At 58.2% G+C, this 57,671-nt stretch carries 55 protein-coding genes and 2 pseudogenes (2 of these 57 cut by a window edge); 43 read left to right on the plus strand and 14 right to left on the minus strand.

Features of this window, described 5'->3' with window-relative positions; all coding sequences use genetic code 11:
- A pseudogene (locus RPS27_RS03725) lies at positions 1–307 on the minus strand (IS630 family transposase) (it extends 808 nt beyond the left edge of the window).
- A 2,008-nt stretch (positions 308–2,315) separates the two neighbouring features.
- Between RPS27_RS03725 and RPS27_RS03730 the strand changes: the two are divergent.
- A complete protein-coding gene (locus tag RPS27_RS03730; protein WP_128929695.1) occupies positions 2,316–2,552 on the plus strand; it encodes a response regulator transcription factor in 237 nt (78 codons plus the stop codon).
- A 50-nt stretch (positions 2,553–2,602) separates the two neighbouring features.
- Here RPS27_RS03730 and RPS27_RS03735 read toward each other — a convergent pair.
- From RPS27_RS03735 to RPS27_RS03755, 5 genes and pseudogenes are all read right to left on the minus strand, one after another.
- A pseudogene (locus RPS27_RS03735) lies at positions 2,603–3,615 on the minus strand (IS701 family transposase); the annotation flags it as partial.
- Positions 3,616–3,989: 374 nt separating this feature from the next.
- On the minus strand, positions 3,990–5,168 hold the full coding sequence (locus RPS27_RS03740; protein ID WP_128955091.1) for an IS91 family transposase: 1,179 nt from the start codon (positions 5,166–5,168) through the stop codon (positions 3,990–3,992).
- A 9-nt stretch (positions 5,169–5,177) separates the two neighbouring features.
- Positions 5,178–6,038 (minus strand): tyrosine-type recombinase/integrase, encoded by an 861-nt coding sequence (locus RPS27_RS03745; protein ID WP_128929693.1) that lies wholly within the window; start codon positions 6,036–6,038, stop codon positions 5,178–5,180.
- Positions 6,039–6,334: 296 nt separating this feature from the next.
- Entirely contained in the window at positions 6,335–7,273 is a 939-nt protein-coding gene (locus RPS27_RS03750) for an electron transfer flavoprotein subunit alpha/FixB family protein (RefSeq protein ID WP_128955090.1), read from the minus strand.
- Complete coding sequence (locus tag RPS27_RS03755) at positions 7,273–8,022, minus strand: electron transfer flavoprotein subunit beta/FixA family protein (RefSeq protein WP_128929692.1); 750 nt, start codon at positions 8,020–8,022, stop codon at positions 7,273–7,275. The genes RPS27_RS03750 and RPS27_RS03755 overlap by 1 nt, the downstream gene beginning before the upstream one ends.
- A 130-nt stretch (positions 8,023–8,152) precedes the next feature.
- Between RPS27_RS03755 and tcuA the strand changes: the two genes are divergently transcribed.
- The 5 genes from tcuA to RPS27_RS03780 all read left to right on the plus strand — a co-directional run bounded on the left by tcuA (position 8,153) and on the right by RPS27_RS03780 (position 13,253).
- Positions 8,153–9,661: an FAD-dependent tricarballylate dehydrogenase TcuA gene (gene tcuA / locus RPS27_RS03760; protein WP_128929691.1), complete on the plus strand. Its 1,509-nt coding sequence runs from the start codon at positions 8,153–8,155 to the stop codon at positions 9,659–9,661.
- 54 nt (positions 9,662–9,715) lie between these two features.
- A complete protein-coding gene (locus RPS27_RS03765; RefSeq protein WP_206733163.1) occupies positions 9,716–10,711 on the plus strand; it encodes an ABC transporter substrate-binding protein in 996 nt (331 codons plus the stop codon).
- 10 nt (positions 10,712–10,721) lie between these two features.
- Positions 10,722–11,591, plus strand: a complete 870-nt coding sequence (locus tag RPS27_RS03770; protein ID WP_128955089.1) for an ABC transporter permease — start codon at positions 10,722–10,724, stop codon at positions 11,589–11,591.
- 71 nt (positions 11,592–11,662) lie between these two features.
- Positions 11,663–12,430: an ABC transporter permease gene (locus tag RPS27_RS03775; protein WP_128929689.1), complete on the plus strand. Its 768-nt coding sequence runs from the start codon at positions 11,663–11,665 to the stop codon at positions 12,428–12,430.
- Positions 12,420–13,253, plus strand: a complete 834-nt coding sequence (locus tag RPS27_RS03780) for an ABC transporter ATP-binding protein (protein ID WP_128929688.1) — start codon at positions 12,420–12,422, stop codon at positions 13,251–13,253. Before RPS27_RS03775 ends, RPS27_RS03780 begins: the two co-directional genes overlap by 11 nt.
- Before the next feature lie 54 nt (positions 13,254–13,307).
- Here the strand turns inward: RPS27_RS03780 and RPS27_RS03785 are convergent, their stop codons facing one another.
- The 3 genes from RPS27_RS03785 to RPS27_RS03795 all read right to left on the minus strand — a co-directional run bounded on the left by RPS27_RS03785 (position 13,308) and on the right by RPS27_RS03795 (position 16,687).
- The gene (locus tag RPS27_RS03785) at positions 13,308–14,177 is read right to left on the minus strand and encodes an HpcH/HpaI aldolase/citrate lyase family protein (protein WP_128929687.1); all 870 of its coding nucleotides are present in this window, start codon (positions 14,175–14,177) and stop codon (positions 13,308–13,310) included.
- 24 nt (positions 14,178–14,201) lie between these two features.
- Positions 14,202–15,443, minus strand: a complete 1,242-nt coding sequence (locus RPS27_RS03790) for a CaiB/BaiF CoA transferase family protein (RefSeq protein ID WP_128929686.1) — start codon at positions 15,441–15,443, stop codon at positions 14,202–14,204.
- A gap of 185 nt (positions 15,444–15,628) precedes the next feature.
- Complete coding sequence (locus tag RPS27_RS03795) at positions 15,629–16,687, minus strand: YeiH family protein (RefSeq protein ID WP_128929685.1); 1,059 nt, start codon at positions 16,685–16,687, stop codon at positions 15,629–15,631.
- 92 nt (positions 16,688–16,779) lie between these two features.
- On the opposite strand from RPS27_RS03795, the gene RPS27_RS03800 reads away from it, so the two are divergent.
- The 21 genes from RPS27_RS03800 (at position 16,780) to RPS27_RS03900 (ending at position 36,828) form a co-directional block, all read left to right on the plus strand.
- Positions 16,780–17,664, plus strand: a complete 885-nt coding sequence (locus RPS27_RS03800; RefSeq protein WP_232995588.1) for a LysR family transcriptional regulator — start codon at positions 16,780–16,782, stop codon at positions 17,662–17,664.
- 782 nt (positions 17,665–18,446) lie between these two features.
- On the plus strand, positions 18,447–19,352 hold the full coding sequence (locus tag RPS27_RS03805) for a TrmB family transcriptional regulator (RefSeq protein ID WP_206733164.1): 906 nt from the start codon (positions 18,447–18,449) through the stop codon (positions 19,350–19,352).
- A gap of 83 nt (positions 19,353–19,435) precedes the next feature.
- Positions 19,436–20,359 (plus strand): LysR family transcriptional regulator, encoded by a 924-nt coding sequence (locus RPS27_RS03810; RefSeq protein WP_128929683.1) that lies wholly within the window; start codon positions 19,436–19,438, stop codon positions 20,357–20,359.
- 277 nt (positions 20,360–20,636) lie between these two features.
- Entirely contained in the window at positions 20,637–21,482 is an 846-nt protein-coding gene (gene ehuB / locus RPS27_RS03815; protein ID WP_164933832.1) for an ectoine/hydroxyectoine ABC transporter substrate-binding protein EhuB, read from the plus strand.
- Between the two features lie 28 nt (positions 21,483–21,510).
- Positions 21,511–22,194: an amino acid ABC transporter permease gene (locus tag RPS27_RS03820; RefSeq protein WP_128929681.1), complete on the plus strand. Its 684-nt coding sequence runs from the start codon at positions 21,511–21,513 to the stop codon at positions 22,192–22,194.
- Positions 22,191–22,850, plus strand: coding sequence for an ectoine/hydroxyectoine ABC transporter permease subunit EhuD (gene ehuD, locus RPS27_RS03825; RefSeq protein ID WP_128955088.1), 660 nt, complete (start codon positions 22,191–22,193; stop codon positions 22,848–22,850). Before RPS27_RS03820 ends, ehuD begins: the two co-directional genes overlap by 4 nt.
- Positions 22,850–23,629 carry an ectoine/hydroxyectoine ABC transporter ATP-binding protein EhuA gene (gene ehuA / locus RPS27_RS03830; protein ID WP_188637407.1) on the plus strand — a complete coding sequence of 260 codons (780 nt, stop codon included), beginning with the start codon at positions 22,850–22,852 and terminating at the stop codon, positions 23,627–23,629. The genes ehuD and ehuA overlap by 1 nt, the downstream gene beginning before the upstream one ends.
- Before the next feature lie 44 nt (positions 23,630–23,673).
- Positions 23,674–24,540 carry an urea carboxylase-associated family protein gene (locus tag RPS27_RS03835; protein WP_128929678.1) on the plus strand — a complete coding sequence of 289 codons (867 nt, stop codon included), beginning with the start codon at positions 23,674–23,676 and terminating at the stop codon, positions 24,538–24,540.
- 425 nt (positions 24,541–24,965) lie between these two features.
- The gene (locus RPS27_RS03840; RefSeq protein WP_283810013.1) at positions 24,966–25,307 is read left to right on the plus strand and encodes a carbonic anhydrase; all 342 of its coding nucleotides are present in this window, start codon (positions 24,966–24,968) and stop codon (positions 25,305–25,307) included.
- A gap of 274 nt (positions 25,308–25,581) precedes the next feature.
- Complete coding sequence (locus RPS27_RS03845; protein ID WP_128929677.1) at positions 25,582–26,817, plus strand: pyridoxal phosphate-dependent aminotransferase; 1,236 nt, start codon at positions 25,582–25,584, stop codon at positions 26,815–26,817.
- A gap of 317 nt (positions 26,818–27,134) precedes the next feature.
- Positions 27,135–27,896, plus strand: a complete 762-nt coding sequence (locus RPS27_RS03850) for an aspartate/glutamate racemase family protein (protein ID WP_128929676.1) — start codon at positions 27,135–27,137, stop codon at positions 27,894–27,896.
- Positions 27,889–29,046 (plus strand): ABC transporter ATP-binding protein, encoded by a 1,158-nt coding sequence (locus tag RPS27_RS03855; RefSeq protein WP_128929675.1) that lies wholly within the window; start codon positions 27,889–27,891, stop codon positions 29,044–29,046. The genes RPS27_RS03850 and RPS27_RS03855 overlap by 8 nt, the downstream gene beginning before the upstream one ends.
- The gene (locus tag RPS27_RS03860) at positions 29,043–30,089 is read left to right on the plus strand and encodes an extracellular solute-binding protein (RefSeq protein WP_164933833.1); all 1,047 of its coding nucleotides are present in this window, start codon (positions 29,043–29,045) and stop codon (positions 30,087–30,089) included. Before RPS27_RS03855 ends, RPS27_RS03860 begins: the two co-directional genes overlap by 4 nt.
- Positions 30,090–30,115: 26 nt before the next feature.
- Positions 30,116–31,012: an ABC transporter permease gene (locus RPS27_RS03865; protein ID WP_206733165.1), complete on the plus strand. Its 897-nt coding sequence runs from the start codon at positions 30,116–30,118 to the stop codon at positions 31,010–31,012.
- A gap of 9 nt (positions 31,013–31,021) precedes the next feature.
- On the plus strand, positions 31,022–31,822 hold the full coding sequence (locus RPS27_RS03870) for an ABC transporter permease (RefSeq protein WP_128929673.1): 801 nt from the start codon (positions 31,022–31,024) through the stop codon (positions 31,820–31,822).
- A gap of 257 nt (positions 31,823–32,079) precedes the next feature.
- A complete protein-coding gene (locus RPS27_RS03875; RefSeq protein ID WP_164933834.1) occupies positions 32,080–32,556 on the plus strand; it encodes an acetyl-CoA carboxylase biotin carboxyl carrier protein in 477 nt (158 codons plus the stop codon).
- Positions 32,553–33,257 (plus strand): 5-oxoprolinase subunit B family protein, encoded by a 705-nt coding sequence (locus tag RPS27_RS03880; protein ID WP_128929671.1) that lies wholly within the window; start codon positions 32,553–32,555, stop codon positions 33,255–33,257. Before RPS27_RS03875 ends, RPS27_RS03880 begins: the two co-directional genes overlap by 4 nt.
- Entirely contained in the window at positions 33,254–34,258 is a 1,005-nt protein-coding gene (locus tag RPS27_RS03885) for a biotin-dependent carboxyltransferase family protein (protein WP_128929670.1), read from the plus strand. The genes RPS27_RS03880 and RPS27_RS03885 overlap by 4 nt, the downstream gene beginning before the upstream one ends.
- Positions 34,255–34,668, plus strand: a complete 414-nt coding sequence (locus RPS27_RS03890; RefSeq protein WP_128929669.1) for an acetyl-CoA carboxylase biotin carboxyl carrier protein — start codon at positions 34,255–34,257, stop codon at positions 34,666–34,668. The genes RPS27_RS03885 and RPS27_RS03890 overlap by 4 nt, the downstream gene beginning before the upstream one ends.
- Positions 34,669–34,696: 28 nt before the next feature.
- Positions 34,697–35,464 (plus strand): LamB/YcsF family protein, encoded by a 768-nt coding sequence (locus tag RPS27_RS03895; protein WP_128929668.1) that lies wholly within the window; start codon positions 34,697–34,699, stop codon positions 35,462–35,464.
- Positions 35,464–36,828 (plus strand): acetyl/propionyl/methylcrotonyl-CoA carboxylase subunit alpha, encoded by a 1,365-nt coding sequence (locus tag RPS27_RS03900; RefSeq protein ID WP_128929667.1) that lies wholly within the window; start codon positions 35,464–35,466, stop codon positions 36,826–36,828. Before RPS27_RS03895 ends, RPS27_RS03900 begins: the two co-directional genes overlap by 1 nt.
- Before the next feature lie 137 nt (positions 36,829–36,965).
- Here the strand turns inward: RPS27_RS03900 and RPS27_RS03905 are convergent, their stop codons facing one another.
- The gene (locus RPS27_RS03905; RefSeq protein ID WP_128929666.1) at positions 36,966–38,117 is read right to left on the minus strand and encodes a CaiB/BaiF CoA transferase family protein; all 1,152 of its coding nucleotides are present in this window, start codon (positions 38,115–38,117) and stop codon (positions 36,966–36,968) included.
- Between the two features lie 13 nt (positions 38,118–38,130).
- Positions 38,131–38,979 (minus strand): MaoC family dehydratase N-terminal domain-containing protein, encoded by an 849-nt coding sequence (locus RPS27_RS03910; RefSeq protein ID WP_128929665.1) that lies wholly within the window; start codon positions 38,977–38,979, stop codon positions 38,131–38,133.
- Between the two features lie 92 nt (positions 38,980–39,071).
- Between RPS27_RS03910 and RPS27_RS03915 the strand changes: the two genes are divergently transcribed.
- Positions 39,072–40,007, plus strand: coding sequence for a LysR substrate-binding domain-containing protein (locus tag RPS27_RS03915; protein WP_128929664.1), 936 nt, complete (start codon positions 39,072–39,074; stop codon positions 40,005–40,007).
- 198 nt (positions 40,008–40,205) lie between these two features.
- On the opposite strand, the gene RPS27_RS03920 is transcribed toward RPS27_RS03915, so the two are convergent.
- Positions 40,206–41,465, minus strand: coding sequence for a Glu/Leu/Phe/Val family dehydrogenase (locus RPS27_RS03920; protein ID WP_128929663.1), 1,260 nt, complete (start codon positions 41,463–41,465; stop codon positions 40,206–40,208).
- Between the two features lie 153 nt (positions 41,466–41,618).
- Positions 41,619–43,067, minus strand: coding sequence for an aldehyde dehydrogenase (locus RPS27_RS03925; protein WP_128929662.1), 1,449 nt, complete (start codon positions 43,065–43,067; stop codon positions 41,619–41,621).
- Between the two features lie 292 nt (positions 43,068–43,359).
- On the opposite strand from RPS27_RS03925, the gene RPS27_RS03930 reads away from it, so the two are divergent.
- From RPS27_RS03930 to RPS27_RS03995, 14 genes are all read left to right on the plus strand, one after another.
- Positions 43,360–43,917 carry a phosphonopyruvate decarboxylase gene (locus RPS27_RS03930; protein ID WP_232995587.1) on the plus strand — a complete coding sequence of 186 codons (558 nt, stop codon included), beginning with the start codon at positions 43,360–43,362 and terminating at the stop codon, positions 43,915–43,917.
- Between the two features lie 5 nt (positions 43,918–43,922).
- Positions 43,923–44,555, plus strand: a complete 633-nt coding sequence (locus RPS27_RS03935) for a thiamine pyrophosphate-dependent enzyme (RefSeq protein WP_206733166.1) — start codon at positions 43,923–43,925, stop codon at positions 44,553–44,555.
- A gap of 16 nt (positions 44,556–44,571) precedes the next feature.
- Positions 44,572–45,378: an ABC transporter ATP-binding protein gene (locus RPS27_RS03940; RefSeq protein WP_164933835.1), complete on the plus strand. Its 807-nt coding sequence runs from the start codon at positions 44,572–44,574 to the stop codon at positions 45,376–45,378.
- Positions 45,379–45,418: 40 nt separating this feature from the next.
- Entirely contained in the window at positions 45,419–46,237 is an 819-nt protein-coding gene (locus RPS27_RS03945; protein WP_164933836.1) for an ABC transporter permease, read from the plus strand.
- 70 nt (positions 46,238–46,307) lie between these two features.
- Positions 46,308–47,363 (plus strand): ABC transporter substrate-binding protein, encoded by a 1,056-nt coding sequence (locus RPS27_RS03950; RefSeq protein ID WP_194408519.1) that lies wholly within the window; start codon positions 46,308–46,310, stop codon positions 47,361–47,363.
- A gap of 40 nt (positions 47,364–47,403) precedes the next feature.
- Complete coding sequence (locus RPS27_RS03955) at positions 47,404–48,810, plus strand: MmgE/PrpD family protein (RefSeq protein ID WP_128929658.1); 1,407 nt, start codon at positions 47,404–47,406, stop codon at positions 48,808–48,810.
- A 73-nt stretch (positions 48,811–48,883) separates the two neighbouring features.
- Positions 48,884–50,074, plus strand: coding sequence for a CaiB/BaiF CoA transferase family protein (locus RPS27_RS03960; protein WP_128929657.1), 1,191 nt, complete (start codon positions 48,884–48,886; stop codon positions 50,072–50,074).
- Position 50,075: 1 nt separating this feature from the next.
- Positions 50,076–50,651 (plus strand): cysteine dioxygenase, encoded by a 576-nt coding sequence (locus RPS27_RS03965; protein ID WP_164933837.1) that lies wholly within the window; start codon positions 50,076–50,078, stop codon positions 50,649–50,651.
- Positions 50,648–51,424 (plus strand): enoyl-CoA hydratase/isomerase family protein, encoded by a 777-nt coding sequence (locus tag RPS27_RS03970; RefSeq protein WP_128929655.1) that lies wholly within the window; start codon positions 50,648–50,650, stop codon positions 51,422–51,424. The genes RPS27_RS03965 and RPS27_RS03970 overlap by 4 nt, the downstream gene beginning before the upstream one ends.
- Before the next feature lie 310 nt (positions 51,425–51,734).
- A complete protein-coding gene (locus tag RPS27_RS03975) occupies positions 51,735–51,911 on the plus strand; it encodes a hypothetical protein (RefSeq protein ID WP_232995585.1) in 177 nt (58 codons plus the stop codon).
- A 202-nt stretch (positions 51,912–52,113) separates the two neighbouring features.
- Positions 52,114–52,494: a helix-turn-helix domain-containing protein gene (locus tag RPS27_RS03980; protein ID WP_128929654.1), complete on the plus strand. Its 381-nt coding sequence runs from the start codon at positions 52,114–52,116 to the stop codon at positions 52,492–52,494.
- Positions 52,494–53,726 (plus strand): type II toxin-antitoxin system HipA family toxin, encoded by a 1,233-nt coding sequence (locus tag RPS27_RS03985; RefSeq protein ID WP_128929653.1) that lies wholly within the window; start codon positions 52,494–52,496, stop codon positions 53,724–53,726. Before RPS27_RS03980 ends, RPS27_RS03985 begins: the two co-directional genes overlap by 1 nt.
- A 1,306-nt stretch (positions 53,727–55,032) precedes the next feature.
- Positions 55,033–55,350, plus strand: a complete 318-nt coding sequence (locus RPS27_RS03990; protein WP_128929652.1) for a hypothetical protein — start codon at positions 55,033–55,035, stop codon at positions 55,348–55,350.
- Positions 55,351–55,682: 332 nt separating this feature from the next.
- A complete protein-coding gene (locus RPS27_RS03995) occupies positions 55,683–55,973 on the plus strand; it encodes a WGR domain-containing protein (RefSeq protein WP_232995584.1) in 291 nt (96 codons plus the stop codon).
- A 213-nt stretch (positions 55,974–56,186) separates the two neighbouring features.
- On the opposite strand, the gene RPS27_RS04000 is transcribed toward RPS27_RS03995, so the two are convergent.
- The gene (locus tag RPS27_RS04000) at positions 56,187–57,167 is read right to left on the minus strand and encodes an ABC transporter substrate-binding protein (protein ID WP_128929651.1); all 981 of its coding nucleotides are present in this window, start codon (positions 57,165–57,167) and stop codon (positions 56,187–56,189) included.
- 477 nt (positions 57,168–57,644) lie between these two features.
- Between RPS27_RS04000 and RPS27_RS04005 the strand changes: the two genes are divergently transcribed.
- Positions 57,645–57,671, plus strand: partial view of an ABC transporter substrate-binding protein gene (locus RPS27_RS04005; RefSeq protein WP_128929650.1) — the 5' portion only. Its footprint extends 1,074 nt past the window's final position; 27 of the gene's 1,101 nt are visible here — the first part of the coding sequence; it begins with the start codon at positions 57,645–57,647; the stop codon falls past the right edge of the window.

A 57,671-nucleotide genomic window follows, 5' to 3' on the forward strand; every position in this document is an offset into this window, starting at 1 on the left:
GCGGACCGGCACAGGCGGTGGCCACCAGCAAGGCTTCTTCCTTGCCCGTGAGTTTGCGCTCCGCCCCGGGACGCGGCTCTTCGCTCAGCGCCCGCTCCAGATTGCGTTCCACGAAGCGTCGCTTAGTCCGGTACACGGTCGAGCCGCCCACGCCGACACTTCTGGCGATCTCCTCGTCGCCGACCCCGGCATCGGCAGCCAGCAAAATCTGCGCTCGCTTGAGCTTGCGGGACGCATGCTTGCCGCCGCTGAGCAGGGTCTTGAGTTCGGTGCGCTCGACTTGGCTGAGTTTCCTTGATCGAGGCACGCACGTACAACTGAATCGGATGGCCGGCGTGAGTCCTTCGGCAAAAACCTTCACGCCCAAACAGGGGCAATACCTTGCCTTCATCCACCTCTATACGCGGCTGCACCGCAGGGCCCCGGCGGAAACCGACATGCAAGAGTATTTTCGCGTCAGCCCGCCTTCGGTTCACCAGATGGTGCTGACTCTGGAACGAGCTGGCCTAATCAGACGGCAGCCAAGGATACCCCGCAGCATCGAGGTCCTCGTTGATCCCAAGAGCCTGCCGGAGCTAATCTGACCGCCGGACGCGCAACACGTCAAAATCACTGTGCAGAGCCACTAGACCTTCCGGCTTTTTGGCTTCTCGTCGCAATGAGACGCGCTTGATCTGCGAGATTTGAAGCGCAACATTCTGAACTCGTCGACATGGCGGGAGATGTAAAGCAATTTGGAAACCAGGACCAGCAACCAGCGTTTGATATCATGTGAGATCTCGATCATGCTTTGATCTGCGACGAATGGCGCAAGACGCTCTTAGAAGCCAGCTGCGCTCTGAGTTAGCTCAGCAAAAATTGTATCGTACGCTTCACATGACCAACCGAAGTTGCTTTCCGTTTTAACAATGGGAATGCCGATGGGAGCATATGCATTGTGCTGGCGCTTACTCACGCTGCCGTCAAGGGACAGGGCGAGGTCAGCGGTACCGCACTTTGGCCGATAGCCCGCGGCCCTCCCATGGCCGAAGCGGTTCGGTTTCTTTGCCAGGATATACGACAATGCAATAGGGCGCATGCACTAGACACCTTCGAGGTTTCGGCAACCCCCTTCCGCATTGATAATGATGCGAGCAGAGCCAGAAGCAGGATCGCCCGCTTGCTCAACGCTCCTGTCGCTTCGCTGGCTGCGCAAGCACCCTTACAGATCCTGACCGCACTGATCGCCGACGTCTGCCTGTCCGGTTACACGGAAAGGAAGGACCTGCGCTTGCCGAGGACCGCACCAACCTGTCCGAGCCGGACTCAAAGCTGCACCAGCGATTTTAGGCAATCCACGACTACTCGGATTCGGAGTTCGTGAGGAGAACGTCGCGCCTTTCATGCCATAACGCCGGAGGACATTCAGCGGCGTCTATGCCAACGCGATGAAGGAAACCCACTGACCTTCCTACACCAACTAAGCGGCGCTGCTGTCGAGGTCGAACTTCACGACGGGAGCTCGCCGAACGTCGAACCGACACCTTCATCAACCTCGAGCTCAAGACGGTGGAGAATCCTGCTACTTCTCTGAATTGCAAGTCCAGGGCCAAGCCAATAGAGCAAATCTTCCTGGTATTTCCACGGCTTCCGCAACTTAAGCCGGACCAGGAGGCGGCGCAATCGCGCTTTGGCAGGTTTGTGAGCTTGCGGACCGGGTCGACGCCAGGATCGTGCTGTGGACCACGGGCGCGAACGTCTACCCCTACTATAAGCATCCGGCCTTATGCAGCTGCACCATATGCCCTATGACCCAAGCATGGCGTATTTCCGCCGCGAGCCGATCGCGGCGGATGACAGGATGGTGGATCTGGGTGGCAGAAAGTCAAAAAGGCGCATCCATTCGGCAACCGGTAATCCTAATCGACTCAGCAGTCTTAGCTCTGGTCAGCCTCGAGACGATCCGAGTTCGCGACTTGCTCATGATGGTGCGACGCATCTTCCAGCACGTATCGTGGTAGGGAGCTTTCATATCCTCGTGAACGCAGCGGACACTGTTCAGTTACACACCGCGCTGTCGCCGCAGAAGAAGAGAGCAAAACGGTCCCGTTCTAGGCCGCGCTCTTCTTGATCGATATCGATCATTGTAGCCGATGCTGCAAAGGGGACGTTGAGCTTCCGACCTATGTCGTAATGCTTCGACCGCTAAGGGGACGCAAATCGATCGTCCGCCCTTTCTCAATCATTTCCTCCCGCCTGATTTTCTCAACCCCCCATTGGCATGGGGCTTGCTGTCTCGGCATTGCGATCTGATCTTGATACGGAGCGCCTCAAACATGAGCCACGATACGTCAATAAAGCTATCCGAGCGCGAAAAACAATGCCTGCAGTTCGCGGCAGAAGGGAGATCGTCTTGGGCAATTGGGAGGGAACTGAAGATCAGCGAGAATACGGTCAATTATCATAAGAACGCCCTGCGAAAGCTTGCTACGAGGACCCGCGTCCAGGGTATCATCAAGGCGATACGCCTCAAGCTGATCCCAGATCCGTCGCAGGAAACGCGACGAGGATAAGGACTAGCGCGACGTCGAGCTTTTGCGACGTCCTCAAGTCCCGGGAATGTGAACCTCCTCCGATCCCCTGAGGCACGTTGCTCGCCAATGAGCCAAGCTTCGTCGCCCGGGAGATGCTGCTGACCCTTATCCCAAATCCGCTGAGGAGGGCCGTCGGCGGTGCGGACACGGAGAGCAGCAAAGCGGGCTGTCAGCCGACCTTTGGTCCCGCTGCGCCAGCTCACGGCTTTCCATTTGGCGCTGGCCAGCATTTGTTCTGCGCCAATCGACAAGATATCAGGCACGTGGTGCTTTCGTGGTTTCCCGCGGGCTTTGGTAATCGGCCAAATGAGCTTCACATCGACCGGGTACACTTTCAGGTGCCGAGGGATTCCGACAGCCCAGACCAGCCCGCGCTCTGTTAGCCCTAGTCGAAACGGTACGCTGAGACCGTATCCTGCACCGCCAGCACATATCCAAAGCGCACGTTGGCTGCTATCGCGCGGTCAATCTCGGCCAAAGCAATCTCCGGCTTGGACCGTGGCGTTCGATGTTCGACTGGCACGCGAGCGCGCTTCAAACGAGATACGTCGCTTGTCCAACTGTCAGGCAGAAAGAGACGTAACGCGACCATCACGGGCACTTCGCCGCTCGCAAGCGTCAAAGACACCAGTGTCTGGCAATTTGCCGTTTTACCGAGTGCCGAGGCGTATTGAGCCCCAACACCGACCGAGCGCTCACCCTTCTTGGGAAGTGAGGTGTCATCAATAACCAGCACCGCAGCCCTGCCGCCGACAAGTCGATCCGCCTGGTTGAGCAACTCTGTCCCCAGCGGCGTCGCGTCCCAGACACCGTCCGCAATGAAATGGTGCAACTGGTCGTAGGTGCTGGTGGCAAGGCGTTCCGCCATCGGCTGAACGCTCTTACGATCGCCGGGACCGATCAATCCCGCAACATACAGAGGACACATCCGCTGCCGGGTCTTATGACCCAGCCGGTCCAAGAACGGCATCAACCAGCGTTCGAGTTCGTCTTCCCATCCTGGCATGGTCAGCCCTCCAAGAGCCGACCACCCATGAATCATTGAAAAATTGATTCGGGAATCTTGAGGGTTCTGTGAGGTCGCGTGGCAGGCGCGAGCCGCGCGCTCGGTCGTGGGTGCGACCTCATAGAAGCCGGATTGAACGAAGCTGCGGAGTTGTGGGCGCTATGGGAATAGTGCAGCGGGTGCGGCTGCGGGGAAGGCGCGCCTGTGGTCGCCGGGCGTCGGCGAGACGTTCATCGGATGTGAGCGGCCGGATTGATCGGGCCAAGGGCGCGATCCAGCGAGCGATTTGCTGCGCTGGGATGCGTGGCCGAACGATTGGCCGGGTGTTCGGAGACGAGTGCGGCCACGGCGACTTCGGACGTTGCCACCGCGAAGGTGATCACAGAAGAGGTGGATGGTGCAGGCGCTGGTCATGACGTATCACAACGAAACGGATGGTCGTGGGCACGGGCTCGCGGGACGACATCGACGCGGCGCATGGTGCCGCCGCAATGCGGGCAGACGGGGATCTGACATGTGGTGAGGGGATCGTCGCCGGCTTCTTGATCAGTCGGCGCGTTGCGGACAGCAAGGAGTTGACGGCAGAGAGCGATTTTATCGTTGCGTCCGCCATTGGCGAGGAAGCCATAGTGGCGGATGCGATGGAAGCCGTCCGGCAGGGTGTGTAGCAGAAAGCGCCGAATGAACTCATCGGCATCAAGCGTCATCACTTTGGCTTTACGATTCTGCCGATAGTCCTTCCAGGGAAAGCTCACCTTGCCGTCGGCAAGCGAGATCAGCCGACTGTTGGCGATGGCGACGCGGTGCGTATAGCGGCCGAGATAAGCCAGCACCTGTTCGGGCCCGCCAAATGGTGGCTTGGCATAGACGACCCAGTCGGTCCGTCGAAGTTGATTAAGGCGCGCGGCGAATGCAGCGGGATCGGTGAGATGGGCGAGAGCGCCAAAGAAGCTCAGCTGGCCAGCCGCGTAGGCAGCTTGCAGCTCTTGCAGAAACAGGCGGCGGAACAGCCGGGAGAGGACGCGCACTGGCAGGAAGAAGCCGGGCCGGCAAGCGACCCAGCGTGTGCCGTCGAGCGAGGGTCCACCGCCCGGCACGACGCAGTGGATATGCGGATGGTGTTGCAGGGTCTGGCCCCAGGTATGGAGGACGGCAGTCACGCCGAGCTGAGCGCCGAGATGCTTGGGGTCGGCTGCGATGGTGGTGAGCGTTTCGGCTGCGCAGCGGAACAGGATGGCATAGACGACGGCCTTGTTCTGGAAGGCGATCCCTCCGGCGAGGGCCGGCATGGTGAAGACGACGTGGAAATACGGTACGGGAAGGAGTTCAGCTTGCCGTTCGGCGAGCCATTGCGCGCGCGCCGCGCCCTGGCACTTCGGGCAATGCCGATTGCGGCAGGAGTTGTAGGCAATGCGTGTGGCGCCGCAGTCATCGCACTGCTCGACGTGGCCGCCGAGCACAGCCGTCCGGCATGCCGTGATCGCGCCCATGACGCGCCGCTCGACGCGGCCCAGATGCTCGGCACGGGCTTGTCGAAACACTTCGCCGTGGCGGCGGAAGATATCCGCCACTTCCAGAACCGGAGCCATGGCGCCCGCTCAGCCGGGCGGCACGACCTCCAGGTGGAGCCGGTCCAGCGGACTTGGCGTATTGCTGATGGTCTTGGTGGCGACCTGGGTATAGCGCGCCGTGCTGGCCAGGCTGGCATGGCCGAGCAGCACCTGGATGATGCGCACGTCGGCCCCGCTCTCCAGGAGATGGGTCGCGAATGTGTGCCGCAACGTGTGCACCGTCACCGACTTGCTCAAGCCGGCCGCCGCACAAGCTGAACGGCAGGCGGCGTGCAGCACGTTCGGGACGAGCGGACGCTCGTCGTCGCGGCCGGGAAACAACCATCGCTTTGGCCGAGTGAGCCGCCAATACGTCCGCAGAATCCTCAAAAGCTGCGGCGAGAGCATAACGTAACGGTCCTTGCCGCCCTTCCCGTGCTCGACCCGGATCAGCATCCGTTGGCTGTCGATGTCGACAACCTTCAAGAGGACCAGTTCCGATACGCGTAGTCCGGCGGCATAGACCGTGGTCAGCGCGGTACGGCTCTTCAGGCTCGGGACTGCTTCCAGGAAGCGCACGACCTCGTCGGCGCTCAGCACGACCGGAAGTTTGCGCGGTTGGCGCGCATAGGCGATGCGCTCCGGAACGGTGTCATGACCAAGCGTCACACCGTAGAAGAACCGCAGCGCGCACACGATCTGGTTCAGCGCCGGCCAGGACATCCCCGTCGCCACCAGATGAACCTGGAAGGCACGGATATCCTCCAGGTCAAGGCGGTCGGGAGAGCGACCGAAATACCGGCTCAACTTCGCTACGGCGTTGAGGTAGGATTGCTGCGTCGCCGGTGACAGATTGCGGACCGTCATGTCCTCGATCATGCGGCGGCGAAGTGGGCTGATCTCAGCCATCGGAAAACCTCCTGTCTGAAGGGTTGGGCTTCGAAAACCCGCAATCCTCTCAGACAGGAGGCAATCCTTGCTATGCCTCCCTACATGCCGCGCCAGCGGCTTCGTTCAATCCTATAAAACGCGGCAAAATCAACAATCTGCCAAAGTAGTGCTAGGCGCCGTCGATATAACAGTGGCCTGCGCAGGAGCGAGAGGCCTTTGAGGTGGTCGCGGATGGCGTTTGGCTGTTCTGAGACACCAGCAGACTTTAACTTGCAGGCGTTTCTCGGTCGCCTCACCAAGCTTGTGGAGCGGGGTTATGAGAGCGCGTCGGTCAGCTCCGGAACCGCCTGGTAGAGGTCGGCGACCAGGCCGTAATCGGCCACCTGGAAGATCGGCGCGTCCTCGTCCTTGTTGATCGCGACGATCACCTTGGAGTCCTTCATGCCGGCCAGATGCTGGATCGCACCGGAAATGCCGACGGCGACATAGAGCTCGGGGGCCACGACCTTGCCGGTCTGGCCGACCTGCCAGTCGTTCGGCGCATAGCCGGCGTCCACCGCCGCACGCGAGGCACCGACGCCGGCGCCCAGCTTGTCGGCGAGCGGCTCGATGTATTTGGCGAAGTTCTCGCGGCTCTGCATGGCCCGGCCACCAGAGACGATGATCTTGGCCGAGGTCAGCTCGGGACGGTCGCTCTTGGCAACTTCCTCACCGACAAAGGTCGACAGGCCGGGATCGGCCGCGGCAGCGACGCTTTCGACCGGCGCGTTGCCACCGGCAGCTGCCGCCGCAAAGGTCGAGGTGCGGACCGTGATGACCTTCTTGGCGTCCTTCGACTTCACCGTCTGGATGGCGTTGCCGGCATAGATCGGACGCTCATAGGTGTCGGGCGCGACCACCTTGGTGATCTCCGAGACCTGCATGACGTCGAGCAGCGCCGCGACGCGCGGCATCACGTTCTTGAAGCGCGAGGTCGCGGGCGCGACGATCGCATCGTAGGACGGGGCCAGCGAAACGATCAGCGCGGCCAGCGGCTCGGCCAGATCGTGCGCGTAGGCCTCGCCTTCGGCGACCAGCACCTTGGCAACACCAGCGAGCTTCGCGGCGACCTCGGCCGCAGCCTTGGTGCCCTGCCCGCCGCCAGCGACCAGCACGTGGACGTCGCCGCCGAGCTGGGACGCCGCGGTCAGCGCCTTGTTGGTGGAGTCCTTGAGGACCTCCTGTTCGTGTTCAGCAATCAACAACGCAGTCATCAGAGCACCCCGGCTTCGTTCTTGAGCTTCGACACCAGCTCGGCGACGTCCTTCACCTTGACGCCGGCCTTGCGGCCCGCGGGCTCAGCCGTCTTCAAAACTTCGAGGCGCGCAGTGACGTCGACACCGTAATCGGCAACGGTCTTCTCCGCGATCGGCTTCTTCTTGGCCTTCATGATGTTGGGCAGCGAGGCATAGCGCGGCTCGTTGAGACGCAGATCGGTGGTGACGATCGCCGGTCCCTTGAGCTTGACGGTCTGCAGGCCGCCGTCGACTTCACGGGTGACCTTGAAGTCGGAGCCTTCGACCTCGAGCTTCGAGGCAAACGTCGCCTGCGACCAGCCCAGCAGCGCAGCCAGCATCTGGCCGGTCTGATTGCTGTCGTCGTCGATCGCCTGCTTGCCGAGAATGATCAGGCCGGGCTGCTCTTCTTCTGCAACCTTCTTGAGGATCTTGGCGACGGCGAGCGGCTCGACGGTGCCTTCGGCCTTCACCAGGATGCCGCGATCGGCGCCCATGGCAAGACCGGTGCGGATCGTCTCCGACGCCTGCGCCGGTCCAATGGAGACCACCACGACTTCGGCCGCCTTGCCGGCTTCCTTCAGGCGCAGCGCTTCCTCAACCGCGATTTCGTCGAAGGGGTTCATCGACATCTTGACGTTGGCGAGTTCAACGCCCGATCCATCGCCCTTGACGCGGACCTTGACATTGTAATCGACCACCCGCTTTACCGGCACTAAGACCTTCATCAGGGTTTCCTCAACAATTGCAGCAGTTGACATCTGTTGAAGGATAGTATCTCATGCTACTACCATATTCCAGGAAGCAGGGAAGGCGGAATCTGCGAGCCCAAGACCCCGCCAGGAAAGAACTCGTATTATGCCTCGTGAATTCGACGCTGACGTCATCGTGGTAGGGGCAGGAAATGCTGCCGCTTGTGCGGCCATATCCGCCAGCAATAATGGCGCGACTGTCCTCATGCTTGAGGCGGCGCCTCGGGACGAGCGGGGAGGGAACTCGACCTATACGGCGGGCGCCATGCGATACGTCTTCAATGGTGTGGAGGACGTGCTAAGCGTAGTGCCGGACATCAATCCCGATACGTTAGCCAATACTGATTTCGGCACTTACACCGAGGACCAATTTTTCGATGACATGTTTCGCGTGACGCAATTCAGGACCGATCCTGACTTATGCGAGATTTTAGTCAAGCGCAGCTTGCCGACGCTTCGGTGGATGCGAGAGCAAGGCGTTAGGTTTCAAACTAGTCATGGGCGGCAAGCCTACAAAGTGAACGGACGGTTCCAATTCTGGGGTGGGCTCAGTGTGGAAGTGTGGGGTGGTGGTCCCGGTCTCGTGGACATGCTGCTAGAGTCCGCGGAAGGGAAGGGTATCCAGTTTCTTTACGAAACTGCCGCGGTCAGTTTGATCAATGACAATAGCGGGGTCGTTGGAGTTCGCGTCCGGCATCAAGGCAAGGAGCGCGATCTGCATTCAAATGCTGTCATCCTGGCGTGCGGAGGCTTCGAGTCTAATACGGAAATGCGCGCGCGGTATCTCGGACCAAACTGGGACCTGGCGAAAGTTCGTGGCACACGCTTCAATACCGGCGCTGGAATCCAAATGGCGCTTGCGATTGGTGCAATGCCATGTGGACATTGGTCCGGAGCACATGCCGTCGGCTGGGACCAAAATGCTCCGGCGTTCGGCGATCTCGCAGTAGGGGATGCCTACCAGAAGCACAGCTACCCATTCGGCATCATGGTCAATTCCCGAGGCCAACGCTTCCTTGATGAGGGAGCCGATTTTCGCAATTATACCTATGCCAAGTATGGTCGCGAAATCCTAGCGCAACCCGGCCAGTTCGCTTGGCAGGTATTCGATGCTAAGGTGCATCACCTTTTGCGCGACGAATACAGGATCCGGCAAATCACCAAGATTACGTCGGATACCCTGGAGGGTCTCGCCGACCAACTCGAAGGCGTTGATCGCAACGCCTTTCTCAAGACCGTCGCTGAATTTAACGCATCGGTGCGGCAGGACGTTCCCTTCAACCCGAATGCGAAAGATGGCCGCTCCGCGGAGAGTTCGCCGCGCAAGTCCCATTGGGCCAACACGATTGATACAGGACCATTCGAGGCTTATGCCGTCACGTGCGGTGTCACCTTCACATTCGGTGGACTCAAGATTGACCAGAGCGGTCAGGTGCAGGATACAGCCGGCCTTCCGATTCCCGGCTTGTTCGCAGCTGGAGAGCTGGTCGGGGGGCTGTTCTATCATAACTATCCAGGTGGCACGGGGCTCACTTCAGGCGCTGTATTCGGGAAGATCGCAGGTGAGAGCGCTGCTGCGGCAGTCGCTGCAAGCAAGAGCCGTTCAGCGGCCTGATCAATAAGTTGCAGAACAAACTGCATCATAAACTGCCGACAGGGAGGCACAAAAATGGCTCGCTCAATCCAAAACAAGTTGCGTCGTGTAGCATTTGTTGTGGCATCCTGCGTGATGCTGATTCCAGCGCACGCCACGTCCAAAGATGCGCTGACAATAAAGATAGGTCTGCAAGCCGTTCCAACCGACGACGTTTATCGCACCAAGGATTGGGGCGCAAAGTACAACCTTAAGGTTGACATCGGGAGCTATAGCTCTGGAAGCGAAATACTCAAGGCGTTTGTCGCCGGGCAAATCGATATCGGCAACGGAGGCTCAGGTCGACTAATCACTATGGCTGCGATGCAGCCCAATCTGTTCTACATTATTGCCGCCGATCAGTATGGGGGCGATCGCTACGGCGTAATTGTCGCGAACCATTCATCTGTCAAAGCGGTGGCTGAACTCAAAGGAAGGAAGATCGGCGCGGTTGCCGGATCCGGCTCTTTCAGCACTTTCCGTGTCTTTTTAGACAAGAACGGGATGAAGGAAGGCGACTTCCAGATCGTCAATATGAAGGTTGAGGACCTGCGAGCCGCCGTGCAGCAAGGTGTTGTCGACGCTGCAGTGGCATGGGAGCCGCATGTTGCGATTGGCGAGACGATGGGCGTGGTAAAGCGTATTCAGTCGATGAAGGGCGTAAGTGAATCGCCGAACCTTGTGCTGGTGCGCCGCAAGTTTGCTGATGAGCATCCCGAGGCCGTGGCGCGATATCTTGCCACGTTGATCGATGCCGGCACGTACATGAAGACGCAACCGGACGATGCCGCCAGCAAGGTTGCAGCCGATATCAGCAAGCAGGGCGTGGACATCGATCCAAAGGCGCTGGAGCTTGCCTTGACGCGGATCAACGTCGATCCAAAGCTGACCGACGCGATGACCGACGAGCTCATGCCGGTTGCCGAGTCTATGAAGGCGGCCGGAAAGATTCCCAACATTCCGGACTTCAAGAGCCTCGTGCGCAATCAATTCTATGAGGAAGCGGCGAAACTCGCGTCATCTACCAACTAAGGGCTCCATCATGTCTAACGCGACGCCGTCGGCGCCGTTCGCGGGTGTTGCCGACGAGCAGAGGCTGCGTAGCATCTTGTACCGCGGGGCGGCATCGGCATTCTTGTTCGCGCTGCCAATCATCGTCTTCCTGTTAATATGGGAGACAACGGTACGTCTCGGCTGGATCAATGCGACGATCCTGCCTTCGCCATCAAATATCGCGCGGCGCGCGTGGGTGCTGCTTGATCCAGCCGATCCCGCCAAGAGCATATTGCTGACGCATATTGTCGTTAGTTTGTGGCGTGCGCTGAGTTCGTTCGCTCTGGCATGCGTGCTGGCCATCCCAATGGGCCTCTTCCTGGGCCTCAACAGGACGGCCTATCTGATTGCTTCCCCACTCCTGAGCCTGTTACTGCCGCTACCGGCAGTTGCCTGGGCTCCGATCTTCCTGGTCATTTTCGGTCAAGGCGATATCACGATCATTGCTGTCTGTTTCCTCGGTGCCTTCTTTCCGATTCTGTACAGTACTATCCAGGGCGTGCGCGCAATCGGCCGACACTCCTTGTGGGTCGTGCGCAGCATGGGCGCAAGCCGGTTTGATATCTTTCGGCGTGTGCTGTTACCCGGTGCGCTGCCGGCGCTGATCTCGGGGCTGAAGCTTGGAATGGCGCATTCGTGGCGCACGCTGGTCGCGGCCGAAATGCTAGCTGCGTTGACCCATGGCCTCGGATTCATGATATTCGCGGCGCGTTCCTATATGGACGTATCCACGATGTTCGTCGGCATCGTATGCCTGGCCCTGATCGGTCTCCTTATCGAACGTGGCGTGTTTGGCTCGCTCGAAGCACTTACCATTCACCGCTGGCACGGTAACGGAAAAGTGGGTAGCCATCGATGAGCGTGGACACATCCGGCATCCGTCTGCAGCGATATACTCGGTCCCCAGCCTCGTCCGGTCTCGCGATACCGATGGCTCGTATCGCGCTGATCCTGGTGCCGCTGGTGGCTTGGGAGGTGTGCTCGCGGTTAGGGTTGATAAACGGCTTCTTGTTTCCGGCGCCGTCCGCGATCCTCAACAAGCTTTGGGTGCAATCCGGCCCAAACGGAAACCCGCCATATGCAATTCTGTGGCACGTGGCAGACAGCATGCTGCGCTTGCTCTCGGGATTATCACTTGCGGTAATCATAGGTACCCTGCTCGGGGTTGGACTTGGCATGAGTCAGCGGGCGCGGCTGGTGTTTCAGCCAATCATTAGCATCTTGATGCCTGTGCCGACGCTAGCATGGACCCCCGTCCTGCTGTTGGTCATGGGTATCGATAACCGCACGACCATCCTAGTCGTATTTCTCGCAGCGGTTTTCGAAATGATATACATCGTCGCGAGCGGCATCGAAATGCTGAACGTCAAAATGCTTTGGGTGGCTTGGTCGATGGGCGCGAGCCGACGGCAGGTATTTTGGCGCGTCATTATTCCCGGCATTTTTCCTTGCCTGATCACCGGCACACGGCTCGGTACAGGTTACGCCTGGCGCGCTCTGATCGCCGCCGAGATGCTGGCCGCCAGCAGCTATGGCCTGGGTTTCATGATCTATGACGCCTCCGAATACATGAACATTGGCGTCATCTATGGTGGCGTGATGATGATTGCGGCGCTCGGCTATCTTCTTGAGAACGTTCTGGTTGGCAAGATCGAAGCTGCTACCATCGAGAAATGGGGAGTACTCAATGAGCGTTGAAACGGCAAAAATACTCCCGCTGCGCGACGGTGCCGGTACCAAGCCCAAGATTGTCGCCAAGAATGTCCAGAAGTATTTCGGAAACGTGCTGGCGATGGAGGACATTTCTTGCACGATCAACGAACGGGAATTCGTGGCTATCATCGGTCCAAGCGGTTGCGGCAAGTCGACGTTTCTGTACCTGATCGCTGGATTCGAGAAGGCAAGCCAGGGGGAACTGCTAATCAACAACGAACTCGTGGTGGGGCCAGGACCCGACCGTGGCGTGGTCTTTCAGGAGTTCGTGCTGTTCCCCTGGCTTACGGTGTTGCGTAATGCGACGCTGGGCCTGGACATCAAAGGTGTGCCACGGCAGGAAGCTGAGGAGCGGGCGAGGAAGTGGCTTCGTCTGACAGGCCTTTCGGGGTTCGAGAATGCCTATCCATCGTCTCTGTCGGGCGGCATGAAACAGCGCGTCGCCATCGCTCGGGCACTTAGTTACGATCCGGAGGTGCTGCTACTCGATGAGCCGTTCGGCGCACTCGACGTGCAAACAAAGAACTACATGATCCAGGATCTACAAAACCTCTGGGTCGAGGCCAATCGAACTATCGTGATGATAACTCATAGTGTATCAGAGGCCGTTCAGCTTGCCGATCGAGTGCTTATTCTGAGCTCACGGCCCTCGCGAATAATTGCGGACGTGGCGATCAAGCTACCCCACCCTCGGGACTTAAGGGACCCGCAGGTCCGGCGATACGAAGACGAGGTTACGGCTCTTCTGTCGGCGGAAGTCGACAAGGCGATGAAGCGCGAACGCCAGACGTTTGCTGGCCGCTCATAGAGCGCTGTGAATCAATAGCCCAGATTACCGCAGGCCGACACTCTAACGCTCTGATCAGCTTGCGTCGGCACGCCGGTGGCGCCGCGCCCGCTCCAAGAGTTGCCGGGCACGTTCGACGACGGGCTCGTCGACCATCCTGCCTTCCAGCGAATAGGCGCCGACGCCACGTTCGGTTTGCTGACGGGCGGTCTCGATGATCAATTGCGCCCTTGCGACATCAGCGTCGGACGGTGCAAAGGCATTGTTTAGGATCGGTACCACTGAAGGATGGACACAGGTCGCACCCGTAACTCCGTGACCGAATGCCTCCTCCGCTAGCTCGCGCATTAGTCGGACATCCTTGTAGTCCGCAACGGAGCCGAACAATCCGAACGAGTATTTTCCGGCTCCGGCAGCGGCCATGTGAACCAGCATCTTGGGTATCTTAAGTGCCTCATGAGTGGGATTAGCTCCCATCGATAGCGCTAAGTCCTCACTACCGCCCATCAGGCCTATCACCCGCTCGTGGGCGCGTGCGATGTCGTCCGCTTTGGCCAAAATCTTGACGGACTCGATGACTGCGATCGCTTGGAGTGGCTCGCGACGGTCATGATCCCGTTCGGTTCGCTCAGCAACCTCTAGAAGCAACCGCACGTGCTCGGCGCCCTCGACTTTTGTAATCAGAATGCCCTTGGCACCACCGAGCACCGAAGCCTCGATATCTCGGACGGCAGCCGACAGAGGTCGATTAATACGCACCCAAATGTCAGCTCCTGCGGCAGCGCATCGTTTTATCGACGACGCAAGCCTATTGCGTGCCCCCTCCTTCTGTGCGGGCGCGACGCTGTCTTCAAGATCCAGGATTATGGCATCGGCGCCACAAAGCGCCGACTTTGCAATGAAGCGCTCAGATGAGGCGGGGACATAAAGCAGAGATCGGTACACTGGTGTCTTCCGGTCGCCTACGGGTCATTGGGATGATGGCTTAGCCTGCACGATGACGCCAGCCTCGCGCAGTTCTTCCAACCGGGCCTGCGTGATGCCGAGGGAGCGCAGAATCGCAAACGTGTGTTGACCGAGATCCGGAGCGGGCATCCGAATCCTTCCGGGCGTAGTTTCGAGCCTCGGGACCACGTTGTGCATTAAAACCGTTCCGAGTTCGGAGTCCGGTAACCCAACGACGATTTCGCGAGCTTGAACATGGGGGTCATCCAAGAATTGATCGATGTCGTAGATTGGTGCAGCAGTTACGTCTGCCCGCTCGAATATACTCATGTTATCTTCAAGCGTCCGCGCGGCAATGAATTCCGCGATAGGCTCCTCGCAAGCATCGGCGTTTTTGATGCGATCAGAGTTCGTCAAAAATCGGGGATCCACGATCATGTCAGGGCGACCGATAGTCCGGAACAACCTCTCGGCCACAACTTGCATCGAGGCGGAGATTGCGATCCAGCGAGAGTCGCTGGTACGGAATGTGTTGCGCGGCGCTCCGGTAAGCGATCGACTGCCGGTCCGCGGGCGTACCTGCTGTGTTAGTTGATAGATTCCGGCTTCGGGACCGAGGAGGGAAAAAAGCGGATCTAACAAGGGCAAGTCGATAACCTGGCCGTTACCCCCGCTCACTTCTCGATGCCTGAGCGCAACCATGGTTGCCCCAAATCCGTAAATGCCCGCGACCATATCGGCGAGCGTGGCGGGTGGCAGCAGCGGAGGTCGATCAGGGAATCCGTTGCGGGAAGCGAAGCCTGACATGCCTTCGACCAGAGTGCCGAAGCCGGGCCTGTCCCGATAGGGACCGGTCTGCCCCCATCCCGAGATTCTCACGATGATCAGTCCTGCATTCTGTGCTCGAAGGACCTCGGGCAACAAACCCAGCTTTTCCAGACCTCCGGGTCTGAAGTTCTCGACCAGCACGTCCGCCGTCGCGAGCAGATCCGATAGGATCGTCCGACCTCTCTCGTCGCGAAGGTCTAGCGCGACACTCTTCTTGTTCCGGGCGTAGGTCTTCCAATGGATGCTGACATCGTTGACCCGCCAAGCGCGCAGAGGGTCGCCCGAGACGATGTCCTCAATCTTGATGACTTCGGCTCCGAAGTCGGCGAGCTGCAGGGTGAGCATATTCCCGGCGACCAGACGCGAAAGGTCCACGACACGGACGCCGTTAAGCGCGCCAGCAGCCTCTGGCTCGAACTGCTTAGGTACGGCCTTCATTGCGCCGACTTAACGATGCAAGGCGGAAGTAGTGCCTGTACAGTACCCGCGGAGGTCCCCATCGATCCTCAACAAGCTGACTTGTATGGGGTAGTATTAAGTGATACGACCACATCCTGCAACATCCTTTCGGTGAACCCGATGTTCACCGCAGCTGGCAACCCGAAGTTAAGCAGAGAGTGCCCTCACTTGAAGAGTTGAACCAGGCCGAGGCTCATCGCGAGCAGAAGTATCAGAGACAAGGTCACCGCAATCGTGACTTTCCCGCCGGCCTTCGAAAGCACCCGGATATCGACACCCAGCCCGAGTGCGGACATGGAGACTACGGTTAGCACGCTGGCGAGCTTCGCAACGGGGGCGGCAACGCTGCTGGGTATGATCTGCAACGAACGAAGGCCGGCCAGTACCAAGAAGCCGATGATGAACCAAGGTACCAATTTGATGAGGTTAATGCGCTTGCCGGGCGCGACTTCGCCACGCAGGCGTGGTGCGACAAGCGACAAGCCGACCACCAACGGCCCTAGCATGAGGACCCGAACGAGCTTCACCACGGTGCCAATTTGAGTGCTGACGATTCCTGCCGGAACGGTCGCGGCAAGCACCTGGGGAACGGCGTACACGGTGAGGCCGGCGAGAATCCCGTACTGAGTAGCCGAGAGCTCCAAGAGTGGAATGAGCAGTGGAAGCCCGAGCACCATCAGCACGCCAAGGACCGCGGTGAAGGAAATCGATGACGCGATATCATCGCCATCTGCCCCTATAACGGGGGCGACCGCGGCGATCGCGGAATTGCCGCAAATGGAATTTCCGGAGGCGATCAGGAGCGAAAGCTTAGTGGGTAGGCCGAGCATGCGGCTGAGGCCGAAACTCACGGCAAGCGTGACCGCAACCGTTCCGACGATCGCGGCAATCAGAAATAATCCGGAAGGCAGGATTGCCCCAAAGCTGATCGAGGCCCCGAGCAGCATCACGGCCACTTCGAGAAGTTGTTTCGCGCTGAAGGCGATTCCGACCTTCCAGCGCTCGGAAGTAGTTGAGACGCTGCGGATCATCATCCCGAGCAGGATGGCGATGACCAAGGCTTCAACATAGGGATGTTGGAAGATGTGCTCCTCGGCCTCCTGGATTCCAATCGACAGCAGCGTCAGGAGCACGCATAAGAGGATGCCGGGAAGCAATGCAACCAAACGACCGGCAGGCGCGTCTACCTTGCTCGATTTGGGAAGATCTTTGCATGGAGCCATGAGTCCCTCGCCAGCCGACAAGGCTATGCCCGAGAACCAAGGGCTCATAACAGTAGAATTTTGATCTAGGCCGATAAGCAGGCGTTATGCCAATGAATTTGCATTTCCTCCGCTTCTTTACCACCGTCGCTGAGGCTGGAAGCTTTTCGCGAGCAGCGGACATCTTGCGCGTTAGCCAGCCCGCGGTCTCGAAAGGAGTACGCGATTTCGAACTGCAAGTGGGCTGTCGCTTGCTGGATCGTACATCGAAAGGAGTACGTACGACCCGCGAGGGGCGGGCACTTCTCAGGCACGCAGAAAATCTGTTCGCTGCCGAGCGGGCCGCCGAAGAGGAACTGTCGTCGCTGCGCAACCTCGCGAGCGGATCGCTTCACATCGGGGCAAGCACCACGATCGCGACCTACATGATCGCTGAGTACATAGGCAGCTTCCGGCGCAGGTATCCGAGCATCGATGTGCATCTGGTAAGCGCCAACACGCGGGATATTGCCGGAATGATGCGCGCGCATGAAATAGAGATCGCCCTCGTGGAAGGACCGGTCGAAGACGATGATCTCGTCAGTACGGCCTGGCGGACGGACATGATGAGCCTGATAGCAGGTCCGACTCACGCCTTCGCATTATCGGAAAATCACGTGTATGCGGCGGCCCTCGAAGATGAAATCCTGATCGTTCGGGAACCAGGCTCCGGCTCACGGGAGATCGTCGCGCAGGCGCTGTTGAACCATGGCGTGCGGCCGCGCAAAACCCTCGAAATCGGCAGCACGGAAGCGATCAAGCAAGTTGTCGCATGCGGTCTTGGTGTCTCGATCGTCTCAACATCAACCATTGGCGATCAGATCAAGCTTGGCCGGCTCAAGGCGATAAAAATGAAGGATCTGCAGATATCGCGCACGCTTTGGCACGTGGAAGTACGGGGACGAACCAAAATTCCTGCCGCGATTGCCTTTGAGCGAATCATAGGTGTCGCCCCATGACATCAATATGATGGAGTCGCGGGATCGTCTCGTCATTCGGAAGGCTTTGCTGGACGTGACGGCGGATCAAAAAAGGCGAGCGGCGCGAGATAAACCCAGTTTGCGTCAGCAACATCCAGAGAGCAACTTATCCGATCCACCATAGATAGCGAGACAGTTCGCCAGATGTCTGCTGCACTGCAATCCGATCAACGTCCGAGGGGTCCGTAGTCAGGACATCCCATCGCGGTTCTTGTGCCGACGCGCAAATTATTGGTGGTTGGCCGTTGGATGCAATGGTAGCGAGGTCTCGTTTTGAGCGGCCGTAATGGGAATATGTTCTCCGAGGGGGCGCCCCGACAGGATATTTTGGGCAGGGTCCTCTGTTGCTTGGAGGCTGAGACTGTGCCCCCAGTCCGCTCTCCGGAAAATCTGGCGAGTCGGGTGGGCCTGATTAGGTCGATGATTGTGGCCATCTCATCTCGAGCGCTCGCTTTGGCTGGCTTTGCGATCGGCTGGTCGCGATCTGGTCGAACGCGCCATCGCGATCAAGTCATGCACTTGACACGAAAGCCATAGTCATAAAGGCTGCTACCCATGTTAGTTTCGCTTTGCCCGCTGGATATCAAAGACTTGCGCTTCTATCAAAATTGAGCGCCGACGGCGTCGAGCGGCAAGGAGCTACGTCGGAATGGTCAGCTAGGGCGTGACAATCAAGCTTCGAAGGCGAATTGATCAACTGAGGCAAAGCACTTCTTGTCGACGGGTGGGGGCGCTGCTTGGCTCAAATCAGGAAAAATCGGGTGAGCGGCGATAAGCAAGCTAATCTAAGTGAGTTGATGCCAGACTTGCTCGCTCTGGGTTTTAGCGAGTACGAAGCGCGTGCCTACCTCGCGCTCTATGAGCTTTCGCAGGCGACTGCCTACGAAGTAGCCAAACTTGCAGGCTTACCCAAGGCGAACGCATATTCTGTCCTCGAGAGTCTGGCAAAGAAGGAGGCGGCTCAACCGATCTCCGAAACTCCACTGCGGTATGTGGCGGTAGCGCCCAAGGTTCTGTTTGAGCGAATTGCGACAGCGACGAGCAAGCGCTGCGCAAAGTTGATCCGAACGATTCCGGCTGTTTCACAGTCCAACGACGGTGGCTACGTATGGACCATTAACGGCGAGGACGCGATCGCCGCCAAGATGGAGGCTATGATCGACGGAGCGAAATCACACATTTGGGTAAAAACAGAAGAGAAAATACTGCTGCCGCACCGCGACGCGCTTCGACGTGCTGCAGACCGCGGGGTTGCGATTCTCATCATCCTTTTCGGGACTCAAGTCGAGAAGTTTCAATTCGGTGCGAAGTCGCGAACTTATCTCCACGAGGGAAACGGCATTCCCGTGGGAATCGCACCGCATCTTGTAACCCTTACAGTGGATTTCGAAGAAGCTCTGGTGGCGGAGATTCGTGCGCAAGGCGGCTCCTACACGCGAAATAAGCCGATAGTTAATCTTGCTGACTCCCTATTGCGGCACGAGATCTACTTCGCGGAAATATTCGAAATGTTCGGGCAACCGATCCAGAAGACGTTCGGCCCCGCTATTATCGAGCTTCGAAGGAAGTATCTTCCCGCACCGCAAGTTGCGGCGCTGGAAAGCCTTCTAGGGCTTACCGCGAGTCGAGTTGAGAAAAAATCCAAGCTGAAAGAAGAAAAGATCTAACGCGTCTGTCGCGGCGATTGGCACGCTTCGCCGGCGTGTTTCGCGCGCCTGCAAGGAGCAGCAATCTTAAGGGGGAGTTGGCTTTGAACCTTCAAAAGTTGCGCGCGCTGCATAGTGTAATCGTGACCGGTTCGGTCACCGGGGCCGCAACTCGACTTCATTTGACCCAACCAGCGGTAAGCCGTTCGCTGTCTGCCCTTGAAGCGGAGCTGGGATTCAAGCTCTTCAACCGGCTTGGTGGGCGCCTGGTTCCGACTCCTCAAGGAGAAGCCTTCTCGCGGGAATGCGAGCGTATCCTGCTGGATATCGACGATCTTACCCGCATCGGCAAAGAAATCCGCGCCAATCGAGGCGGTCGCCTTCGGATCGTGGCAATGCCACAACTCGCCCGAAGTCTACTCGTGCCGGCACTGGCCCAATTTTCGAAGGAGTTTCCGAGTGTTTCGATTTCTTTGGAAGTCAGGGAAAGACGCGAAGTCGAACGTTGGGCTTCGGGACTTAGGTTCGACGTTGGGATAGTAATGCTCCCGACTCAATTTGAAATGTTGACGTCGCATTCCTTCGCCGAATTGGTTCCCGTTGCGGTGCTTCATCCCGATCATCCACTTGCGGCGAATAAGACGATTCTCCCCAGTGATCTGATCGAGGACCGTTTTATTGCGCTGGACCGGACGACGTTGTTGCGGCAGATCGTTGATGGAATGTACGTACAAGCTGGCCTTGCCGCGAACATTTGGGTTGAAGTGTCGTCGGCGTTCATCGCGTGCCAAATGGTGGGAGCCGGAATGGGTGTGTCGATATCGGATCCATTCAGCGCAGCGCTGCTAGCAGAGCGAGATGTCGTGGTTCGCCCTTGCAAGACGTCGGCAAGGCTCAACTATGCTTTCGTCTATCCGCGCCATTCGAAGAAGACGGCGCAGGCGGTCCGGTTTTCCGAAATCGTGAGGAGCACTCTGGAGAATTTGATGGGGCGGTTCGAATTCGTGCAAGGGCAAACAATTCGATAAATTGCACTTCTTCCGTGCAGTGCTGTAGACGCGCGGGTCGCGGCGGTACGCACAGCCAACTTGACCACGTTTTCCTGAGGAATCGGGAGGATCCGGCAAGTCGCGCGTCCTCGATATTACAGCAAGTAATGCATCCATTACGCTAATTGAATTGCTGCGGTTCCGAATAACCCTTCAGATATGTAGGATGCGAGTCTGGCTCAATCCAAACTGAGCAGAAGCCAAAAGAGATGCCGGTGTGTCAATGGCGACGCATTCGAGACAGATGAGGAAACACATGCTACGAACTTTGCATATTTTTCTAGCACTCGCTTTCCTGACTTTCTCGTCATCGAGTTTTGCCGGTGCCAGGCTGGACGACGCAAAGAAGAGCGGCCTTACCCTCGGCTTCAGCAACGAGCCGCCCTTCGCGTTCAAGCAGGCCGATGGATCATTGGCCGGGTCAGACTACGATCTCGCAAAGCTCGCATTCAACCGCCTTGGAGTAGAGCGGATCGAAGGAACGGTGGTTGCGTTCGGATCGCTCATCCCGGGACTTCAAGCCAAACGTTTCGATTTTATCGCGACCGGACTCTATATCCTTCCCGCGCGCTGCCTTCAGGTTCTCTTCACCGAGCCCAACTTCACCGTTCAGGAAGGTCTTCTCGTTCGCAAAGGCAATCCCAAGCAAATCCATAGTCTTGACGACATCGTCAAACACGAGGACATCAAGGTTGGTGGCAACATAAGTGGCCAGCCGACACAGAATGCAGTCAAGGCCGGCGTGAAGGATAGCCAAATCACGCGTTTTCCGGACATCCCCTCCAATGTCGCGAGCCTGAAAGCGGGCAGGATCGACGGGGCATTGCTTATATCGGTAACTGCACGCTGGAACGCAAAGAACGATCCGACCCTGGAAGTCGCCGAACCATACACGGGCCTGCTCATAGATGGCAAGCCGAAGCAAGACTACGGCGCATTTGCCTTCCGTAAGGAGGATTCGGAGCTTCGGGACGCATTTAATGCCGAGATGCTCAAGATCGTGCATTCTTCGGAATATGTTGAGATCCTGAAAAAGTACGGCATGACGCAGAACGAAGTGCCGGCGGCCGACGTCAAGCTCGATACTCTTTGTAAGCAGTAGGACTCGTGCCCGAAGCGGACGGTGACAGATGTCGGCGCTCTACGAGGGTAGATGGCTGCTCCTTTCTGGTGCGGTAACGACGATGGCCCTTTACGCGCTCTCGACAGTATTGATGTTCGCTTGCGCGCTCGTTTTCGGTATCGCCAGGACATCCAAGAGCTGGTGGATCCGAACCATCAGTTTGCTCTATGTCGAGATCTTCAGGGGCATATCTCTGGTGGTCGTCCTGTTCTGGCTCTACTTTGTTTTGCCGTTCTTCGGGGTTGCGATTTCCGCCTTTTGGGCGGCCACACTCGCCATAGGCATGTGCTTCGGGGCTTATGGAGCTGAGGTCGTCAGGACGGCGATCGGCGCTATCCCGCGGGGCCAGTATGACGCCGCCTTGGCGATCAATATGGTGCCATCAATGATGATGCGCCGGATCATTCTTCCTCAAGCAATGCTGTCGATGATACCACCTCTCGGTAACCTCAGCATCCTGGTATTGAAAGCCACCTCGGTTGCCGCCTTGGCGACCGTTCCGGAACTGACTTTTGAAGCCTACTCTCTCAATATCAGAACCTTTCAGACCGTGCCGATCTATCTCGTTGTCATGATCTTCTATGTGGCTGCGGCGCAATTGATAGGAGCGGCAATCGCGTACGCAGAGCGACGTCTCGGGTTATGGCAGGGTAAGCCAACGCACGGCGCAACCAGGGGCTGGTCGGCATGAAGGTCGATTTCCAATATGCCTGGGAGTTGCTTCCGCAACTCGTGGTCGCGGCGCAAACCACATTGCTCGCCGCCGTCCTCGGTTTTATCGCCTCCCTGCTTGGCGGCCTCCTTCTCTTTGCGCTGTACAGCGCTAAGCACCGTCTGACCAAAATCTTAGTTCGCGGCTACGTCGAATTCGCAAGAGGGGTGCCGCTCCTGGTCCTGATCTATTTTCTGTACTTCGTGGGGCCTTCGGCAGGCGTCGTGATCAGCCCGCTGGTGACCGGCGTCATTGCTCTCGGCTTGCACTACAGTGCGTATATGGCCGAGGTCTACCGTGCCGCAATGATCGGTGTTCCGGCCGGGCAATGGGAGGCATCAACATCCATAAATCTCTCAACGTTCGACACATATCGGCGGATCATTGTTCCACAGATGATCCCATTCATCATTCCAAATGCCGGAAGTTACTTCGTCTACATGCTGAAGGACACGCCGCTGCTCGCATCCATATCCGTTTGGGAACTCATGGCCGTTGCTCAGGCGGAAGGAGCCAGGCGGTTTCAGTACTTTGAACCCATAACGATGGTTGGGATAATGTTTCTCGTCCTCAGCATTGCCGGCGCGTTTCTCATCAACAGGCTCGAGCGACTGTCCCAGAAGGGATGGCGGTAATGTCGGCCGGACCGTTCTCAGTACAGCTAAGGAACGTTACAAAACGTTTTGGGGCGTCCACGGTCCTAAATGACCTAAATCTCGAAGTCGGACAGGGTGAAAAGCTTGTGGTCATCGGTCCGAGTGGATCGGGAAAATCAACTCTCCTCAGGGTTCTCATGACATTGGAGGGAATCGACAGAGGCAGTGTCTCTATCTGCGGCCGTGAGTTGTGGTCGTGCGATTCGACCGGCGCAGCACGCCAAGCATCGGCCCGGCAAACACGTACGATTCGGAGCGATGTCGGCATGGTCTTTCAGAGCTTTAATCTTTTTCCTCACCTTACGGCGCTTGAAAACGTGACCGAGGGACCGATTCGCGTCCTCAAGATGCCGAAGGAGAAAGCCGTGAGCCTCGGAAAGGAGCTGCTTCGAAGGGTGGGACTGGAAGATCGGTGCGACTACTACCCTGCGAGGATGTCAGGCGGTCAGCAACAAAGGGTTGCGATCGCGAGAGCAATGGCGATGAGACCGAAAATACTCCTATTCGACGAGGTGACCTCGGCGCTCGATCCTGAACTCGTTGGCGAGGTGCTAGCGGTCATTCGGGAGCTGACTCACCAAAAGGAACTGACGGTTATCATGGTAACGCATCAGATGTCCTTCGCGCGAGAGATCGCCGACAGGGTTTGCTTCTTCGATCACGGCCGAATTGTCGAGGAAGGAGAGCCGTACCAGTTCTTTTCTCAACCGAAAAGCGCGAGAACCCAGGCGTTTCTAAAGTCGGTCCTGGACGCCTGACGATCTTAGTCTCAGCAGTCGAATTCCTCTTAGGAGACACTCAAATGACTTCCAGATCCATTTCGATGCCCGAGCCGGAGAATGCTCAGACTCGCCGGTCGGCGCGCAAAGAAACGGTCTACGCCGTCGGACAAATTCCGGCGCTCGATATGGAATTCTACCAGAACGTTGGGTCCGGTGCTGAGAAAGTGTCGGAGTTGACGATCCCTGCTCGGGATGGCGGCGCGTTCGAAGTGCCTGCCGGGCACCTCTTTCGGATCGTGAGCGTGGAGGGATCGCAGGTTGGTGATTTTAATCTTTGGAATAGCGACAATCTTTCTGAACACTTCTACAGCGGTAAGACGCGGGCGATTCATGCGACGCACATTTCTACTGGTGATCGCCTGTGGAGCAGCATGCCATACCTGAGGCCGATGGCGACTATCACTTACGACAGTCTGGGATGGTATGGGTGGGATTCCGATGGTTGTGGAATTCACGATGTGATCGGAACACGCTGCGACCCTTACACGAGAAGAATGATAACCGGTGAAGATTACGATCACTGTTGCCATTCCAATCTCGTTCGAGCCCTATCTGCCTTCAGAAAGATTTCGGCGAAGGAAGCCGAGGGCTACGTGCACGACGTCATGAACGTCTTTATGTGCACAGGCTTCGATGTCGAAAGTCACGAGTATATCAAAAAGGCAAGCCCGGTTCGTCCAGGCGACTTCATCGAATTCTTCGCGGAGATCAATCTCCTTGGTGCGCTATCCGCCTGTCCCGGCGGCGACTGTGGGCCGCGGGTCCCAGGGCAGACCCCCAAGTGCTATCCCCTGAAGGTGGAAATCCTTCGTCCCGCGAAGGGCGCGCTGAATGGTTGGAAGTCGCCTGAACCCTCGCCCTACAAAGGCAAGCACGGGATGAGCTGATTTGCGGAGCGCATTGTAAGAGCCGATTAACATCAAGGCGCTCGGAAATACCGTCGGCAGCTAGGCGCCGACCGGAATGGCGTCAGCCGTGCCAAGTTGACGCCGCGTTTGGGTTTGAAGTGCAACCGCGACAGCGAATTTCGAGATTATTCTCGTCATGCATGGTTGCAGGCGCTTTAGTAATTGGCGTCGTGGCGAGGCGTGATTGATAATTTGGCCCCATAAGCGATCGGTCAATCCTGTCCGCTGTGGCCAGGCCGACAGCAATTGCTCATCGGTGGTAGGATCCGGAATGTCCAGTGACGTGTCGAGCTTTCCCGCACAATTGATGCAGGGCTACGCCGCTTTCATGTTGGACCGCTTTCCTCAGGAACGACAAAGGTTCGATTCATTGGCCGCGCGCGGGGCAGTCACCGGAAGCCCTGGTGATCGGATGTTGCGACAGCCGCGTTTCACCCGAATTGATATTCAATGCGAGACCCGAGGAAATCTTCGTCATCAGAAACGTTGCAGCGCGTACCGCCCTTCGGTGTCGAGGGAGAATTCCACGCCGCCGGGGCTGCTCTGGTTGTGCTCGGTCACGCCCGGTGTGGGGCGTCCCCGCTTATGCCAAAGGCAAGGTATCGGCCTCACCAGAAAGCTTCACGACTCCATGGATGCAACGTCTGGTCCCGGTGGCGCACAGAGCTGGCCGTGTTGCGGCGGCCTGGACGACGATCACACCGACTTGGAGCTGGCTGCGATCGATCAGTCCTTGCTCAATCTAATGAGTTTTCCGTGGTGTGCGATCGCGTAGGTCGCAAGCAGCTCACGTTGCATGGATCGTATTTCGAGATTGCGAACGGTGTTCTGCACATACGAGATCGAGAGACCGGCAAATCTGATCCAGCGTGTGCGGACCGTTTTACGGACGCGATTACCTGTGCATCCGGACGATATCGATGAGGGGGCCGCTCCTGCGCCGATAGGTTTGAAATCGAAATCGGCTCGCGAATGGCCTGCTGCACATCCGGCAGATGACAACGACGAGAGGAACTACCAATGACAGTCTTCGACGCCGCGTCTGCGTCCAACCGCTCCGAGTTTGCCGCACGCGTGAATCGAATTCAACCGTCGCAGAGTGGTGCTGCGGCCCAGCGAGTGCGGGAATTGCAGGCTCAGGGGCGAACAATTCTCAATCTGACCCAGGGTGAACCCGACTTCGACACACCCGATAATGTCGTGCAGGCTGCGCTCGCCGCCATGAAGAGGGGCGAGACGAAGTATACCAACACGGATGGTACGGCAGTCCTGAAAGAGACAATTGCGAAGAAATTCGCGCGTGAGAACGGCCTCTCCTACAAGGTCAGTCAAATTTCGGTCGCCAACGGCGCCAAACAAATCTTATTCAATGCGTTGGCGGCGACGTTGGATCACGGAGACGAGGTCATCATCCCGGCTCCGTACTGGGTGTCGTACCCGGAAATGGTGTCGTTCTTCGGTGGGGTACCCAAAATCGTCGCTTGCCCGGCGGCGAGGAACTTCAAGCTCGATCCGATCGATTTGGAACGTGCGATCACGTCGAGGACTCGGTGGCTCCTCTTGAACTCGCCTTCTAATCCCACGGGGGCCGTATACACGCGCAGGGAGCTGGAGCCAATCATCGATGTATTGCGAAGAAATCCGCACGTCTGGCTCCTTAGCGACGACATATACGAGCATCTTGTCTATGACGGGCTCGAATATTGTACGCCGGCGGCGATCGATCAGTCCGTCGCGGAGCGAACCCTGGTCGTCAATGGCGTCTCGAAGGCCTATTGTATGACGGGTTGGCGCATCGGTTATGCCGCGGGTCCGGCGAAGTTGATATCCCAAATGGCGAAATTGCAATCTCAGGCCACGGCCAATCCATCGTCCATCAGCCAAGCTGCGGCCGTCGAGGCTTTGAACGGGCCGCAAGAGGGGCTTCGAGAGCGAGCAGAGAAATATCAACGACGGCGCAATCTGGTTCTGGAAGGACTCGCGTCCGTGCCCGGGTTGGCTTGCGACAAGCCGTCCGGCGCCTTTTACGTCTTCCCCTCCTGCCGCGACCTGATCGGAAAGCGGACCCCGGACGGAACCGTCCTTGCCGATGACAAGGACTTTTGCAAGTATCTCCTCGATGCCGAAGGGGTGGCGGTGGTGCACGGAGCGGCCTATGGCTTATCGCCCCACTTCAGAATCTCATATGCTACTGCGGACGAAACCTTAAAGGAGGCCTGTGTCCGCATAGCCCGGGCATGCAGTCGACTGAGTTGATGCAGCTCGCTGCCCTGACAATACGTGTGGAGCGATGTCGGACCACATTCGAGCAGCTCATATCGTTTTGCGGTTCATCGGGTCCGTGATGCGAAATGGAGATCTGCGACATGATGTCATCATTGCTCCAGGGCCGCATGAGCTCTCTAACCAGCGTTCTGTATCGCGGCCAAACGGGCGAACCGCCAAGATCAACTCATCGAGCTGGCCGCTGAGCTGGTCTTGCAAAACCGCCTCCACGAAAGTCGAGGTATTTGGTAGCTTGAAATAATACTACCAAATGGCTAGCCTCAAAGCGATCGACAAGGGAGGAAGTAATGGCCGCCATTCGACGGATAGGTATCCTCGCGCCGCCGATAAATGTGGCTATGGAAACCGAGCTACCGTCCTACGTTCCTCCCAATGTCAAGCTCAATCACAACAGGCTCACCAAACCCGGCACCGCTATAGCGAAGGAAGCGCAGCTCGCTATGGCCAACTCGTTGGATCGAGCGGCCTCGGATCTCGCACAGGCGAATCCGGAGGTGATAGTTTACGGATGTACGAGTGCCAGCTTCCTAGAGGGGCTAGGCAACGAAGCCAAGCTAGCCGACCGCATCACGATGTTGACCGGAATTCCCGCTGTCACCACTTCAACAGCCGTCATCGAAGCCTTGAAGGCCGTTCGGGCGACCAGAGTATTCATGCTCACTCCCTATCCGGATCTAATCAACAAGGAAGAGGCCCTCTTTCTGCAGCACTATGGCTTCGGCGTGGAGGCCGTCGATTCCTTCTTTTGCGCAGATGGACGACAGATCCTGACCATCTCGTCGGCGGACGTTGCCTCCAAGGTGCTCTCAAGCCGTGAGGTCATTTCAAGGTGTGACGCCGTGTTTGTCAGTTGCACCAATTTGCTGGTGATGGATCAAATCGACCGATTGGAAAGGGAATTGAACCTGCCGGTTGTCACCTCGAACCAAGCCTCTCTTTGGGCGGCACTCCGAAGGATGAAGATCGATGTCACCTCAACGGGGGTAGGCCGCCTGTTCAAGGAGCGGCGGCCACAAGAAGCACCGGTATTCGAGTTGAGCAATGCCTAACCGCGCCGTCAGGATCGTCGAACCGCCAGCATGCTCGATCGATTCCGACGCGGATAGAGTGGCCGCGCTCGAAATCATCGAAGTGTCGAAACGATTTGGAGATAACTCGATCGTCGACAACTTGTCATTGACGGTCAAGCAGGGCGAATTTTTGACATTTTTGGGACCGTCAGGCTGCGGTAAATCAACGACCTTGCGCATGATCGCGGGGTTCGAGCAGCCGGACGCGGGATCAATCAAGATCGGCGGCCATGTGATGACGGGCGTTGCGCCTTATCGGCGTCCCGTCGGCTTGGTCTTCCAAGGTTTGGCGCTATTTCCGCACCTTACTGTCGAGGAGAACATCGCCTTCGGGCTGGCGGTGAAAAAGGTCAAACGCGACGAAATCGTAGCAAGAGTACGCGAGGCGCTCGCGTTGGTGGATCTGAGCGAGCTCGGACGACGTCGGATACAACAGATATCGGGCGGTCAACGTCAACGCGTGGCCCTGGCGCGCGCGCTGGTCACTGGCCCGTCCGTTCTCCTGCTGGATGAGCCCTTCGGTGCACTGGACTTCAAGCTGCGCCGCCAGATGCAGATCGAATTGAAGCGTATCCAGCACCAAGTCGGCACAACATTCGTATTCGTGACTCATGATCAGGAAGAGGCGATGATCCTGTCGGATCGGATAGCCGTTTTCAATCATGGAAAGCTCGAACAATTGGGCAGCGCGCGTGAGGTCTACGAGAACCCGAAGAATGCATTCGTCGGAGGCTTCCTCGGGGATATCAACATCTTCGTCGGCCACGTGCAGTCTCTCGAGAAAAACGGTGCGAGTCTGCACCTGAGCGAGGTCTCGGCCGACGCTCTGATAGTGGCAACTCCAGAGATGAAAATCGGCGCAGAAGTCGCGATATCGATTCGTCCCGAGAACGTACGTGTGGGACGCGAAGTGTGGGGTAACAGTTGTCTTATGGTCGGCCAGATCGTGGCGAACATCTATATGGGCGCGACCGTCCGTCAAAGCGTTGTGGTCGACGACAAGGTCGTGGTGGTGGATACGACGGCCCGGCATGTGCAGCAGCAAGGCCTGCTTCCGGGAACTCAGGTCAAGTTGGCATGGGATTTGGAGGACGCCATCGTTTTCGCGAACAAGGAGGTGCGGAAGTGAAGCACGCTGCCGGTCTATTGATGGCCCTGAGCTTGTTCAGCCTTTCGACGACGGTTGCGTGCGCCGCCGACGGAGAAGTTGTCATGGGCACCTGGGGAGGAGGCAACAGCGAGATGTGGCGAGAGAAAGTCGGCAAGCCGTTCTCCGCGTCGTCCGGTATCGTGGTCAAGATCCGCGACTGGTCGGATCCGGAGCCGACGTTAAGAGCCCAAGCGAGAAAACCTCAGTTCAACGTCGCACTGGGCACCTGCTACAACGCCGCAAATCTCCAAAAGGATGGATTGCTGGAAAGCTTTAAGAAGGAAGACTTCCCCGAACTGGCTAATTTCGAGAAGTCGTCCTATCTGATAGACCAGAACGGCGAAGTTTACGCTTTCGGCATCTACTTTCAGTATTACGGGGCCGCATTCAACAGCGATCAGGCAAAAGCGTCAGACTTCGAGTCCTGGCGGGCATTGGCCGACCCGAAATTCAAGGATAAAGTCGCTATCGCCCGGCCGATCTATGCTGCTCCCAATGATTTGGTTCTCTTTGCGAAAGTCGGAGGGGGCGACGAAAACAACATTCAGCCCGGCATTCCTCTGCTTACGTCGATCGCGCGTAATGCTCTGACTGTCACGAACTCCACTGCTCAGATGAATGCCCTGCTGTCGCGCGGAGAGGTCACGGCGGGAGCCTACTATTCGAGCCGCGTCTGGACCATGCGGGCTTCCGGTGTAAAGAACGTCGATATCACAATACCCTCCGAAGGAGGATTGCTGCTGTCATATTTCTTGATCGTGCCGAAAGGCGCGAAGAATCTGGACGCCGTGAAAGCCTGGATAAACTATGCTTTAAGGCCAGCACCAGAATTGGCCATGCTTGATGCGTCTGGCTTCCTACCGCTCAATCAAACTGCCGCGCTTAGCCAGGAACAGCTCAAGGAGGTTGGTTCGCCGCAATCGTTGCGTTCGAAACTTTACCAGCCAGACTGTTCGGTGCTTGCCGCGAACCAGGAGAAGCGGGTCAATTTGGTCGAACAAATCTACTCTCAGGTCAAGTAAGCAATAAATTGGAAAGCGGCGGGTCAATGACGGATGTCGGAACTGAGAGGACGACCCGGCGGCACAGCGGCAGCGGAATGTTGTTCAAGGCGCGGCCGGTAAAAGTCGACTCCCAATTTCTTCTTCTCGTTCCAACTAGCGTACCGTTGATGCTTCTGGCGATCGGTGTCATCTCACTCGTGGTCGGCTCGTTCACGTCGAACAACGAATTGAGCTTCGCGCAATACCAGGCAGTCTTGGCGCGTAAAGATTACATTGAGACTCTTTATCGAACGATTTGGTTGGCCGGTCTCACGACCTCGATTTCGCTCCTGATAAGCTATCCCACTGCCTACTGGATCGCGCGATATCCGGGAAGGCGCGACATCTTTCTCATCATTCTGATGATGCCCTGGTTGGTAAGCGTCGTCGTGCGAACGTACGGCTGGATAGTGATCCTGGGCAAGAAAGGGGTCATTAGCCAGGCGTTGATGTCATCAGGCCTGATCGCGGGTCCATTAGAAATCCTGTTCAGTCCGACCGCCATCGTGATCGGGCTGGTTCATGTATTCTCACCCTTCATGATCCTTGCGATAGTGACAGTTCTGATCCGGCTGGACAAATCACTGGAGGAGGCGGCAGCCAGTCTCGGCGCGGGACCGTTTGAAACGTTCCGCAGGGTACTGTTGCCGTTGAGCTTTCCTGGGATCGTGACGGGCAGCATCATCGTGTTTCTGATGTCAATGGGATCGGTGGTCACTCCTCTGTTGCTCGGCAGCATGCGTGACAAGATGCTTGGTGCGCAAATTTATCAAGATGTCTTTCAACTCTTCAATTTTCCGAAGGCCGCGGCGCTAGCGATGATTCTTTGCGTCGCTGCCCTGGCGGTCGTGCTGCCTCTGCAGCTACTCGAGGCTCGTGCGAAGAAAAGTGCGGCCTCTTAGGGAGGTAGGATGAAAGTCGCTTGCCGCATAGTCGCCGTCCTAGTGCTCGCCTTTTTGCTCGCACCGATTGTGGTCGTGGTGCTGTCCTCATTCTTCGAGTCGGGATTCATCGAAGTTCCGCTCAGCCAGCCTTCACTGAAGTGGTACAGTCAATTCTTCAGTAGCGACGAGTGGATTTTAACGGCGGCCGACAGCGTCGTCATTGCTTTTGTTGTCGCGGTGGCGAGCACTGCCCTAGCGCTGACAACCGCATTGGTGACCGCGCGCCGCCATTTTTGGGGCCGCGCATCATTCGAGTTCATGATTTTGGTGCCGCTGGTATTGCCGCACGCCGCAATGGGTGTCGTGATGCTGACCGTGATCGGATCGCTCGGCTGGAATGGAACGTATAGCGGCATTGTGCTGGCCCATACAATCCTAGCGTTACCCTTCGCTTATCGACCGATCCTGAACAACATGCGGAGCCTTGAGAAGGATGTCGAGGAGGCGGCGATGAATCTGGGCGCGACGCCCGTCGTGATGTTCTTCAAGGTTATTCTTCCACTGATGCGGCCGGGCATTGTCACGGCACTCATCTTCAGTTTTATCATTTCGTTCGACGAGTCGACCGTGACGCTCTTCCTAATCGGACCCGACGCCACAACTCTGCCAGTCAAGATTTTTGCCGCGATACAGGAGGACGCAAGTCCGATTATATCGGCAATTTCGACGATGTTGATCGGAGCAACCGTCTTTGTACTGATCGCTGTGCAGAGGTTGGTTGGCTTGGAGGCGTTTGCTGAGGCCGAGGGAGGGCCAGGCCGGCGATAGCAACGGCTGCTGTGTAGAAGGCGTCCGGTCTCTTCCGACAGGAGGTGCTTGACGGCGGAAAAAAGAAGCTGCCGTCAGCCGGGGCTATATGCATCATATGCATGAAAGTAGGTACTTTTGTTATTGGCGTTGTTTTGGCGAACTGTTTTTAGTGTTGCCCAGCATATGGCTGGCACGCAGCTCCATCGAGGATCGATGGCTGAATGGCTTCGACGTTTGCGACGCAAGAAGATGAGTCTTGGAGACGAAAAGGAGCCATGAAAAGCGAAGACTTCAAGATGATCTCAAAGCTCATTGGCTTGATGCATGGATCAGGGGTCGAGGAGCTGGAAGCATCCGACGGAGACTTGCGCGTAAAGATCACGATGTTTGCGGCCGCACAGGGTAGGCAGGAAATGCATGGGGCGGCGCCTTCCGATCCGCCAGTTGATGCGACCGTGTCGAACGAAGCCGTCGACGAAACGACGTCGTTCGTCTGCGCTTCAATGCAGGGCATTTTCCATCGCGCGCCCGCGCCGGGTGCCGAACCTTTCGTAGTAGTTGGAAGCCGGATCTCCACAGGTCAGCAGGTCGGCATCATCGAAGCGATGAAGCTCTTCACTCCACTGCTCGCTCCGACAGCCGGTGTAATCGAGCAAATATTGGTGGAAAACGGAGTGGAAGTGCAGGCCGAACGGCCATTGTTCAAGGTGAAGTGCAATAGCAATACCAGTAGCGATGGCGAAGCGACATGAAGCCTTCCAGGCCGATAGAGTTTGCAAACCCGCAGGTGAGCTTGTGCGGAAGTGCGGCGCTCTTGTTCGATGCGGAGGGGCCGATGTGTCTACCCACACAGGAGCGTATCTGGACTCTTAGCAAGCAGGTCGGTCAATGGGACGTGGTTGTCGATACTCAAGTCGGTATGAATAATCTTCTCGTCCTGTTCGACTCTTCGAAGGCCGATCCGGAAGCACTTGCATCGAGACTTCTGGAGAGCTGGAGGAAAGTTGAACCGGGCGGTCCACAAGGGAAGCTTCTTGAGGTTGGTGTCGTTTATGGAGGCGATCGCGGCATGGACCTTGGTGAACTGGCTGCTCATCACGGTATCGATCCGGAGACCGTCGTAAAGCTGCATTCCACTCCGGAATATGTCGTGTTCGCGCCCTCCACGACGCCGGGATTCGGCTATCTCTTCGGTTTAGACCCACGTCTCTTCACACCTCGAAGAAAGGTGCCCGTGGTGCGTCCGTTTGGGGGAAATGTGACGATCGGGGGCGGGCAATCAAATCTTGGAAATCCTCGCGGCGCCGGTGGGCCACCGACGTTTCCGACCGGCTGGTACGTCATCGGGCACGTACCGGAGGCGCCGGTGCCGTTTGATCTAAGTCGCAATCCGCCAAATCTTCTCGATGTCGGTGATCGAATTCGCTTCCGCGTGGAGCGCATAGAGAGATGATTGAGGTTGTTCAGACTCCGCCGCTCAACTCCGTGCAGGATGACGGCCGTGTCGGCTTTCGAGGATTTGGGATTGGACGATCCGGGGCGATGGATCACGTGGCCTTGGCGGCGGCCAATGCGCTTTTGGGAAACGAGGAGAACGCGGCCGCCATCGAACTGCAATTGTATCCGTTCGCGGTGAAGTTTCATTCTGACACTCTTTTTGTGCTTACAGGCGCGACAGCTCGTGCAAAGCTCGATGGCGTGGCGGTACTTCCTTGGTGGGTGACGCCGGCTCGCGGCGGCCAAAAGCTTGTGGTGTCCGAGCCGGTGGACGGTTTGCGGACGTATTTGGCGATCGCCGGTGGCGTCGAAGTTCCCGTAATACTCGGATCTCGCAGTACGCAGCTGCGCGATGGCTTCGGCGGCTTTGAAGGGCGCTCGCTTAAGGCCGGAGACCAATTGGAGGTAGGGCACGCCGCTCCGGTCACTCTGCGGGATTTAGGAGGATATGGCGCCAGTCCAGCCTTGTCTGAGCTGCCGTCGGCGACGTGGGCGGGCAGCAGCCCGGGGGGAGTCATCCTCCGCGTCATTACGGCATCGGAGTACGACCTGTTCGACGAATCCTCCAAAACCGCCTTTTGGACCACACCTTGGACGATTTCCACGAAAAGCAGCCGGATGGGCTATCATCTTACGGGCGCGACACTGTGCCGGACGCATGACGTGGAAATGAGGTCGCACCCGATCGTACCTGGCGTCATTCAGGTGCCGCCTTCCGGTGATCCGGTGATACAACTGGCGGACGGTAACTCTGCGGGCGGTTACCCGAAGATTGGTGTCGTCATCGAGCCCGATCTTTGGCGGATTGGGCAAGCAAGGCCAGGCCAGTGTCTTCACTTCGTTCGGTGCAGCTTCGCCGAAGCTCGCGATGTCGAGAGGGTGACGCGCAGCTACATCGAGGAGATCCGACGGTTGGCAAAGTTTTGTAGGTGTTCCCCGCGAGCGAAGCTCCCATGAGCATCGAGTCTTGGGAATTAGCGGAGTTGATCGCCCAAATGAAACGGGCAGGCGTGAAAGAGTTGGAGGCGCAACGCGGAGAGAGTTCGATCCGCCTCTCTCTGGGCCGGCACAACCGCAAAATGGTGGGGACGAGAGCGCTAGAGCTGGCTGGCGTCGAGCGGACCGACGCAGCCACGTTCGTTCGGGCTCCTGCTGTGGGTAGGTTCTCGAATAGACACCCGTTGGGAGAGGCGACGACCGTAGGAGATCACGTTCAAGAAGGTGACTTGCTCGGGGTGATCGCTATCGGACCAATCTTCAGGCCGGTGATCGCGCCCGTCGCCGGTCGTGTGATCGAGCAGGTCTGCCGCAGTGAGAGCGACGTCGAATACGGAACGACGCTATACCGCATAATGGCATCGGGCTGAAACGAAGGTCCTGCCGAAAGGAGCACCCATGGAGATTGATCTCAATTCTGATCTTGGCGAAGGCCTTGGCCGTTGGAGGATGGGAGACGACGAGGCGCTGATGAAGCTGGTCTCATCAGCGAACGTCGCTTGCGGCTTTCACGCGGGCGATGCGGTCATCATGACGCGCATGGTCGAGGCAGCGAAAGAGAACGGCGTAGCTCTCGGCGCACATGTCGGGCTGCCGGACATACTCGGTTTCGGGCGTATCCCGATGAAGATCGATCCGCGTGACATGCAGAAGCATGCGCTTTATCAACTGGGTGCGCTTTCTGCTATCGCGAAGGTCAATGGCTACAAGGTTACCCACGCGGGGACCCATGGCGCCCTGGGCCAGATGGCACAGGAAAACAAGGAATATATCGAGAAGATTCTCGAAGTGTTCGCGGCGTTCGACAGGGATCTGATCATCGCGGCTTCGGTCAAGAGTCACGCAGGCACATTCGCGAAGTCGCTCGGATTGCGGGTGGTAGGCAAGATCTTTGCTGACCGGGCATACGACGACGAGGCTCGCTTGGTTAATCGGCGACATCCGGGCGCACTTATCACCGATCTGACCGAGGTTGCGAGGAGAATGAGCCAGTTCCTCGATGACGGGACTATCACGTCCGTGTCGGGAAAGCGGATCAAGGTCGACGCAAAATGTGTCCTGGTCCATAGCGATACTCCGGGCGCTGTGGAAATCGCGAGAGCCGTAAGGACGGTGGTCGAAGACGGCGGAGGACGTATCGTTCCGCTAACGGAGCTTGCGGCGTAATGTCGGTGCGGTCCATATTGATCGCTAATCGAGGCGAGATAGCGCTCCGGATCATTCGCGCGTGTCGGACGCTGGGGCTGCGAACAATCGCTGTCTGCTCCGAGGCAGATCGAGGGGCGGCTTACCTTGCTCTTGCCGATCGAGCGGTCTGCATCGGCGGCGCGGCGGCAGATACGAGCTATCTGGATATTGGGGCGGTGATGCTCGCAGCAGCCGCCGTTGGTGCCGACGCAATTCACCCCGGATACGGGTTCTTGTCGGAGAACGGAGACTTCGCGGAAGCGGTCGAAGGCGCTGGGCTCATCTTCATTGGTCCGACCTCCGATGTTGTCCGGCTAATGGGGGATAAGATCGCCGCGAAGGCGAAAATGCGCGAGCTCGGCGTGCCTTGCGTTGCGGGAAGTCATGGCGCGCTTCCCGATGATCCGCAGCTCTGCCAAGCGTGTGCGACCGAGGTTGGGTACCCTCTTATCATTAAGGCGGCGGGCGGCGGCGGCGGTCGCGGCATGCGGATCGTACGAGACAGCGCAAGTCTCCACCAAGCGATCGGAGCCACGCGGGAGGAGGCGAGGCGGGCATTTGCCAATCCGACGATCTACCTGGAGAAATTTTTGGAGCACCCGAGGCACGTCGAGATCCAGGTCATCTGCGATGGGGGAGGCGAGGGAGTATGGCTCGGCGCCCGCGACTGCTCGATGCAGCGCCGCCACCAGAAATTAATTGAAGAGGCGCCGCCGCCAGGCGTGCCTGAGGCCAATATCGCCGAACTTGGGGAGCGCTGTGTAGCCGCTTGCCGGGCGATCGGCTATCGCGGCGTAGGCACCTTCGAATTTCTCTACCAGGACGGGATATTCGCTTTCATCGAGATGAATACGCGCATACAGGTCGAACATCCAATAACCGAGGAAACCAGCGGCATCGATATCGTGCGCGAGCAGATTCGGGTGGCATTGGGCGAGCCGCTCGGACTTCGTCAATCCGAGGTCACCTGCAGAGGCCATGCTATTGAGTGCCGGATCAATGCGGAACATCCTTTCGACGGCATTCCTTCTCCTGGTCGTGTTGAGAGCTGGCTGGCTCCGGGCGGACCGGGAATTCGGGTCGATACCCATATCGTGGCAGGTTCGGAAGTCCCTTCACACTACGACTCCTTGATAGCCAAGGTGATCGCTAGGGGCGAGGATCGTTCGGAGTGTATCGAGCGCATGCTTTCGGCCTTGGCAGACCTGCGCGCAGAGGGTATCCGGTTGAACACCGAGCTTCACTCGGTGGTATTGAAGGACGCGTCCTTTCGGGACGCGCGCCTTAGCATCCACTCCTTGGAAGACATCCTTCGACGGCGCGCCTCGTCCGATCGACGGTGAGCGTGATAGGCGACGGCCCGTCGAACCTAATGTGCAATCGAGCACGCATCAAAGGCGGGCAGCCTTGGGCGAATTCGTGCAGTGCGAGATCGCGTCCGATCGAGTCGATGACTTCGGGCTCGGGTCCCAGGAAGATATCAGCTCTCGCGGAACTCGGTCAGACCGAATTCCTTCAAGACGGCCTCGGTATGTTGTCCGAGGGACGGCACCGGGTCCATACGCGGCTGCCAGGACTCACCGCTAATTGGTCGCAAAGATGGCATCGGGCCCGCCGGGGTTTCGATATAAGCCCAGCGCTTGCGGCTGCGCAGTTGCGGATGATCCCACACGGCGGACATGTCATTCACGCGAGCCGTACCGATCCCGGCGGTCTCGAGGCGCGAGATGGCTTCGTTCGACGGCAGCTTGCGGAACGTGTCACAGATGACGGCATCGATCTCAGCTCGCTCTTTCATCCGGCCCGCATTGCCCTTAAAGCGTGCTTCGCTGGCCCACTCGGGCCGTTGTAAGACGATCGTCGTGAACGCGGCCCACTCGCGATCATTTTGAAGTCCGAAAAGTACCATGCCATCAGCAGTTTCGTAGGGCCCATATGGGAAGATCGTGGCATGGCCAGCTCCCGCCCGAGCCGGAGGTTGTGCTCCGTCCATCGCATAGTAAAGCGGATATCCCATCCATTCCACCATGGCCTCCAGCATCGAGACTTCGACATGATCGCCCTGTCCGCTTTTGGCTCGACGCAGCAAGCAGGCCAAAATGCCCTGAAAAGCCATTGTGCCCGCAGCGATGTCAGCAATCGAGATGCCGGCCTTTGCAACGGCGTCCGGCGTGCCGGTCGTTGACAAAAAGCCGGCCTCCGCCTGAATCAGTAGATCGTATGCTTTGCGCTTCTCCCACGGCCCATTCGGACCGTATCCAGATATGTTGCAAGTAATCAGCTGCTTGTATGTGGAGCGCAGCACGCCATCGGCGAGCCCTAGGCGGGCAGCTGCCCCTGGAGCAAGATTTTGCACAAACACGTCTGCGTGCGCGATGAGCCGTTGCACGGCTTCCAACGCTCCCGGCCGTTTCAGGTCGAAGGTGACGCTCTCTTTCGACCGATTGGTCCAGACGAAATGACTGGCAAGACCACGCGCACGCGTATCATAGGCCCGAGCAAAGTCGCCACCATCGGGCCGTTCGATCTTTATGACTCGGGCGCCGAGGTCGGCAAGCTGACGCGTGCAATAGGGAGCCGCGATTGCCTGCTCGATTGCGATGACCAATACCCCGTCCAGTGGCCGCGTCACGACACCTCCGACCTTAGATTGTAGCTTCCGCCTTCATGATAAGCTCGTCCCGATCGTTCGTGGCCCACAGCAGGATTTTTCCGGTTTCGTCCGGCGGACTGCCATTCAGATGAAGTTCGCTGCCGTCGAAAAGCGGCGACACCGCGCGGAAGGAATATGCCTTCACCACCACTGAGGAAGGGAGACTGCGCCTAACGAGATCGATCAGGAGAGTAGCAATGAGCGGACCATGGACGATCAGGCCTGGATAACCTTCCACCGCAAAGACGTACGTTCGGTCATAGTGAATACGATGGCCGTTGAACGTGAGAGCCGAATAGCGAAACAGCATGACGGTATCCGGCACGATGCTGCGATGCCATGGTCCTTTCGGTGCAGTTGATCTCGCTCTGTCGGCGGGCGCTGTGACATCTCGATAGACAATGTCGTGATGGTCCGTCAGAAGTAGATGGCCGTTCTCGTCGTGGACGGCGTGCCCTACCGTGACGAACACCAGAGGGCCGGTCGTACCTTGTTTGGACGTCACGCTTTCGATCGTCGATGTCCGCTTGACATGCATGCCCACGCGCAGCGGGCTCTTAAAGGTGAGCCTGCTGCCCGCCCACATCCGCCGGGGAAGGTCATGGATGGGAGGAAGAAAGCCCCCGCGCTTGGGATGCCCGTCAGGCCCTAATGTCGATTGCCGTTCGTTAGGTAGAAAATACAACCAGTGGGCCAGCGGAGGCAGCGCAACCCCCGTTGAATAGAGCTGGTGGTCGGTTTCGAGGGTCGCATCCAGACGCTCAATCGGACTGGCTGTCACCATGTCTTCCTGGGTTACTGTGCGCCCGATCCATTCCTGGTAGTCGTGTCCGTCAACCATCTAGACCTCTCGTTCTGGTCGAACCTATTGGATATCGCTGGTGGACCAACAGTCGTATTATCCAGCAACAGCATTCGGAGTTGGAGAAAGGCATGCATTTCGATCTGGTGGATCTGCGGCTGCTTGTGCTCGTCGTGGACAGAGGTGGGCTTGCCGCGGCAGCCAGACATGCCAACCTCTCTGTTTCTGCGCTGTCCGAACGCATGAAATCGCTAGAGGAGCGGGCTGGCCTGCAGTTGTTCGAGCGTACGGTCAAAGGGACACGACCGACCTCAGCGGGACTGGAGTTCGCCGGGCACGCCCGCAGCATACTTATGCAGGCAGAGCGGCTGAGCGGGGCGGTCCGATCGTGGAGAAAGCGCGAACGGGGCCTGATACGGATGCGGGCCAATTCGAATGCCATCGCAAGCTTCCTTCCGGATGTCTTGGCGAGCTATCTCGCCCGGCATCCCGACGTGACGGTCGATCTCCAGGAGCAGACGTCGGATCTCATCGCGGTGGCGGTAAGAGCGGGTGAAGCAGACCTCGGAATTGCCGCCGAGAATGCGCAGTTTGAAGGGCTGCGAACGGAGCCATTCGGAGTGGACCGCCTTGTCGTACTGGTTCCTCCGGGGCATTGGCTCGCCGACTACACCTCAATAGGGTTCGCCGAGGTGTTGAACGAGCACTTCATCGGCCTAGATGAGCAGGCATCCATTCAGACATATCTCGCCGATCATGCGCGAAGGCTCGGTCGAGAGCTGGTCATCCGCATACGTTTGCGAGGGTTTGAAAGTGTTTGCCGCATGGTGGCTGCGGGCGCCGGCGTTGCCGTCGTCCCAGTAAGCGTCATCTCTTCTTCGGTGAAGGACGCAGGAGCGCGGGCTGTCGAGTTGTCGGATAACTGGGCCCAACGCAATCTTGTGGTCTGCCTCCCGGTCGATCGTCCCGTATCAGATCTGGTGCAGAGACTAATAGCGGACATAGCGAGGTCTACTAGGTCTCGATTCGCCGAAATCGGCGGAGATGCCGGCCCCCTGCGGACATAATCAGCCAGTGTTCGCCCACCGCGAGGGCGGCTTTCGGCAGAAACGAGTTTACAAAGAGTTCGCCGCGTGCGCTTTAGATCTCGGCCTCGCATGAGGCGTTTCCTCCCTGACTCGCCGAGGCCTTCAAAGGTCTCGGCATTTTCGTGAGATGAGGATGGGCAGAGTGCCGCTCGCCGTTAGCGAAGAATGGTGAGCTTATTATGGGAAAAGCCCTCGGGTCGTTTTCGCTGCCCGCACTCGTTCGACACCTATGGCCATGGCGGCGGTTCGATGAGAGACGTTGTCACGAGCGGCGCGGGTAACCATATCGTTGAATGCGCGATCGAGGATCTGATATTCCCTCCGCATAACCTCTTCTTCTTCCCAGAACAATTGCTGGAGGTCTTGAAGCCACTCGAAATAACTCACGATCACGCCGCCCGAGTTACAGAGAATATCCGGTATGAGGAATATCTCGTTGCGGCGCCTCTCTAGGACCAGATCAGCCTCCGGAGTGGTCGGGCCGTTGGCGCCCTCAGCAAGCACGCGACATCGCAGATCCCGCGCCACGCGATCATCGATCACCCGCTCCATGGCTGCTGGCACAAGGACGTCGCAAGGAAGCTGCAGGAGCTCGGCTGGATCGAGACGGGGCGCTTCGTGATAATCAGACAGACTTCCGTGCCTCGCCGCATGACGGATCAACTGTGTGACGTTGAGGCCTGCACGGTCGTAAAATGCGCCCGTGTGGTCGCCGACACCTACTATCTTGACGCCGCTCCTGCTCAACTCCAGTGCCGCGTACGAGCCGACGTTGCCGAAGCCTTGAACCACCGCGGTCGCCGTCGACCAGTCGATCGACAGATCCTTCAAAACTCGTTTGGCCAGATGGGCGACGCCGCGTCCTGTCGCCTCCCGACGCCCTAAGGTGCCTCCCGCGCCAACAGGCTTGCCGGTTACGATCTCCGTTACGGTACGCCCCTGGTACATGGAATACGTGTCCATGAACCACGCCATCACTTGCTCGTTGGTGCCCATATCGGGAGCCATGACGTCGACGTGCGGACCCACGAACGGAATCATCTCCTGCATATAGCGGCGCGAGAGCGCCTCAAGCTCTCGGTGGGAAATCTTCGCTGGATCGACACGAATACCGCCCTTCGCGCCGCCATAGGGTAGTCCGACCAGTGCGCATTTCCAGCTCATCCAAATCGCGAGGGCGGCGACTTCGCCGATATCAACACTAGCGGCAAAGCGCGTTCCTCCCTTGGTCGGCCCGAGTGTAAGGTGATGCTGGACTCGATAGCCCTCGAATACGGAGATCGACCCGTCATCACAATGGATGGGGCAAGAAACCGAGATGGCGCGCTTGGGAAGAAGCAAGCGGCTGCGTTCGTCGATGGGAATTGCCAGATGATCGGCAATCACGGTGAACTGTCGTGAAGCCATCTCGAAGACGGGCCCACTATAGATGCTCATTTTGGCTCCGATTTATCAATAAGCGACGGCCCGGGAGCAATCGACTAAGCGCCCGCGAGCGGATGGAGGACGCGCGGCTGTCTCGCAGCGCCGGCGATCACGTGAGAACTTGCGGGCGTGCAAGCACGCAGGCCCGAAATAGCAGCGGGATGTCTACTGCAATCGGAGCCACACGCTCTTCGTCTGAAGGAAATCCTTCATCGCGTCGATCCCACTTTCACGCCCCAAGCCGGATGTCTTGTAACCACCAAAGGGAACGGCAGGATCAGTCTTCCGATACATGTTGATCCAGACCGTTCCGGCCTGGAGTCGGGCTGCGACGCGGTGAGCGCGACTTACGTCCTTGGTCCAGAATCCCCCGGCTAAGCCGAAGTTGGTCGCATTAGCCGTGCGGATCGCATCCTCTTCATCCTTGAACGCGATAACAGAAAGAACGGGACCAAAGACTTCCTGCTGGGAAATCGTCATCGTGTTCTTCACATCGGCATAGATCGTCGGTTCGACGAACCATCCCTTGCCGCATTCCGGGGCGTGGGATCGCTTGCCGCCAAGCACTAGCCGCGCGCCCTCCGAGCTGGCTGTGTCAATCATCGAAAGTATCTTGCGGAATTGCTGTTCCGTCGCGACAGGGCCGATGTCGGTCGCTGGATCCAACGGGTCGCCCAGCCGCATGCCGCTTCCACGCCGGACCAGCTTTTCAAGGATCTGTTCAAGCACCGTCTCTTGAACGAGTAGGCGGGAGCCCGCGACACATGTTTGCCCGGTCGAGGAGAAAATACCTCCGACGGCACCGGCTGCCGCAGCATCCAGATCGGCGTCCTCGAAAATGATGTTAGGCGATTTCCCGCCCAGTTCCAGGGCTACCGGTTTGAGGTGGCGAGCGGCGAGCTCGTAGACTTTGCGACCGGCGTCGACACCACCAGTGAAGGAGATCTTGGCGACTAGTGGGTGCTGGACCAGCGCGGGTCCGATCTCGGAGCCGTAGCCGGTAAGAACATTCACGACGCCGGGCGGCACTCCAGCCTCTTCGAGCAGATCCACGAACAACAGTGTCGATGTGGATGTGAATTCTGATGGCTTGACGACCACCGTGTTGCCGGCGGCGAGGGCCGGGGCAATCTTCCAGGAAAGAAGTCTCAACGGCGAATTCCACGGAGTGATCGCGGCGACGACGCCGATCGGCTCGTATCGTGTGTAGTTGAAATAATTCTCCGGATCGACGGGGATAACGGAGCTGTGGACCTTGTCGGCAAGGCCGGCGTAGTAGTGATACCACTGCGCCATCGTCTGCATTTGGGTCCGCATTTCGGAAATAGTCTTTCCGTTGTCGCGGATCTCCCATCGCGCCAGGCTCTCGATGTTCTTCAGCACGAGATCTCCAACCCGGTGAAGAATAACCCCTCGCTGCTTTCCGGTCAGCCGAGGCCAAGGTCCTTCGACGAATGACCTGTGTGCGGAGTCGACTGCGTCGTTCACGTCGGAAGCATCGGCTTGCGGGACAGTCGCCCAGGTCTCTGATGTAAAAGGGTTCTGTGTTTCCAATCGCCGTTGGCTCTTTGACGCGCGCTTTTTTCCTCCGATCACCATCTCGAAGTGCTGCATTCCATCTCCTCCGTTTGAGCGTTCGCAACAAGCAGCTCAATAGATCGAGGTAGCAGCATGGGCAACGACAGCAGCTGTTATGGAAGTATGATCAAAATGAAAGAGGAGGCTTGTCCTGCGCGTAAGCTTCGGGGACTTCGAGTAAATTTGTCGCGACGGCCGTGGTTTGGTGCAGCGCGGGAAGCGACCGGCTGTCGATCTCGCCTTGACGTCTCCGGCTCACTGATCGTAGCAATCACTACGACGTCGTCCCGGTTGCCGGGTTGGTCGGAGATACAAGGAGGATCGTTCATTGTCAGCAGCTGTGCACGCAGAGAGCCGCGTTAAGGCGAAGGAAGCCGCCCGGGCGGGCTGGCAATATGAGTTGTACGACCTGCTCCGACGAAACAACTTCACGCAGTTTGCCTACGTCCCGGATGCCGGCCACACCGTTCTCATCAACGAGTCGCTCGCAGATGCCGAGGTCGAGTCGATCGCGCTTACAACCGAAGAAGAAGGTGTCGCGATGATGGCGGGTGCCGAGTTGGGCGGCGCCCGTGGCGTGCTGCTTATGCAGAGCAGCGGCGCGGGTAATTGCGTCAACCTTCTCTCCCTGATAGCGGGCGGACGCTTCCCTTTCTTGACGCTCCTGAGTATGCGCGGAGATTTCGGCGAGGGTAATCCCTGGCAGATGCCGATGGGGAGGGCCGTCGAGCCGGTCCTGGAAGCGATGTCGGTTCGATGTCTGCGTGTAGACCGGCCTGAGGACGTCGTGCCTGTCGTCTCGGCTGCCATCACGATGGCCTTCCAAGGCGGCGAGGCAGTTGCGGTCCTCCTCACTCAAAAACTCATCGGCGCGAAGGCGTTCTAGGGGGCATGATCATGAAAGCAAATGTTGGCAATCCGGAGTTCGACGAGCGCTACGTCCTTGATCGACGTGAGGCCGTTCCAGCGTTAGTGGGAGGTCACAAGGAGTTCCTGTTCATCGCGGGCTTGGCTGGCACCGCGCGCGATGTGACTTCGCTGGTGAACGATGGTCCGTCCGCCTATGGTCTCGGAGGGGCCATGGGGGCGGCGACGATGATGGGGTTGGGTCTCGCTCTCGCTCGTCCCGATCGTACCGTCATCGCCTTTTGCGGTGACGGAGAGTTGCTGATGAACGTCGGGTCCCTGGCCACCATCGGCGTCCGCAATCCTCCCAACTTGAGAATCGTTTGTGTCGACAACGGTCACTACGGCGAAACCGGCTACCAGCGCAGCCATACGAGTTTGGGCGTAGACCTTGAGAAGATCGCCGTCGGGTCCGGCATCAGGCGCACCCTGACTATCGGTACAGCAGCCGAGCTACCGAAAGGCAGCAAGTTGCTGCGGGAATCTGAAGATGCCGTCTTCATCTTGATGCGGGTCAAGCCCACCGATCCGCCGAAGTTTAAGCGAACTCTGGATCCGGCCGTGTGCCGCGTCCGTTTCAAGGCTGCTTTGGCGGATGCAGCTCGTGCGGGCGGCTGAGTCGAAGAGGCGCGAAGTGCCGACGGCACGCAGCGAAGACGCCGCGCCGTCGGCTACCGGCATCGACGTTCGCGATGTATCGAAGATCTTCGCGCTCGGCGCTTCGGAACAGACCGTGGCGCTCAAGCCGCTTTCCCTCACGATCCGGAAGGGCGAGTTCTTCAGCTTCATCGGACCGTCGGGATGCGGCAAGACAACCTTGCTCCGCATCATCGCCGGCCTCACCACCCCCACGACAGGTGGCGTTTTCATAAATGGCACGCAAGTGACCGGACCGGATTCACGGATCGGTATGGTCTTCCAGAAGTCCACGCTTCTACCCTGGCGAACGGTTCTTCAGAATCTTCTCCTTCCCGTCGAGGTGACGAAATCATGCTCGATGCAAGAGGCGAGATCGCGGGCCGATCGCCTGCTTGAGATGATGGGAATTGCCGCTTTCAAAAATCGCTCGCCAGACGAGTTATCCGGCGGCATGCAACAACGAGCGGCGATAGCTCGGGCGTTGATCACAGATCCCGAAATCCTGGCCATGGACGAGCCCTTCAGCGCGCTCGACGAATTCACGCGTGAGCGCCTGAACGATGAACTGATGGGTCTGCAAAAGAGCGCGCAAAAGACCATCATCTTCGTCACGCACAACATATCCGAAGCGGTCTTTCTGTCTGATCGCATCGGAGTGATGGCCCCAAGACCCGGGCGCTTAGACAGCATCATCGAAGCGCAGGGCTTTCCCGCTGTGAGGGACGCCTCACTCCGGAAGAAGCAAGAATTTTTCCGGGAGGTGGCGAGAGCCCGGGATGCCTTCGATAGGCTTCATTTGTGACTCGGGACCTATCGTTCGATGTTGTAAACGGAGAATGCAAGTGTCCAGCCAGGCCGTGAGAAGCGAATCCGAGATCGGCTCAGTCCCCTCGATCCTAGAGGGGGGCCGAAAATTCGGAGCAGCACTGCTAGCGCTCGGCATTGCGCTGCTGCTTCTCGCTATCTGGCAACTCTCGTCCCAATATCGACTTGTGTCCGCTCTGATCCTCCCGAGCCCAGCTCTGGTAGCGGGCGCGCTCTACGAAGGCGTGGTCGGCGGACGCTTCCTGAACGACATCCTCGTGACATTCAACGAAACCGTACTTGGCTTCCTGTTTGGAACGGTCGTCGCCATCACTCTGGGGGCGACGTTCGCATATTCGGGGCTCCTGCGGCGTGCCGGCTATCCCTACGTCATTGCTGTTCAGACGTTCCCGAAGATCGCTATCGCTCCCTTGCTGATAGCCTGGTTCGGATACGGCATAGGACCGAAGGTCATCATTTCGGCTCTACTCGCCTTCTTTCCGGTATTCACCGCTACACTTGCCGGATTCACTGAAGTGAACTCGGACATGATCGATCTGCTGCGATCGATGAAGGCGACGCGGCTACAAGAACTTCGCAAATTGAGGCTGCCCTTCGCGATGGCTTTCATCGTGCCTTCTCTCGATGTGGCCATCGTGCTGGCTTTGCTCGGAGCAATCGCTGCCGAACTGGTCGGCGGAGCCGCAGGTCTGGGGCAGGTCATTCAACAAAAGTCGTTCACGGGCGACATAGCGGCCGTTTATGCGGTCCTCGCTCTCACGGCCGCAATCGGCATAAGCCTTAGAAGCATCGTCAGGACGGTGACCCGAGCTCTTCAGTCAATGGCGTGGGGCTGATTGCAGGTATGGGCACGCAATGCCTTTCGGCACGATTGAATGGAGGAAGTCCTTGCGTTTAGTAGGTTGTTTGGCGGTTGCAGCCAATCTGTCCGTCTTCGTCTGTGGTGCGACGCAAGCCGAGAGTCTGAAGGAAGTGACCTTCGCATCCTCGGATACAGCATTGAGCATCGGGTCCGCGCCTTACTCATCGCTCCAGCCCACCTTGAAGTTGCCGGAGAAGTACGCGGGGGTGACGGTCAAGTTTCAACCTACCGCTGGCGCGACGGCTGCGGTGCAGGCCGTAAGCAACGGCAATGCATTCTATACTTTGGTGGCGTTAGCGTCCTTCTTGCCGCTCGCCCGTCAAGACCCGAACCTTGTTATCGTCTCGTTCGACCCCGGCAATTCTCTCCGGGTGATTGTGCCCCCCGATAGTCCGGTGAAGGGTCCCTTAGACCTGAAAGGTAAAGTTATTGGAGTCGGTAGTTTTGGCACGGCGGCCTATCCGTATGGCAAGGCTATCCTCAAGGAAGCCGGCCTCGATCCCGACAAGGACGTGACCTTCCTGCCGGTCGGTCTCGGAGCACCAGCGGCGGACGCTTTGAAAAGCGGCAAGATCCAGGCTTTCGCGGGGTTCGATAGCCCGAACGCGGTGATCGGAAATCTCCTCGGCGTGAAGATGAGAGACGTGCCGTCCCCGCTGAACGATCTCGTTGGTATGGTCGGTATGGTTGTCACCCGCAGTGAAATCGAAAAGCATCCGAAGGTGGTCGCAGGCCTGTGCCGTGCGCTCTACGAATCGTTCTTCTTCGCCGAAGGAAACATCGAAGGGACCGTGCGCAATCACTTTAAGGTCTATCCTGGCCAGCTCCCATCGAACAAACCACTTGATGAAGCGGTCCGGGAAGGCGAGGTCATCCTGAGAGCCAAGCTCGACGTCGTGAACCACAGAGGAGCCGGTGGCATCATCGGCTACCAGGAACTGCCGACCGTTCAGCACACCGTCGACAAGCTGTACGAGAACGGAATCCTTCCGGAGCGGATGGAAATATCAAAGTACGCGGACCAACGGTTCAAGAACGATTGTGGCGGTTTCGATCCCGCTGAGCTCCGGGCGCAGGCCCGCGCTTGGAAACCGCAATAGAGGAAATCGACAACTGGACACCGAGAGAGGAGAATATTCAATGACGGTCATCGAGCATCTTGCAAAGTGGGGGTCCGAAGCGCCCTTCGAACATTCAAGGGCAGCGCGAGACGTCGCTCGGCACGCTGTTGAAGACGTAATTGCCTGCATCATAGCGGGATCCAACGATCTCGGCGCCTCTAACGTCCGCAAGATGGTGTACGCCTCCGATAGTGCCGGTCCTGGCACGGTCGTCGGAGAGGAGAAGGCCGTGTTGCCGCAGCTGGCGGCGCTCGCAAATGGAACGGCCGGCCATGCATTGGACTATGACGATACGTTCCTTCCGGGCGTCAATCACGCCAGTTCGGTTCTCGTCTCGGCCCTCATGGCGCTTGGCGAGCAAGCGGGATCCTCGGGCGCCGAATTAATCGATGCCTATTTGGTCGGTCTAGAGCTCCAATTCGCGGTCGGCAGCGGTGTGATGCGTAGCCACTACGATTTTGGTTGGCACTCCACTTCGACGATCGGGTGCATCGGAGCCGCCGGCGCCTGCGCGCGGCTTCTCAAGCTGGATGCCAGGCGCTTCGCGCATGCGCTCAGCCTCGGGACGAGTATGGCGTCTGGGTGCAAGGTCCAGTTTGGCAGCATGGCAAAGCCTCTGCACGCCGGGCTTGCCGCTCAGCACGCCATCGAGGCGGCCCAATTGGCCGCGGCCGGCGTCGAGGGACGGCTGAATGCGCTTGAAGGAGGGATGGGCTTTCTCGAATTGTTCGGCGGCAAAGGACCGGCTGGCTGGGGAAAAAACATCGAGAAACTGGGCGCGCCGATGACGGCGGAGTCTCGCGGTCTCATGTTCAAACGCTATCCGTGTTGCGCCTCGACGCACCGGGTTCTAGACGCGTTCTTCGAGCTAAGGGCGCAAGAGAAGTTCGAGGCCGACGAGGTCGAAAGCATCAACACGCTAATTGGATACGGTAACTCGCGAAATCTGATGTACACAAATCCAGTCTCCGAAATGGAGGCTAGATTCTCTATGCAATATTGCATGGCCGTGGCTCTTGTCGACGGTGCTCCGAAGCTCAGTCACTTCACGCCGCAATCCGTCAAGCAGGAAAAATACCGTCGACTTTTCGGACTGACAACCGTCAGTTGCTACGATCCTGCGGAGGAGCAGAAGAACGTCGACCTAATGCGTCCTCATGTCATTACCGTCAAGTTGAAGAATGGCCGGTCGCTGGAACGGTCGCGGGATCTTCCGGTCGGTACCCTCAAATACCCGTTTAGCCTCGACGACCGCAAAGCAAAATTCGACGATTGCTGCAAATCTAGATTGGACAAGGTATCCTCCGATAGGCTCTTCGAGGCCATCAACAATATCGAGAGCGAAGGGCATCTGTCCCGGTTCACCGGTTTGCTGCGATTCGGAGCAAAGGCAAACCACGCTTTCCGCACTTCGAGCTTCGCGTGAGTGCGGCCGGAAGACCACGCATCCGGCCTCACGTGATCCATTCAGCGCAGAACGACTGCGACCGGAAAAAAATATGTCGTCGAAGCCACTTCCCCTGGATCAGGTTAGCGTAGTCGAATTCTGCTCGACGGCAGCGGGGCCTTTCGCGTCCATGCTGCTCTCGGATATGGGAGCGAGCGTCATCAAGGTCGAACCGCCAAATGGAGATGGCTTACGCCAATGGCCGCCGTTGACAGAAGGATTTAGCGAGAACTTTGCCTCACTCAATCGCAACAAGAAATCGATCGTCCTGGATCTCAAGAATGATGAGGACAATGACATTGCGCGGCGGCTTGTGCTCGATGCCGACGTGCTGATCGAGAACAATCGTCCCGGCGTGATGGAGCGCTTGGGGCTCGGTTATCCGCAATTCGCCGCGGAGAGGCCGGATCTTATCTACTGCTCGATATCCGCATATGGTCAAACCGGACCTCGAGCCGACGAAGGTGGGTTTGATCTCACCATTCAGGCCGCTGCTGGCGTGATGAGCGTAACGGGCGAAAGCGATGGAGCGCCGGTCAAATGCGGAGTTCCGATCTCGGATTTTGCGTCGGGTCTATACGCCGCTTTTGCCGTGACCTCCGCTCTGGTGCGGGTTCGGGCGGGGGGCAACGGCGCTCACATAGACGTTCCGATGTTTGGCTGCACGTTGGGTATAGCCGCGTTACAGACAAGTGAATTTTTCGGGACTGGTCTGCTCCCCCGCAGATTGGGATCCGCCCACCCGCGTAATGCGCCCTACCAGGCTTATCGAGCGGCGGACGGCTTCTTCGCGATTGCGGCTGGCAACGACGGACTGTGGCGCGAGGTCTGTCGTGTCGTCGGACGCGACTATCTCGTCACCGATGGGCGTTTCCTTACCACCGCTGACAGGGCTTCGAACCAGCACTCCCTCAAGGAGCTGCTGGAGGCCGTATTCGAAACCCAGCCGGTCGATTACTGGATCGGAGCCTTCGCGAAGGCTCGTGTGCCTCATGCAAGGATTAATAGCTACGACGCGGCCCTTGGAGATCCTCAGACGCGCCACATGGGATGGATCAAAGAACTCCAGTTGCCGGGTGGACGAACGACGCAGACTTTCGCATCGCCCCTGAAGTTCGGCGGCGAAAGCTTTGAAATCCGGAGCCGACCGCCCCTGCTGGGTGAACATACAAAGGAGTTCCGTGACGCCTACAGCCGCAGGCAGCCGGACCTCAACCGAGTTTCAACAAGGTCGGAGGACTGAGGTGAGCCAAAAGCTGCTTGCATTTGTGGCCGAGGTGACACGCTGTGTCGAAAACGTTCAGGACGAAGTCATAGTCGTTTCGCGCGTCAGGAAGGCGATGAGCGAGCTTGTGTCAACGGATGACTGGTTGCCTGAGACGATGGCGCTGTCCGATCCCAAATTCTATCAGCAACATCTGCTATATGGAGACCCTCTTGATCGCTTTTCGGTCGTGAGCTTCGTTTGGGGACCGGGCCAGCAGACGCCGGTCCATGACCATTCCGTGTGGGGTGTCATCGGCATGTTGCGAGGATCCGAGATCAACCAGAGGTACGGCCGGACGGCCTATGGGATGGACCCGATCGGTGGTTCCGAGCGACTGGAGCCAGGCGACGTGGAAATCGTGTCGGAAGCGGTTGGCGACATTCATCAAGTGCGAAATGCGTTCGATGACCGCGTGTCCATTAGTATCCACTGCTACGGTGGGAATATCGGGAGAATCCGACGTCATGTCTTCAAAGATCTCGGTGAGACCCAAGAGTTTGTCTCGGGTTATTCCAATGCTCTCACTCCCAACCTCTGGGCGCCAGCGCAGTGAGTGGGACGGAAGACCTTTTCGTCGGTCGCGCCGACGGTGTCGTGCGATTGCGCCTGAACCGACCGGAAGTAGGCAACGCCTTGAACCCAGGTTTGATCGCGGCCCTCACGCGCGAGGTAGAGGAGGCACGAAGATCGTGCGCCAGGCTTATGATCGTCGAGTCGAGTGGGCGCAACTTCTGCACTGGCTTTGATCTGTCGCGACTCCAGGAGGAAACAGACGATACGCTATTGGCAAGATTCGTCCGTATCGAATATTGTCTCCAGGCGATCAAGAATGCACCTTTCCCGACGTTGGCAATAGCCCGAGGGCGAGCGATCGGAGCCGGGGCCGACCTGTTCTGCGCCTGTGCCATCCGTTGGATCCTACCGGGGTCGTCGTTCGTCTTTCCGGGAGCGAATTTCGGCCTTGTCTTGGGTACCTCAAGGCTCGCCGAGATCGTCGGCGCCGCGACGGCCGCGGAATGGATCATGGGAGGGGCGACGGTCGATGCGCAATCCGCGCTGGAATCCGGCTTGGCTATGAAACAAATTGGCTACGAAGACATCGAAAGGGCAGTGTCTAGCGAGACCGCTCGCGCCTGTCGGCTAGATAGTTCGACGCATCAATCGATTTGGATGGCTGCAGCGAGTGCTCGCAGCGTTCGCGGAGAAACGGGTGACGGCTTCGACATGCTGAGGCTCATCGCGTCCGCTTCGCAGGTCGGCCTAAAGGAAAGAATAGCATCATACCGAACGGCAAGCCAATCGATCTGGCCCGTCACGTCACCTTGATATAGGATCGTGATCTAACCTCGCCGAACAATCAGCGTGAACGATGTTACCTCGGGCCGGCCACAATTTGACCTTCGAAACGTTTCGTCCGGTCGGTCACCATCGCTTCTTTTGAGATGGTAGCTGCGACGTCTGACAATCTGACGAGATATTGCTTGCCGGCCTACTCCGCTTGTTTGGTCTCATCACACACAAGATCGTCGACGGACCCAGGCGTCTTTGAGTAGCTTACATTTAGCAAATATTCGTCGCGGCGGAGCCTACTTTTGCGCTCGAGGACGGCGCCGCCATCAATCCTTTCCACCGCGACATGCCGCGCCTGTCGGTGGATATCGACCACACCTATCTGCCGGTGGTTCCGCGCCCCAAATCTCTGGCCCCGATCGATGCGGCGATGGAGCGCATGGCGGCGGCCATCAGGAAAGGATTGCCGGCAGCACGGGTGACGGAAGTCGTCAGCGCCGGTGAAAGATTGTCATCAAGCTGACCGTCCAGAGAGGCGCCGCGCAGGTCAGGATCGAGGTCACGCCGGTGATCAGGGCCGAGCTAGAGCTGCGCGATGTCTCGTCGAGCGTCGAAGAAATGTCCGGCTTCCGGACCCAAATGGAGCTGCTCAGGCTGTTGTCAAGTAAACCAATTCGTCATATATGGCATATAAACAAGTGTTAGTCGCCACATATGGTGATATTATGAGTTCGCCCAAATCCAATGCCGCGCTTGAACGTCTTGGTCACGACCTTCGATCGGCTCGCCTGCGCCGTCGTGTGGCTGTGGCCGACTTGGCTGCGCGCGCGGGTACGTCGCCTAGCACCATCGCACGCCTGGAAAAAGGCGATCCGGGAGTCGCCGTAGGCACGCTCGCGGACGTGCTCGTCTCTCTCGGGCTTATCGAGAATCTCGCCGATCTCGTCGATATACGGAAAGACGATCTGGGTTTGGCGTTGACGTCGGAGCGGTTGCCGCAGCGCGGTCGATCGTACGCTGCAAGGCTGCGCAAGCAGGAGAGGCAGGGCGACAAGGACGGGAAAAACGAACCGGACGATGTTGATCCGAACGGCGTGGCCTTCTGATGACTGAATACTACGCCCAAGTAGCCCTTGGCGAAGGCTTAACGCGAGTCGGTGAACTACGCTTCACGCAGACCGGGCCTCGTCAATTTTCGATCTTCACCTATGACCCGGCCTGGGCGAAGGATCCGCGTGCTTTCGCATTGCAGCCGAACATGCCCTTTGAGGGCGGGCCGTTTCATGCGTCGGCGCAGTCTGGCAATTCGCGCGAGGCGCTTGCTGGCGTCTTCTCCGATGCTGCGCCCGACAGCTGGGGGCGCAGACTGCTTGAACGTGCCTATGGCAATGGCCTCTCTGAATTCGAATATCTCACACTGTCCGACGATACATGCCGGCAAGGTGCTCTGCGTTTCATCGATGAACATGGGAAGATCATTACCGGTAAGGCCAACGAAGCGGTACCGCGTCTTCTTGATCTAGAGGCGATCACGGCGATTGCCCGCGCCTACGAACAAGGCAAGGAGATTTCCCCTGCGGACATGCAAGCTCTTGCCGGAGCCGGCGGCTCGGGCGGGGCTCGGCCCAAAGCCAACGTTCGTGACGGCGACGTTCTCTGGCTTGCCAAGTTCACTTCCGTCCACGATCAGCACCCGATCGAACAGGTCGAGGTCGCGACGCTGAACCTTGCCAGGATGTGCGGCATCCGCATTCCAGAGGTCAGACTGGAACTCGCTGACACGAAATTTCCGGTCGCGCTGGTCCAGCGTTTCGATCGACGCGGCCGCGCCCGCATTCCCTACATCTCCGCCCGAACGGCGCTCGGGAAGACAGGCTTAGAGCTCGGTTCGTACACGGAGATTGTCGATTTCATGCGGACGTCAGCTCCGGATCCGCAAGTCGATTTTGAGGAGCTCTATCGGCGGATGGTCTTCACTATCCTTGTTTCGAACAAGGATGATCATCTGAAGAACCATGGCTTCCTGTACGTCGGTTCGGGACGGTGGCGTCTGTCGCCGATGTTCGATGTGAACCCGGCGCCCGATCGCAACCCGCATCTCGAGACGGCGATCATGGAAGGTGGCACGCACGACCGATCAATCAAGCTCGCCCTCGAGGCCTGCGAGTTTTTCGAAATCACCGACGCCAACGCGCGAAAGATCATCCGAGATACAGCTCAACGCGTGTCCGATGGATGGCGGGAAACTTTCCGACGGGCAGGGGTCGGCCGTGCCCAATCGCGCGACTACGAAGCCGCCTTCGTCCATGATCAGAGCGACACAGCGCTTGGTCTATAATTCATCATATATGAAATGTTATCTGCTTCAATATATCATATTTGACTACTACGTAGTGATGCGCCAGAGACTTGCGAAGGCGCGGCCGGGTTCCCTCTGCCCTATCCACTTAGGTACGATCGACGATTTGCCTCGTATCGGACGGGAGGCATTCCAAGATTTGTGCCTCGCCATCGTGGCGGAAGATTTGAAGTCCCCGATACAGAACTTTTTGGCCTCCCACGATGGCGGTCGGACGAGCATTTCCCGGCGCTTGGGAAGGAGGCGAGGCCGCCCCGCGCCGGAAAGTGCACGATCCAGATCAAGCATTTCGGAAATGCCGCCGCCCGTCTATCTCTGTCGCACCTCACCAAGAAGCCGGGTGTCAAACGCCATCCGGAACTGAGGGGGCAGTTTTCCATGGCGCGCGACAGCCGGGCAATGCCAAGGAGCTCGCTGCCCAGGGGGCGCGCAGGCGATTACATCTTCATTACGAACGCCGGGGTTTCGGGAGCTGCCGAGGCAAGCATCTGCAGGCTTTCGAAAAGGCCGGTGTGCAGCGTTGTCGCGTGTTTGGAGGCGACTGGGTCGCGGCCCAGCTTCGGAGCCGCCCGTCCCCGAGGATGCTAATTCCGCGAATCTACAACCTCACGCATCTCCGACAATTCATCGACGGCGGAGCCTATCTTCAGGCATGACATCTACTCGGCGCGATGGGCGACAAATCTGCGCTGCTTCGCGACCACGGACGCGCATAGACGGAGCGTGGAAGCGCTGCTGGATCACCGGTTCGTCTTGCTTCGCGGGATCCGGCTTCCGGCAAATCGATGATCGCGGCGATATCGTCTCTTGGCGCGCTGGATGACCTTGCTATAGCCGAGCACGAGGAAGGCGACAGGTGGACCTTTCGTCATCCGACGATCGCGGATGCCTATTCGTCGCGGGAGGCCCCGACCTCGTCGAGATATACCTGCCCGGAGCCAAATCCGAGCGACTGCTGGCGTACGTGTTTTGCGGACGTCGCAGCGATGTCGATGCGTCAGAACGCCATAGAGCGCAGAAGGTACTATTGGACGTGCCGATCAATAGCGTCCTTCATTACTTCCTAGCCGAGCGCTGTGATGAAGATTTCTGCGCACTTTCGTCGAGGCGCGCCCAGAGATTTGGTAGTTCCCCTGCATATTCCGATGGCTGACGGCAATAACATCCGCTTGCTTGCCCGATTCAAACAAATCGTCCTTTGTCCGAAGAGGACATTGAAACCTGATGAGGGAGATACGGGAATACGCTGGAATGCTTCGACGAGTCGATTTTCCAGGATGGACGTGTGCGATCACTGTTGCCTTCTGACGAATTCGAACGGCTCTGCGCCGACGTGAAATGGGAATGGCTTGCCGACCTTGGTGCGTCGGTCGGTCGCACGCGAAGAAGTTACAGCTCGAGCGATCAGGCAGGAATGTATCGTGACTTTCGCGATTCTCTCGAGGCCGCCGCAAAGTATTTTTGGGACGATGACGCGTTGCAAGCGGCGTTGTCAACGGCTTTGCGCCGGATGGACGAGATGATCTACGAGGATGAGGACCAGCGGCCTCCCCGCGGCGAAGCGAAACTTTCAAATCTTCGCCGAAGATCTCCGGAGCGTTGATCGAGATATTCAGTGATGTAGATGAAGAGTAGGGGCGCCATGATCTTGATCCAGCGCTTGCCCGGGGCAGTTCAGAAAATCGTGCCTGTCGTACCCGCGGCGCTGTTTCGCGGTGCGTTCGCCGTTTTCGTTGAAGTCCGACAGGCCCGGAGCTTGCGGGCTTCGCCTCGGTCACCTATCGCGAGCTCAGCAGCGATTGCCACAAATGCCGTTATGAAATTTCTGAATCGTCGGCCCTGGTCGATTCACTTATTTAATTGGACGGTTGATTCGGGAATTGCGATTCTGGCGCATGTCCGAACTCACCGTGCAATAAGCCCGCAAAGTTCTACGTGCTGACGATCGAGCCGACGCTGTTTGGCGATACAGCATTGGTGCGCGAATGGGGCCGCCTCGGTGGGCACGGCCAACGGCGGCTCGATCTGTTCGATGGGCACGTGCAGAGGCGCTTGAGTCCTGGTTCAAGCGCAAGACCCGTCGTGGTTACGTACAGCGGCACTTTCGCTTGGAGCCGGCTGCGACGTGCGGCAAGCGGTCTGATCTGGAGAAAATCTCCAATTAAAGTATGTCAAAGTAATCCGAAGGTATTTCGAATCTATTCCGAGAATTGCAGTATTCCATAGTACAACAATAGCGTACCTTCGCCGTGATCGAGGCTCATCAGGAAGGCTTTCCGCTCTCTACGTCAAGCTACCTTATCCTGGTTTGAAGTCGGAACATCGAGATGAAGTTGGAGCCCTTCTCAAGGTCCCGATAGCTCGAACACTGCGTCTTTGCGCCCGCGTTCAAGCGAATCGGTGGTGATGTTCGTCCGGACGGCCGCCACCTGAGCCAACCTAATTCGATCCCGCCGCAGCAGCCGTGAAGCTGCGGTCGACGGCTTTGCTGACGTCGAGCGTCTTCGGCAGGATGCCGTAGCGGGTCGAGCGGTCGGAGGCTTCCTGCACCTCTTTCACCACGCCCTCGTCGATCACAATCGGGCTGGTGCGCTGCGCGGTGTAGGCCGAGATCAGCACGTCCTCCGGCAGCTTGGTCAGCTCGGCCGTGCTCCTGGCGTATTCCGCAATATGGTCCAGCGACCACAGCCGTGCCTTGTTCAGCCGTTGCACGAGGTCCTGAACCGCGGCGCGCTTGGTGGCGATGGCATTGTCGGAGGCGACGATGAAGGTGATGGTCGGCGTCAGGCCGTCGCCGTCGGCGATGACGCGCGCCTTGTCCTTCAACGTCGCGAATGAGACATAGGGCTCCCACACCGCCCAGGCGTCGACTGACCCCGCCACCAGTGCCACCTTGGCATCGACAGGGCCGAGAGGCGCGAAGGTCGCCTCGTCCAGCTTGATCTGCGCCTTCTCCAGGGTTGCATCGATCAGGAACTGGCCCCAGCCGCCGCGCGTACCAGCGAGGCGCTTGCCCTTGAGGTCGGCGGCCGACTTGATCGGTGAATCCTGACGAACCAGGATCGCCTGCGTCTTGGCATCCGACCGCGTGCCGCCGATCGCCTTGATCGGCGCGCCCGCTGCATAGACGGAGAGGAAAGACAGATCGCCCGTGTAGCCGACGTCGAGCGCGCCGGCGTTGAGCGCTTCCAGAATGGGAGCTGCCGCCGGGAATTCCGACCATTCGATCTTGTAAGGCAGGTCCTTCGCATAACCCGAGATCTCGAGTAGCGAGCGTTTACCGCCTTTCTGGTCGCCGACGCGCAGCACGACTGTATCGGCCGCGAACGACGCGGCTGCCGTCGACAAGGTGACGACCGCGGCGAACAGAGAGGCCGCCAGGCGGTGCGTGATCGAATGGTCCGAAGAGTTGATGCTCATGTGATCTGTCTTGTTGCTTGCCTGTTACGACACGTGGGCGCGTGATGCGGCGAGACGATCAAGTCTATGACCGCGTGATACGCAGTCAATGAAATGGCCAACCGTATTGCGCGCGCGATGAGCAAGGACATTTCAATGAATGTGTGCTTTTCAGAAAAGCGGCGTGCGCATGCCTCAGACTGGGTGACAGTGATCCTCTCGCAGAGTCGTGAAGCTGCCTGGGAGCCGATGCGTCAGCGAAAATCGTTTCATCGTTGTTGCGTGTGCCGATGGAGAGAATGACTTCGCATCGCGCCAGATTCGAAATTCCATTTCATTGACGATGCGGTACCCGCGCCGCATGATTTGCACATCGCATCAACGTGGACGCAGGAAGCGACCCGCGAAAAATATTCTCTCTACGCAGCTCCCTCAGGAACATCCGCAACGCGAACAGTTGTGCCGATGGCGGAGCGTGCCAACTCAGGAGTGGGGCTGATGGGAAACGACATTAAGCGCAACGGA

This window comes from Bradyrhizobium sp. WYCCWR 12699 (assembly GCF_032144035.1).
Taxonomy (GTDB): Bacteria; Pseudomonadota; Alphaproteobacteria; order Rhizobiales; family Xanthobacteraceae; genus Bradyrhizobium.

Coding starts and splice junctions, on each gene's coding strand:
- RPS27_RS03865 (WP_206733165.1), top strand. CDS start 30,116: ATGACGGATGTCGGAACTGAGAGGACGACCCGGCGGCACAGCGGCAGC.
- RPS27_RS03985 (WP_128929653.1), top strand. CDS start 52,494: ATGACTGAATACTACGCCCAAGTAGCCCTTGGCGAAGGCTTAACGCGA.
- RPS27_RS03935 (WP_206733166.1), top strand. CDS start 43,923: ATGATCATGAAAGCAAATGTTGGCAATCCGGAGTTCGACGAGCGCTAC.
- RPS27_RS03740 (WP_128955091.1), bottom strand. CDS start 5,168: ATGGCTCCGGTTCTGGAAGTGGCGGATATCTTCCGCCGCCACGGCGAA.
- RPS27_RS03925 (WP_128929662.1), bottom strand. CDS start 43,067: ATGCAGCACTTCGAGATGGTGATCGGAGGAAAAAAGCGCGCGTCAAAG.
- RPS27_RS03895 (WP_128929668.1), top strand. CDS start 34,697: ATGGAGATTGATCTCAATTCTGATCTTGGCGAAGGCCTTGGCCGTTGG.
- ehuA (WP_188637407.1), top strand. CDS start 22,850: ATGTCGGCCGGACCGTTCTCAGTACAGCTAAGGAACGTTACAAAACGT.
- tcuA (WP_128929691.1), top strand. CDS start 8,153: ATGCCTCGTGAATTCGACGCTGACGTCATCGTGGTAGGGGCAGGAAAT.
- RPS27_RS03850 (WP_128929676.1), top strand. CDS start 27,135: ATGGCCGCCATTCGACGGATAGGTATCCTCGCGCCGCCGATAAATGTG.
- RPS27_RS03780 (WP_128929688.1), top strand. CDS start 12,420: ATGAGCGTTGAAACGGCAAAAATACTCCCGCTGCGCGACGGTGCCGGT.
- RPS27_RS03900 (WP_128929667.1), top strand. CDS start 35,464: ATGTCGGTGCGGTCCATATTGATCGCTAATCGAGGCGAGATAGCGCTC.
- RPS27_RS03775 (WP_128929689.1), top strand. CDS start 11,663: ATGGCTCGTATCGCGCTGATCCTGGTGCCGCTGGTGGCTTGGGAGGTG.
- RPS27_RS03730 (WP_128929695.1), top strand. CDS start 2,316: ATGAGCCACGATACGTCAATAAAGCTATCCGAGCGCGAAAAACAATGC.
- RPS27_RS03770 (WP_128955089.1), top strand. CDS start 10,722: ATGTCTAACGCGACGCCGTCGGCGCCGTTCGCGGGTGTTGCCGACGAG.
- RPS27_RS03915 (WP_128929664.1), top strand. CDS start 39,072: ATGCATTTCGATCTGGTGGATCTGCGGCTGCTTGTGCTCGTCGTGGAC.
- ehuB (WP_164933832.1), top strand. CDS start 20,637: ATGCTACGAACTTTGCATATTTTTCTAGCACTCGCTTTCCTGACTTTC.
- RPS27_RS03765 (WP_206733163.1), top strand. CDS start 9,716: ATGGCTCGCTCAATCCAAAACAAGTTGCGTCGTGTAGCATTTGTTGTG.
- RPS27_RS03790 (WP_128929686.1), bottom strand. CDS start 15,443: ATGAAGGCCGTACCTAAGCAGTTCGAGCCAGAGGCTGCTGGCGCGCTT.
- RPS27_RS03870 (WP_128929673.1), top strand. CDS start 31,022: ATGAAAGTCGCTTGCCGCATAGTCGCCGTCCTAGTGCTCGCCTTTTTG.
- RPS27_RS03920 (WP_128929663.1), bottom strand. CDS start 41,465: ATGAGCATCTATAGTGGGCCCGTCTTCGAGATGGCTTCACGACAGTTC.
- RPS27_RS03890 (WP_128929669.1), top strand. CDS start 34,255: ATGAGCATCGAGTCTTGGGAATTAGCGGAGTTGATCGCCCAAATGAAA.
- RPS27_RS04000 (WP_128929651.1), bottom strand. CDS start 57,167: ATGAGCATCAACTCTTCGGACCATTCGATCACGCACCGCCTGGCGGCC.
- RPS27_RS03885 (WP_128929670.1), top strand. CDS start 33,254: ATGATTGAGGTTGTTCAGACTCCGCCGCTCAACTCCGTGCAGGATGAC.
- RPS27_RS03875 (WP_164933834.1), top strand. CDS start 32,080: ATGAAAAGCGAAGACTTCAAGATGATCTCAAAGCTCATTGGCTTGATG.
- RPS27_RS03910 (WP_128929665.1), bottom strand. CDS start 38,979: ATGGTTGACGGACACGACTACCAGGAATGGATCGGGCGCACAGTAACC.
- RPS27_RS03955 (WP_128929658.1), top strand. CDS start 47,404: ATGACGGTCATCGAGCATCTTGCAAAGTGGGGGTCCGAAGCGCCCTTC.
- RPS27_RS03845 (WP_128929677.1), top strand. CDS start 25,582: ATGACAGTCTTCGACGCCGCGTCTGCGTCCAACCGCTCCGAGTTTGCC.
- RPS27_RS03880 (WP_128929671.1), top strand. CDS start 32,553: ATGAAGCCTTCCAGGCCGATAGAGTTTGCAAACCCGCAGGTGAGCTTG.
- RPS27_RS03855 (WP_128929675.1), top strand. CDS start 27,889: ATGCCTAACCGCGCCGTCAGGATCGTCGAACCGCCAGCATGCTCGATC.
- RPS27_RS03755 (WP_128929692.1), bottom strand. CDS start 8,022: ATGAAGGTCTTAGTGCCGGTAAAGCGGGTGGTCGATTACAATGTCAAG.
- RPS27_RS03980 (WP_128929654.1), top strand. CDS start 52,114: ATGAGTTCGCCCAAATCCAATGCCGCGCTTGAACGTCTTGGTCACGAC.
- RPS27_RS03960 (WP_128929657.1), top strand. CDS start 48,884: ATGTCGTCGAAGCCACTTCCCCTGGATCAGGTTAGCGTAGTCGAATTC.
- RPS27_RS03795 (WP_128929685.1), bottom strand. CDS start 16,687: ATGGCTCCATGCAAAGATCTTCCCAAATCGAGCAAGGTAGACGCGCCT.
- ehuD (WP_128955088.1), top strand. CDS start 22,191: ATGAAGGTCGATTTCCAATATGCCTGGGAGTTGCTTCCGCAACTCGTG.
- RPS27_RS03800 (WP_232995588.1), top strand. CDS start 16,780: ATGAATTTGCATTTCCTCCGCTTCTTTACCACCGTCGCTGAGGCTGGA.
- RPS27_RS03820 (WP_128929681.1), top strand. CDS start 21,511: ATGTCGGCGCTCTACGAGGGTAGATGGCTGCTCCTTTCTGGTGCGGTA.
- RPS27_RS03745 (WP_128929693.1), bottom strand. CDS start 6,038: ATGGCTGAGATCAGCCCACTTCGCCGCCGCATGATCGAGGACATGACG.
- RPS27_RS03835 (WP_128929678.1), top strand. CDS start 23,674: ATGACTTCCAGATCCATTTCGATGCCCGAGCCGGAGAATGCTCAGACT.
- RPS27_RS03975 (WP_232995585.1), top strand. CDS start 51,735: ATGCCGCGCCTGTCGGTGGATATCGACCACACCTATCTGCCGGTGGTT.
- RPS27_RS03750 (WP_128955090.1), bottom strand. CDS start 7,273: ATGACTGCGTTGTTGATTGCTGAACACGAACAGGAGGTCCTCAAGGAC.